At 73.0% G+C, this 56,093-nt stretch carries 54 protein-coding genes and 1 riboswitch (2 of these 55 cut by a window edge); of the genes, 24 read left to right on the top strand and 30 right to left on the bottom strand.

The genetic code is table 11. The features are described 5' to 3' along the window. A protein-coding gene (locus OO62_RS15610) for a sensor histidine kinase (protein WP_079271432.1) crosses the window boundary here: on the top strand, window positions 1-697 show its 3' portion. Its footprint begins 500 nt before the window's first position; the window shows 697 of its 1,197 coding nt (coding positions 501-1,197); its start codon lies off the left edge, out of view; its stop codon occupies window positions 695-697. A gap of 117 nt (window positions 698-814) precedes the next feature. Beyond that, a complete protein-coding gene (locus OO62_RS15605; protein WP_318533643.1) occupies window positions 815-1,531 on the top strand; it encodes a response regulator in 717 nt (238 codons plus the stop codon). Window positions 1,532-1,574: 43 nt separating this feature from the next. Here OO62_RS15605 and OO62_RS15600 read toward each other — a convergent pair whose 3' ends face one another. The 5 genes from OO62_RS15600 to fabF form a co-directional block, all read right to left on the bottom strand. Beyond that, window positions 1,575-3,419 carry an FAD/NAD(P)-binding protein gene (locus OO62_RS15600; RefSeq protein WP_033267995.1) on the bottom strand — a complete coding sequence of 615 codons (1,845 nt, stop codon included), beginning with the start codon at window positions 3,417-3,419 and terminating at the stop codon, window positions 1,575-1,577. A 558-nt stretch (window positions 3,420-3,977) separates the two neighbouring features. After that, window positions 3,978-4,055 carry a hypothetical protein gene (locus tag OO62_RS41725; RefSeq protein WP_236680023.1) on the bottom strand — a complete coding sequence of 26 codons (78 nt, stop codon included), beginning with the start codon at window positions 4,053-4,055 and terminating at the stop codon, window positions 3,978-3,980. Window positions 4,056-4,064: 9 nt separating this feature from the next. Further along, on the bottom strand, window positions 4,065-6,746 hold the full coding sequence (lanKC, locus tag OO62_RS15595; RefSeq protein WP_051733237.1) for a class III lanthionine synthetase LanKC: 2,682 nt from the start codon (window positions 6,744-6,746) through the stop codon (window positions 4,065-4,067). Further along, complete coding sequence (locus tag OO62_RS36980; protein ID WP_078617180.1) at window positions 6,743-7,480, bottom strand: GNAT family N-acetyltransferase; 738 nt, start codon at window positions 7,478-7,480, stop codon at window positions 6,743-6,745. The genes lanKC and OO62_RS36980 overlap by 4 nt, the downstream gene beginning before the upstream one ends. Window positions 7,481-7,511: 31 nt before the next feature. Further along, on the bottom strand, window positions 7,512-8,771 hold the full coding sequence (fabF, locus tag OO62_RS15585; protein WP_033267994.1) for a beta-ketoacyl-ACP synthase II: 1,260 nt from the start codon (window positions 8,769-8,771) through the stop codon (window positions 7,512-7,514). Window positions 8,772-9,202: 431 nt separating this feature from the next. On the opposite strand from fabF, the gene OO62_RS15580 reads away from it, so the two are divergent. Continuing rightward, window positions 9,203-9,382 carry a DUF5708 family protein gene (locus OO62_RS15580; protein WP_033267993.1) on the top strand — a complete coding sequence of 60 codons (180 nt, stop codon included), beginning with the start codon at window positions 9,203-9,205 and terminating at the stop codon, window positions 9,380-9,382. Window positions 9,383-9,440: 58 nt separating this feature from the next. Here the strand turns inward: OO62_RS15580 and OO62_RS15575 are convergent, their stop codons facing one another. Then, window positions 9,441-10,688, bottom strand: a complete 1,248-nt coding sequence (locus OO62_RS15575; RefSeq protein WP_078617179.1) for a helix-turn-helix domain-containing protein — start codon at window positions 10,686-10,688, stop codon at window positions 9,441-9,443. Between the two features lie 336 nt (window positions 10,689-11,024). Between OO62_RS15575 and OO62_RS15570 the strand changes: the two genes are divergently transcribed. Both OO62_RS15570 and OO62_RS15565 read left to right on the top strand, forming a co-directional pair. Next, window positions 11,025-11,681 carry a DUF1707 SHOCT-like domain-containing protein gene (locus OO62_RS15570; protein WP_078617195.1) on the top strand — a complete coding sequence of 219 codons (657 nt, stop codon included), beginning with the start codon at window positions 11,025-11,027 and terminating at the stop codon, window positions 11,679-11,681. Between the two features lie 74 nt (window positions 11,682-11,755). Beyond that, complete coding sequence (locus tag OO62_RS15565; RefSeq protein WP_051733268.1) at window positions 11,756-12,508, top strand: ABC transporter permease; 753 nt, start codon at window positions 11,756-11,758, stop codon at window positions 12,506-12,508. A gap of 431 nt (window positions 12,509-12,939) precedes the next feature. Here OO62_RS15565 and OO62_RS15560 read toward each other — a convergent pair whose 3' ends face one another. Continuing rightward, entirely contained in the window at window positions 12,940-14,649 is a 1,710-nt protein-coding gene (locus tag OO62_RS15560; RefSeq protein WP_033267992.1) for a thiamine pyrophosphate-binding protein, read from the bottom strand. Further along, on the bottom strand, window positions 14,646-15,887 hold the full coding sequence (locus tag OO62_RS15555) for an aldehyde dehydrogenase family protein (protein ID WP_051733230.1): 1,242 nt from the start codon (window positions 15,885-15,887) through the stop codon (window positions 14,646-14,648). Before OO62_RS15555 ends, OO62_RS15560 begins: the two co-directional genes overlap by 4 nt. 386 nt (window positions 15,888-16,273) lie before the next feature. Here OO62_RS15555 and OO62_RS15550 point away from each other — a divergent pair, with 386 nt between their 5' ends. Further along, window positions 16,274-17,548 carry a helix-turn-helix transcriptional regulator gene (locus OO62_RS15550; protein ID WP_248782292.1) on the top strand — a complete coding sequence of 425 codons (1,275 nt, stop codon included), beginning with the start codon at window positions 16,274-16,276 and terminating at the stop codon, window positions 17,546-17,548. A 34-nt stretch (window positions 17,549-17,582) separates the two neighbouring features. On the opposite strand, the gene OO62_RS15545 is transcribed toward OO62_RS15550, so the two are convergent. Continuing rightward, entirely contained in the window at window positions 17,583-18,116 is a 534-nt protein-coding gene (locus OO62_RS15545) for a 4'-phosphopantetheinyl transferase family protein (protein WP_033267990.1), read from the bottom strand. Between the two features lie 549 nt (window positions 18,117-18,665). Further along, entirely contained in the window at window positions 18,666-18,920 is a 255-nt protein-coding gene (locus OO62_RS15540) for an acyl carrier protein (protein ID WP_033268125.1), read from the bottom strand. Window positions 18,921-19,113: 193 nt separating this feature from the next. On the opposite strand from OO62_RS15540, the gene fabI reads away from it, so the two are divergent. Genes fabI through OO62_RS15525 form a run of 3 tightly spaced genes read left to right on the top strand, consistent with a single transcriptional unit; the run spans window position 19,114 to window position 21,901 of the window. Next, the gene (fabI, locus tag OO62_RS15535) at window positions 19,114-19,884 is read left to right on the top strand and encodes an enoyl-ACP reductase FabI (protein ID WP_033267989.1); all 771 of its coding nucleotides are present in this window, start codon (window positions 19,114-19,116) and stop codon (window positions 19,882-19,884) included. Between the two features lie 5 nt (window positions 19,885-19,889). Beyond that, entirely contained in the window at window positions 19,890-20,393 is a 504-nt protein-coding gene (locus tag OO62_RS15530) for a MaoC family dehydratase (protein ID WP_051733229.1), read from the top strand. After that, window positions 20,390-21,901 carry a class I adenylate-forming enzyme family protein gene (locus OO62_RS15525; RefSeq protein WP_051733227.1) on the top strand — a complete coding sequence of 504 codons (1,512 nt, stop codon included), beginning with the start codon at window positions 20,390-20,392 and terminating at the stop codon, window positions 21,899-21,901. The genes OO62_RS15530 and OO62_RS15525 overlap by 4 nt, the downstream gene beginning before the upstream one ends. Before the next feature lie 444 nt (window positions 21,902-22,345). Here OO62_RS15525 and OO62_RS15520 read toward each other — a convergent pair whose 3' ends face one another. The 4 genes from OO62_RS15520 to OO62_RS15505 form a co-directional block, all read right to left on the bottom strand. After that, a complete protein-coding gene (locus OO62_RS15520; RefSeq protein WP_033268122.1) occupies window positions 22,346-22,927 on the bottom strand; it encodes a DUF6344 domain-containing protein in 582 nt (193 codons plus the stop codon). Window positions 22,928-23,368: 441 nt separating this feature from the next. Beyond that, window positions 23,369-23,803, bottom strand: a complete 435-nt coding sequence (locus OO62_RS15515) for a DUF5994 family protein (protein ID WP_033267988.1) — start codon at window positions 23,801-23,803, stop codon at window positions 23,369-23,371. Then, window positions 23,800-24,786, bottom strand: a complete 987-nt coding sequence (locus OO62_RS15510; RefSeq protein WP_033267987.1) for an acyl-CoA desaturase — start codon at window positions 24,784-24,786, stop codon at window positions 23,800-23,802. Before OO62_RS15510 ends, OO62_RS15515 begins: the two co-directional genes overlap by 4 nt. Next, window positions 24,783-25,013, bottom strand: coding sequence for a hypothetical protein (locus OO62_RS15505; protein ID WP_051733266.1), 231 nt, complete (start codon window positions 25,011-25,013; stop codon window positions 24,783-24,785). The genes OO62_RS15510 and OO62_RS15505 overlap by 4 nt, the downstream gene beginning before the upstream one ends. A gap of 456 nt (window positions 25,014-25,469) precedes the next feature. Here OO62_RS15505 and OO62_RS15500 point away from each other — a divergent pair, with 456 nt between their 5' ends. The 4 genes from OO62_RS15500 (at window position 25,470) to OO62_RS15485 (ending at window position 29,056) form a co-directional block, all read left to right on the top strand. Beyond that, window positions 25,470-25,961 (top strand): BlaI/MecI/CopY family transcriptional regulator, encoded by a 492-nt coding sequence (locus OO62_RS15500; RefSeq protein ID WP_033267985.1) that lies wholly within the window; start codon window positions 25,470-25,472, stop codon window positions 25,959-25,961. Between the two features lie 3 nt (window positions 25,962-25,964). Then, window positions 25,965-26,930, top strand: a complete 966-nt coding sequence (locus tag OO62_RS15495; RefSeq protein WP_033267984.1) for a M56 family metallopeptidase — start codon at window positions 25,965-25,967, stop codon at window positions 26,928-26,930. A gap of 335 nt (window positions 26,931-27,265) precedes the next feature. Further along, complete coding sequence (locus OO62_RS15490) at window positions 27,266-27,439, top strand: hypothetical protein (RefSeq protein ID WP_228332484.1); 174 nt, start codon at window positions 27,266-27,268, stop codon at window positions 27,437-27,439. 285 nt (window positions 27,440-27,724) lie between these two features. Next, a complete protein-coding gene (locus OO62_RS15485) occupies window positions 27,725-29,056 on the top strand; it encodes an LCP family protein (protein ID WP_051733225.1) in 1,332 nt (443 codons plus the stop codon). A 151-nt stretch (window positions 29,057-29,207) separates the two neighbouring features. Here the strand turns inward: OO62_RS15485 and OO62_RS15480 are convergent, their stop codons facing one another. Beyond that, a complete protein-coding gene (locus tag OO62_RS15480; protein WP_033267983.1) occupies window positions 29,208-29,477 on the bottom strand; it encodes a DUF1876 domain-containing protein in 270 nt (89 codons plus the stop codon). A 216-nt stretch (window positions 29,478-29,693) separates the two neighbouring features. On the opposite strand from OO62_RS15480, the gene OO62_RS15475 reads away from it, so the two are divergent. Beyond that, window positions 29,694-30,446, top strand: coding sequence for a DUF4097 family beta strand repeat-containing protein (locus tag OO62_RS15475; protein ID WP_033267982.1), 753 nt, complete (start codon window positions 29,694-29,696; stop codon window positions 30,444-30,446). A gap of 29 nt (window positions 30,447-30,475) precedes the next feature. Here OO62_RS15475 and cobN read toward each other — a convergent pair whose 3' ends face one another. Beyond that, a complete protein-coding gene (cobN, locus tag OO62_RS15470; RefSeq protein WP_033267981.1) occupies window positions 30,476-34,090 on the bottom strand; it encodes a cobaltochelatase subunit CobN in 3,615 nt (1,204 codons plus the stop codon). 36 nt (window positions 34,091-34,126) lie between these two features. Then, window positions 34,127-34,255, bottom strand: a riboswitch (cobalamin riboswitch). Window positions 34,256-34,421: 166 nt separating this feature from the next. Here cobN and cobG point away from each other — a divergent pair. From cobG to OO62_RS15455, 3 genes are read left to right on the top strand one after another with little or no spacing between them, the layout of a single operon-like run. Then, complete coding sequence (gene cobG / locus OO62_RS15465) at window positions 34,422-35,900, top strand: precorrin-3B synthase (protein ID WP_228332485.1); 1,479 nt, start codon at window positions 34,422-34,424, stop codon at window positions 35,898-35,900. After that, a complete protein-coding gene (locus OO62_RS15460; protein WP_033267979.1) occupies window positions 35,897-36,529 on the top strand; it encodes a precorrin-8X methylmutase in 633 nt (210 codons plus the stop codon). Before cobG ends, OO62_RS15460 begins: the two co-directional genes overlap by 4 nt. A gap of 2 nt (window positions 36,530-36,531) precedes the next feature. Beyond that, window positions 36,532-38,097 carry a precorrin-2 C(20)-methyltransferase gene (locus tag OO62_RS15455; protein ID WP_033267978.1) on the top strand — a complete coding sequence of 522 codons (1,566 nt, stop codon included), beginning with the start codon at window positions 36,532-36,534 and terminating at the stop codon, window positions 38,095-38,097. Window positions 38,098-38,144: 47 nt separating this feature from the next. On the opposite strand, the gene OO62_RS39600 is transcribed toward OO62_RS15455, so the two are convergent. The 6 genes from OO62_RS39600 to OO62_RS15435 all read right to left on the bottom strand — a co-directional run bounded on the left by OO62_RS39600 (window position 38,145) and on the right by OO62_RS15435 (window position 42,612). Next, on the bottom strand, window positions 38,145-38,432 hold the full coding sequence (locus OO62_RS39600; protein WP_129322985.1) for a hypothetical protein: 288 nt from the start codon (window positions 38,430-38,432) through the stop codon (window positions 38,145-38,147). 305 nt (window positions 38,433-38,737) lie between these two features. Beyond that, window positions 38,738-40,417 (bottom strand): alpha/beta hydrolase, encoded by a 1,680-nt coding sequence (locus tag OO62_RS15450; protein ID WP_033267977.1) that lies wholly within the window; start codon window positions 40,415-40,417, stop codon window positions 38,738-38,740. Window positions 40,418-40,423: 6 nt separating this feature from the next. Then, entirely contained in the window at window positions 40,424-40,786 is a 363-nt protein-coding gene (locus OO62_RS41720; protein ID WP_398741496.1) for a type VII secretion target, read from the bottom strand. Between the two features lie 244 nt (window positions 40,787-41,030). Next, complete coding sequence (locus OO62_RS15440; protein ID WP_033267975.1) at window positions 41,031-41,591, bottom strand: hypothetical protein; 561 nt, start codon at window positions 41,589-41,591, stop codon at window positions 41,031-41,033. Then, a complete protein-coding gene (locus OO62_RS37915; RefSeq protein WP_077192882.1) occupies window positions 41,561-41,794 on the bottom strand; it encodes a DUF397 domain-containing protein in 234 nt (77 codons plus the stop codon). The genes OO62_RS15440 and OO62_RS37915 overlap by 31 nt, the downstream gene beginning before the upstream one ends. Beyond that, on the bottom strand, window positions 41,791-42,612 hold the full coding sequence (locus OO62_RS15435; RefSeq protein ID WP_033267974.1) for a helix-turn-helix domain-containing protein: 822 nt from the start codon (window positions 42,610-42,612) through the stop codon (window positions 41,791-41,793). The genes OO62_RS37915 and OO62_RS15435 overlap by 4 nt, the downstream gene beginning before the upstream one ends. A gap of 142 nt (window positions 42,613-42,754) precedes the next feature. Between OO62_RS15435 and OO62_RS15430 the strand changes: the two genes are divergently transcribed. Next, on the top strand, window positions 42,755-42,976 hold the full coding sequence (locus OO62_RS15430) for a hypothetical protein (RefSeq protein WP_106974859.1): 222 nt from the start codon (window positions 42,755-42,757) through the stop codon (window positions 42,974-42,976). Window positions 42,977-43,093: 117 nt separating this feature from the next. Here the strand turns inward: OO62_RS15430 and OO62_RS15425 are convergent, their stop codons facing one another. Further along, the gene (locus tag OO62_RS15425) at window positions 43,094-43,879 is read right to left on the bottom strand and encodes a cobalt-precorrin-6A reductase (protein ID WP_033267973.1); all 786 of its coding nucleotides are present in this window, start codon (window positions 43,877-43,879) and stop codon (window positions 43,094-43,096) included. Between the two features lie 17 nt (window positions 43,880-43,896). Here OO62_RS15425 and OO62_RS15420 point away from each other — a divergent pair, with 17 nt between their 5' ends. Continuing rightward, a complete protein-coding gene (locus OO62_RS15420) occupies window positions 43,897-45,108 on the top strand; it encodes a cobalt-precorrin-5B (C(1))-methyltransferase (protein ID WP_033267972.1) in 1,212 nt (403 codons plus the stop codon). Window positions 45,109-45,117: 9 nt separating this feature from the next. On the opposite strand, the gene OO62_RS15415 is transcribed toward OO62_RS15420, so the two are convergent. From OO62_RS15415 to OO62_RS15400, 4 genes are all read right to left on the bottom strand, one after another. Beyond that, window positions 45,118-45,498, bottom strand: coding sequence for a hypothetical protein (locus tag OO62_RS15415; protein WP_051733223.1), 381 nt, complete (start codon window positions 45,496-45,498; stop codon window positions 45,118-45,120). Window positions 45,499-45,683: 185 nt separating this feature from the next. Continuing rightward, a complete protein-coding gene (cobM, locus tag OO62_RS15410; protein ID WP_033267971.1) occupies window positions 45,684-46,463 on the bottom strand; it encodes a precorrin-4 C(11)-methyltransferase in 780 nt (259 codons plus the stop codon). Between the two features lie 97 nt (window positions 46,464-46,560). Beyond that, the gene (locus tag OO62_RS15405; RefSeq protein WP_033267970.1) at window positions 46,561-47,847 is read right to left on the bottom strand and encodes a bifunctional cobalt-precorrin-7 (C(5))-methyltransferase/cobalt-precorrin-6B (C(15))-methyltransferase; all 1,287 of its coding nucleotides are present in this window, start codon (window positions 47,845-47,847) and stop codon (window positions 46,561-46,563) included. Between the two features lie 148 nt (window positions 47,848-47,995). After that, window positions 47,996-48,256 carry a hypothetical protein gene (locus tag OO62_RS15400; RefSeq protein WP_228332486.1) on the bottom strand — a complete coding sequence of 87 codons (261 nt, stop codon included), beginning with the start codon at window positions 48,254-48,256 and terminating at the stop codon, window positions 47,996-47,998. Between the two features lie 239 nt (window positions 48,257-48,495). On the opposite strand from OO62_RS15400, the gene OO62_RS15395 reads away from it, so the two are divergent. The 3 genes from OO62_RS15395 to OO62_RS15385 all read left to right on the top strand — a co-directional run bounded on the left by OO62_RS15395 (window position 48,496) and on the right by OO62_RS15385 (window position 51,342). Then, window positions 48,496-49,524: a cation diffusion facilitator family transporter gene (locus OO62_RS15395; RefSeq protein WP_051733221.1), complete on the top strand. Its 1,029-nt coding sequence runs from the start codon at window positions 48,496-48,498 to the stop codon at window positions 49,522-49,524. A 112-nt stretch (window positions 49,525-49,636) separates the two neighbouring features. Then, a complete protein-coding gene (locus OO62_RS15390) occupies window positions 49,637-50,239 on the top strand; it encodes a hypothetical protein (RefSeq protein ID WP_033267968.1) in 603 nt (200 codons plus the stop codon). A gap of 110 nt (window positions 50,240-50,349) precedes the next feature. Then, a complete protein-coding gene (locus OO62_RS15385; protein WP_033267967.1) occupies window positions 50,350-51,342 on the top strand; it encodes a hypothetical protein in 993 nt (330 codons plus the stop codon). Window positions 51,343-51,407: 65 nt separating this feature from the next. Here OO62_RS15385 and OO62_RS15380 read toward each other — a convergent pair whose 3' ends face one another. Then, entirely contained in the window at window positions 51,408-52,304 is an 897-nt protein-coding gene (locus OO62_RS15380) for an NADP-dependent oxidoreductase (RefSeq protein WP_033267966.1), read from the bottom strand. A gap of 263 nt (window positions 52,305-52,567) precedes the next feature. Between OO62_RS15380 and OO62_RS15375 the strand changes: the two genes are divergently transcribed. Continuing rightward, on the top strand, window positions 52,568-53,269 hold the full coding sequence (locus tag OO62_RS15375; protein ID WP_033268116.1) for a response regulator transcription factor: 702 nt from the start codon (window positions 52,568-52,570) through the stop codon (window positions 53,267-53,269). A 73-nt stretch (window positions 53,270-53,342) separates the two neighbouring features. After that, a complete protein-coding gene (locus tag OO62_RS15370) occupies window positions 53,343-54,500 on the top strand; it encodes an ABC transporter ATP-binding protein (RefSeq protein ID WP_033267965.1) in 1,158 nt (385 codons plus the stop codon). A 169-nt stretch (window positions 54,501-54,669) separates the two neighbouring features. Here OO62_RS15370 and OO62_RS15365 read toward each other — a convergent pair whose 3' ends face one another. Both OO62_RS15365 and OO62_RS15360 read right to left on the bottom strand, forming a co-directional pair. Continuing rightward, window positions 54,670-55,629 carry an ABC transporter substrate-binding protein gene (locus OO62_RS15365; protein WP_033268115.1) on the bottom strand — a complete coding sequence of 320 codons (960 nt, stop codon included), beginning with the start codon at window positions 55,627-55,629 and terminating at the stop codon, window positions 54,670-54,672. Then, window positions 55,626-56,093 carry the 3' portion of an ABC transporter permease gene (locus OO62_RS15360; protein WP_033267964.1) on the bottom strand. 207 nt of this gene lie beyond the right edge of the window, so only the last 468 of its 675 coding nucleotides appear in the window; its start codon lies off the right edge, out of view — the gene reads right to left on this strand; its stop codon occupies window positions 55,626-55,628. The genes OO62_RS15365 and OO62_RS15360 overlap by 4 nt, the downstream gene beginning before the upstream one ends.

Here is a 56,093-nt window from a genome sequence, read left to right as displayed (position 1 = left end):
GACCGAACGCACCCGGATGGCACGGGAGTTGCACGACCTGGTGGCCAACCACCTCAGCGCCATCGCCATCCACTCCAGCGCCGTGCTGTCGCTGAGCGAGGCCAAGCGGGAGCAGGAGGGCGGCCGGGACGACGGCGGCGAGGAGGACCCGGTGCTGCGGGCGCTGGCGGTGATCCGCGAGAACAGCGTGCAGGGGCTGGCCGAAATGCGCCGGATGGTGGTGCTGCTGCGCTCCGACCGGGGGGTGGACGACGACTGGGACCGGCCGCAGCTCAACGCGCTGGGCGCGCTGGTCGAACAGGCCCGGCCGGCCGCCGACGCCGCCGCGCTGACCCTGCACACCGACTTCCCCGAGAGCTTCCCCGAGGTGTCGTCGGTGATCGAGGTGACCGCGTACCGCATCGTGCAGGAGGCGCTGACCAACGTCCTCAAGCACGCCTCCGCGGGCCGGGTGCGGATCCGCTGCGAGGCCGGCGCCGAGCAGCTGACCATCTCGGTCGACAGCCCGCTGGCCCGCCCCGACGGCCGGGCCCGGCAGCGGCCGGTGGCCCAGCTGACCACCGGTGCCGGCGCCGGACTCGCCGGGATGTCCGAGCGGGCCACGCTGGTCGGCGGCATCTTCGACGCGGGACCCGACCGCACCGCCCCCGGGCGCTGGCGGGTACGGGCGGTGCTCCCGCTGACCCAGAACGCATAGGGGGACGACTCCCGGGGCGACACGGCCCCGGGTCCGGGACGGGGGCGGTGAGAACGAGAGGTGGAACAGCCAGTGAGGCAGCCGGTGGAGGACAGCGTGCAGGACGCGACGGCGGACGTGCCGAGGGAGAGGACGGACCGGCGGCCGCCCGGCATACGGGTGCTGGTGGCCGACGACCAGGCCGCCGTGCGGTCCGGGCTGGTGCTGGTGCTGCAGACCGACCCGGGCATCACCGTCGTCGGCGAGGCCGGGGACGGGGAGGCGGCGGTGCGGATGGCTGCCGAGCTGCGGCCCGACGTGGTGCTGATGGACGTACAGATGCCGCTGCTCAACGGCGTCGCCGCCACCCGCAGGATCGTCGAGCGCGGACTCGCCGAGGTGCTGGTGCTGACCACCTTCGACCTGAACGAGTACATCTTCGGGGCGCTGCGGGCCGGGGCCGGCGGCTTCATCCTGAAGAACGCCGAGCCGGCGGTGCTGGTCAGCGCCGTACGGGAGGTGGCGCACGGCGACGGGTTCCTCACCCCGTCCATCGCCCGGCGGCTGATCACCGAGTTCAGCGGCCGCTTACCGGCGGCCGGACCCGCACTGCCGGCGGGGGCCGGGCTGCCGGACGACACCACGCAGGCCCTGGACTCCCTCACCAAGCGGGAGCTGGAGGTGCTCGCGTGCATCGCGCGCGGGCTGCCCAACAGCGCCATCGCAGAGACCCTCAGCCTCGCCGAGGGCACCGTGAAGACCCACATCAGCCGGATCCTGTCGAAGCTGCACCTGCGCAGCCGGGTGCAGGCGGCGATCCTGGCGCAGCAGTACGGGATCGCGCCGCGCGGGTGACCGGCCCGGCCCGGGGCGTGCGGCCCCGGCGCCGGGCGGGCGCTCAGTCGTCGCCGAGCAGGCGGCGGGCGATCGCGTCGTTCTGCCGGAAGTAGACGGCGTTGGTTCCCGGGCGGGGGAACTGGGCCGGCCCGGCGACGATCCGGTCGCGCTGCTCGGTGCCGTCCGCGCCGATCGGGTGCAGCCCCGCGCCGGACAGCCGCAGCATCCCGCTCGCGGCGCCGTCCGCGGTGCGCTCGACCGCCAGCTCGCCGCGGGTCAGCAGGGCGCGCAGCAGCGGATCGGCGGCCCGCTCGGGCGCGGGCGCCGCCAGCCGGGCGTCGAGCAGGACGGCCGCCTCGTGGGCGACGCCGGGCAGGGCCGGGCTGGTCGCCCGGTACACCGTGCGCCGGCCGGCCGTCGCGGTCTCCACCCGCATCCCGGGCCCCACGAACGTCACCACGCCCGCCTCGGCCAGCGCGAGCAGCTGCTCGGCGCGCAGCGGCGGCGGACCCGAGCTGAGGTGGGTGCCGATCGCGAAGAGGCCCAGCGCCTCACTGACCTGATCGGCCGCCAGGTCGCCGGCCCGCCACAGCTCCTCGATGACCGCGCCGGCCCGCTGCAGGCCGTCGACCAGGGCGGTCGCGACCCCGCGCGCGGGTCCGGTACGGCGGCGCAGGACCTCGGCGAGATGGCCGCGCACCTGCCGCTGGAGGTCGTCGGCCCGGTCGAACCGCAGCCCGGCGAGCGGGTCCGCCAGCCGGTCCAGGTCGAGACGGTCGGCGGGGTCGGGCACCGCCTCGCGGGCGAGCTTGGCCAGCCGCTCGGGGTCGGTGTGCAGCAGCGCGTACTGGTCCTCGAAGTCCTGCCGGCTCATCCGGGTACGGGCGGGCTGCTCGGCGAAGAGCGCGCGGTAGTGGCACCACCCCAGGTCGGCGAGCACCAGCGGCCAGACGTCGCGGCCGAAGGCGGCGGCGGGCCGGGCGAGCCGGGCACGGCAGGCGTCGAGGGTGGCGAAGCGCGGGGCGGCGGGGGGCGCGGCCGGGGCGTCCGGGGCGCCGCGCGCCGGTTTGGGCGGCAGCGGGACCCCGCGGCGGGAGCCCGCGTACAGCCGGGGCTCGCGCCCGGAGGGCAGGTAGCGCAGCGGCCCGCCGGGGGCGGTGCGGACGAAGCGGCCGCCGCGGCCCTCCGTGAGCAGCGCCAGGCAGTCGATGAAGACCAGCCCCAGTCCGCGGACCAGGACCGGCTCGCCGGGCGGCACGGCGGCCAGCGCGTCCGGGTCGGCGGGGCCCGGGCCGATCCGGGTCAGGCCGGGCGGCGCGGGGTCGGCGCGGGTCTCCGGGTGGCCCTGGGCGAGGACGACCCGGTCGGCCAGGAAGGGCGGCTCGCCGGAGTCGAGGACCACCTGCTGGCGGCCCGCCGGGGTGCCGCCGGGCTGTTCCCCCGGCGCGGGCGGCAGGCCGTCCGCGGTCACCCGGCGCAGGTCGACGGCGCGCGCCCGGTGGACGTACAGCCGGACCGTGGCGGGGCGTTCGCGGGTGACGGTGTCGAAGAAGTGGCGCAGATAGCGGCCCTGGTCGCGGCGGGCGGCGTAGGCCCCGTCGTGCAGCGGGGCGTCGAGCCAATCGGCGGTGGTGGGCCCGGGGCGCGGCGGCCCGGCGCAGTCCACGCTCTCGTCGGGGTAGAGGGTGACGTGCCCGGCGGCGGAGTTCATCCACAGCAGGCCGGGCTGGTCGGTGCGCCAGGTGCGGCCGGCGCCGGGCGGGTAGGGGTCGACGAGGTGCAGGTCCAGCGGCCGGTCGCCGTACAGGGCGGGGACGTTGGCGAGGATCCGCTCGACGATCGAGGTGCCGCGCGGGCCGCAGCCGATGACGCACAGGGAGCGGGCCGGGCCCACTTGCCGGTTCAACTGGCCTCCGTCCGTTGGCCGGTGGCCGTGCGAGAGTGCCCGACGGCCGGGGGACTGACGTCAGAAAACACAGGGGCCCGGTGGCCCGCACCGAAGTGCGGGACCACCGGGCGCCGTGTCAGCAACCGCCGCTGATCGTGGAGCCGAGCGCCTGGGCGTCACGCTCGCCCGGCACCTCCAGGCCCTGAAGGTCCATGATGGTCATCTGTCTACACCTCCTTCCGAGAATCGGTGAACGTGTGTACGGTGGTATGCACGGTGCGTGGTGGAGACCGAGCACCGTGTGATCAAGGTCGTGGTGAGCAAACCTCGTGTGATCAAGCACCGTGTGGACAAAGGGTCAGCTGGTTCAGCAGCCGCCGCTGATGGTCGAGCCGAGCGCCTGGGCGTCACGCTCGCCCGGCACCTCCAGGCCCTGAAGGTCCATGATGGTCATCTGTCTGCACCTCCTTCCGATGATGAGTCGCGGATGAACGGTGGTGACGTACCAGGTGCCGTTGCGGGACACCTGGAGCCGGCGGGCCGTGCATTCCGGTGCGCGGCCCGTCCGGCGTTGCGTCAGCAGCCGCCGGAGACGGTGGAGCCGAGAGCCTGGGCGTCACGCTCGCCCGGCACCTCCAGACCCTGAAGATCCATGATGGTCATTTACGACACCTCCCTTCCGTGGTGCGCAGTGCCCGCTGCCCCGGACGGGGCGGTGGGGGTGACGGCGCCGTGGGCGCCGCCTACGCGTCCCGGTGCGGCCGGATGAACGGCCGCCGCGGGGCGCGAGTCTGTGAGGAACGGCAGCAGCGGGGTGCCCCGTTCGGTGGTGGAGAGCGCCAGCAGGACTCCGGCGCCGCCGCCGGCCAGATCCATGGAGATCCGGGCGCGGCCGTCGCAGGGGAAGACCACCGCCCCGTTCCGCGTCATGGCGTGCTGGCCGAGGTTGGTCAGGTGCCGGCGCAGGTAGCGGTCGGTCCGTTCCGGTGGGAGCGCCGCCCGTTCGCGGAGGGCCGCCAGTGTGGCGAGCAGTCCCGCGCGGCCGCCCAGCAGGCCGGACTCGATGACGAAGTCGGCGGCGCAGGCGCGCAGCAGGGCGGGCAGGGCGCGCTGGATCCGGTCGTCGTCCCGGTGGTCCAGCAGCGCGGCGGCCACCAGGGCGATCCCGGCGCTGCCGTTGTCCAGGTAGGGCAGGAGCCGGAAGCCCTCGTCCACCTGAAGGGTGTCCTGCGGGCCGGGGGAACACCGGTCGAGGTCGCGGTGGACGGCGAGCACCGCCTGGTCCAGCAACCCGGGGTCGCCGGTGGCCTGGTGGGCGCGCAGCAGGAAGAGTGCGGCGCCCGACCAGCCGTACATCAGGCCGGCGGCGTCCTGCGCACCGCGTCGGCGTCTGCGCTCGACGGGTTCGGTGCGGGCCGCGGCCAGCCGGTCGGTGACCCGGCCGGCGAGGTCGAGGGCCTGCTGACGCAGGTCCGGGCGGTCCAGGACGTCGGCGAAGTGCAGCAGGTTCAGGCCGACGCCCGACAGGCCGCGGTAGAGGCTGGGGCAGTGGCGCACGGGGATCCGGTCCGCGGCGCGGTCGAGGGCCCGTTGGGCCGCCTCGTCGTCGCCGAGCTCCTGTAAGACGTAGGCCATGCCGTGCAGGCCGTCGTAGAAGCCGATCCGCTCGGCGGGGACCCGGTCGACGGCGGCGCGCAGCCAGGCCGCGCCCTCCTCGTCGCGCTCCCCGAGGACGGTGTGCCGGGCCCACAGGACACCGGCGGCGCCGTGTCCGAAGCCCGCGCCGCCCTCGACGAACTGCTCGAAGTCGCCGGGGAAGAGCCGGTCGGCACGGTGCGGGGTGGCGCTCTCGCGCAGCCCGCGGCCCAGGGAGGCCAGGACGTCGGTGGGTGGGAACGTCCCCGGCAAGGAGCGGAGTTCGGACGTGGTGTCGTCGTTGGGGGCCAGCTGCGGCGCCAGCCGCGCCACCAGTGCGTCCGGCAGGGCGTAGCGCTCGGCGGCGGTGGCCAGCAGGGCGGGGGCCTTGTCCGGGGCGAGCCCGCCGAGGGCGGCCAGCGGCAGGAAGAGCCACAGGCCGATCGCGGCGAGGGCGTAGTGGTCCCCGTCCGCGCCGGTCGCGTCGGCGCGGTGGAAGCCGGGGGCGCCCAGGCTGCTGGGAGTGGCCCGGTCGAGCTCGTCGGCCACCTCGAAGTCGAGGAGGACGGGTTCGTCACCCGGCCTGATGATGAGGTTGCCCGGGTGCAGGTCGCCGATCCGGACGCCGCGGCCGTGCACCGCGGCGACCAGCGCCTCGATGCGGCCGAACAGGGCGAGGGCGCGGTCCCTGTAGTGCGCGACGGCCTGCTCGTCGGGGTCGGGGACGGTCAGCGGGTGGTGGGCGGCGAGCCAGGTCTGGAAGTCCTGGCCGTCGATGTCCTCCAGGACCAGGAAGAGGTGGTCGCGTACCTGGAGGGTGCCGAAGGTGCGCGGGATCCCGGGGAGGCCGGCCAGCCGCTGGAGCATCCGGTGCTCGTGGGCGAGGCGGGTGACCGCGTCGCGGCCGACACCGTCCGTCCCGGACCAGGGCCGTCCCTCCTTGAGGACGACGCTGGTCTCGCCGGCGCCGAGGGCGTCCGGGCCGAGCGGCGCGGCGCGGTAGACGCCGCCGCCGTTGGAGAACTGCAGCGCCCCGGTGATCCGGTAGGGGAAGTCGTCCAGCGCCTGCCGGGCGGCCAGCGATTCCTTCAGGACGTCGGGGACCGTGACCCAGTCGGGCGTGTGGAAGACGGGGGTGCGGCGGTCCGGCTCCGGGGTGCCGTCGGGGCGGTGGAAGGCCGTGACCAGTTCGCCGTCGGCGTCTTCCGTGAAGTGGGTGCGGAAGCCGCCGTAGCGGACGTACAGCGGCCCCTCGCGGAAGCGCAGGTCGGTCAGGACGTACGGGCCGGGGCGGCCGCCGACCAGCGCGTCGAGCCCTTCGAGGGTGCGGGCCAGCTCGGCCTCGTCGACGGGGTAGACGGTCAGCAGCTTGCCGGCCGAGGAGCGCTGGGCGTACTTGCGGCTCAGGGCGCGCAGGACGTTGGCGCTCTTGAGGTACTTGAACGTCAGGCCGTGCCGGATGCAGTAGGCGGCGACGTCGGCGATGGTGCGGGGGGCGTCGTCGGGGGCCGCGCTGACGTGGATCTTCCAGCCCTGGTCGGGCAGGCGGTCCTCGGGCGGGCGGCAGAAGGCCCATGCCTCGTTCTCGTCGTGGGTCCAGCCGTCGGGGAGGGGCGGGGCGGGGAAGCGGGTGGCTTCCAGGTCCCAGTTGCCCGGCCAGTCGAAGAAGGTGCGGTCGGCCAGGGCGAAGCTCTCGGCGCCGTCTCTCATGCGGCACCTCGCGCGGGGGCGGGCGCGCCGTGGCCGGCGGCGTCGGACGGGTCCGCGGGCACCGCGGCCGGGCGGGGCGCCGCCACGTCGAGGTAGGGCGCGAGTGCGGTGCGCCCGGTGGCCGCCAGGTGCTCCGCGAGCACGGCGCGGGCCTGCGTCTTGTCGTCCTCGGGGACGAAGTCGGCGAGCCCGACGGCCAGTACGCGGTTGTCGTCGCTGGGCTTGAGCGAGGCGTAGTGCTCGTCGCGCAGCAGGCCCCACACGATCGCGTCGTGGTACTCGCCGTCGAGGTAGCAGTGGTCCCGCAGGATGCCCTCGACCACGAACTGGGTCTTGGTCATCAGCCGGATGATGCCCTTGTTGTAGCCGGCGGTGGTGACCTGCACCTTGTGGGCGTCGAGCTGGTGGAAGAGGTAGTCGACGAGCAGGACGACGGCCTCCGCGCCGTAGCCGCGGCGCCACAGCTCGGGCGAGCCGATCGCGCCGCCGACGGTGTAGCCGCCGATCCGGCCGGAGCGCTGGTAGCTCACGGTCCCGATGCGCTCGCCGTCCTTGGCGCGGATCACCAGGTTGTGCACCCGGCCCGAGCGGTTGGCCTGCTCGACCTCGGCGGCGCCCAGCAGTTCCCAGTCCCCGCTGAGTACGGCCGCCGGCGAGCCGGGCCGCAGCCAGGAGGCGATCGCGGCCCAGTCGTCGTCGCCGGGCCATTCCAAGGTCACCAGTCGTCCCTGCACGGTGCGTTTACCTCCTTCTCTGTGGGGTGGGTCAGCGGGTCCAGCGCTTCAGTACGAGGACGGCGTTGTGGCCGCCGAAGCCGAAGGAATTGCTCAGCACCACGTCGCCGTCCCACTCGCGGGCGCCCTTGACGACCAGGTCGAGGTCTTCTTCCTCGGGGTGGTCGCAGTTGCGGATCGGCGGGATCACGCGGTCCCGGAGGGAGAGCACCGCGGCGGCTGCCTCGGCGGCTCCGGAGGCACCGAGCATGTGCCCGGTCATGCTCTTGACGGCGGTGATCGGCGTCCGGCGCAGCTGGTCGGGGCCGAGCACCTCGCGCAGCGCCGCGGCCTCGATGCGGTCGTTGAGGACCGTGCCGGTGCCGTGCGCGCTGACCTGGCCGACGTCCTCCGGGGTGCATCCCGCGTCGGCGAGGGCGCCGCGCATCGCGCGGACGGCTCCGGCACCGGTCGGGTCGGGGGCGGTGGCGTGGTGGGCGTCGGTGGTGGCGGCGTAGCCGGCGACCTCGGCGAGGATCTCCGCGCCGCGCCGCTCGGCGTGACCGGCCTCCTCCAGCGTCAGGACGGTGGCCCCGACGGACATCACGAAGCCGTCGCGGTCCCGGTCGAAGGGCCGGCTGGCGCCTTCGGGGTCGTCGTTGCGGCGGGAGAGGGCCTGCGCGTTGGCGGTGCCGGCCAGGTCGACGGCGGTGAGGGAGTCGTCGGTGCCGCCGGCCAGCGCGAGGTCCGCGCGGCCGTGGCGGATCATCTCGACCGCCTCGCCGATGGCCACCGCGCCGGTGGCGCACGCCGCCGAGACCGCACAACTCGGGCCGCTGATCCCGTACTTGATGGACAGCAGGCCCGCCGGGTGGTCGATGGCGGTGAGCACCGAGTGGTACGGGGAGACCCGCCGCGGCCCGTGCTCCCGCAGCACGTCGTACTGCTGCTGGATGGCGATGGCGGCGCCGTAACCGGAGCCGATCACCAAGGCGAAGCGGTACGGGTCGATGCCGGCCGGCGTTTCGAGGCCGGCGGCCCGCATCGCCTGGACCGCGGCGACCACCGCATACTGCGTGAAGTTGTCGCTGCGCCGGGCCTCCTGCGGGGTGAGGCAGCCGGTGGTGTCGAATCCGGTGAGCTCCCCGCCGATACGGACCGGAAGCCCGGAGGCGTCGAAGCGGGTGACGGCGCGGATTCCGCTGCGGCCGTCGAGAAGGGCGTTCCAGAAGTCCTCGGTGGTGTTTCCCACGGGGGACACCACGCCGCAGCCGGTGACGACTACACGCCGCCGATCCGTGCGCAACTCCATGAAACCCACCTCCTGATTTCCGGCCCCGTTGTCACGCTCGGGGCGTCCTCATGACCAGAAAGATGACAGCTGAGTCATCTGCTTGTCAACAGTCGGTCGGAGAGTCAGCGCGCCCTCGGTGTGCGACTCCTGCCCCGACCAAGCCCCGTACCAGCGAAAACGCTCTCAGACACATGACTCGCACTGTCATGAAAATTGACTGTAGGGGCCAGGACGGCGATGCCGGAGGGGGGTTCGCAGCGGCCGGGCGGCGCCTCGGCGGGGCCCGGCGGCCCCCAGGTAGGGGCCGGAGTACATAGAAAGTGACAGACGCCGGGTCGGAAAGTGCCTACCTGCGGATGATCCGAATGGCCCGGTCTGACGGGACGCTGGTCCGTACAACTGGCCCCGCGGCATCGTGCGGGGCACCGTCACTAGGGACGAGGGAACCGATGAAGGGTATTGCGGTAGGTATTGTTCTGGCGATCGTCGGGCTGATCCTGTGGCTGACCACAAAGGAAGTGGAGACTCCGGTGGTCTCGCTCCACAAGGCCGGTCTGGTGCTCGCGATCGTCGGCGGCGCGGAGGCGCTGTTCGCACTCCTGGGCCTTGGAAAGAAGGCTAATAAATAAGCGCGCATTGGGCGCAATAACGGCATTTGCGGCGCCGCGGCGCTTTCTCCCGCCGGCGTCAGCCGCGCTTTTCGAGGAGGTCCGCCAGCCGTTCCCGGGCCCGCTCGGCGTGCCGGTACGCCTGGGCCCGCCGGAACAGCTCCGCGGAATACCGGAAGTGTCCGGCCGCCCTTTCCCGGTCCCCCGTCCGCTCACACGCCGCCGCGATCTCACCGAGCGCGGCGGCTTTCTCGTGGCTGCGGCCGGTGTCGGGCAGCGCGGCGACCTCCTCGCCCAGCGCGAAGAGCCGGTCCGGGTCGCCGGCCGCCTGGGCACACACCGCCTCCGCGGTGCTCAGCCACAGCGGGAAGTCCGGCTCCTGCGCCACCGAGGCGACGACGAGGCCGCGCTCGACGATGCTGCGGGCCGCCGCCGTCTCGCCGCGCTCCAGGAGCAGCAGGGCGTAGTGGCCGCTGATCTTCTCCCAGAGCGGGAAGCCGGCGGCCGGGGTGACCCGGCGCGCGCACTCGCCCAGCAGCTCGGCGGCGCGCGCCACCTCGCCCCGGTCGCGCAGATCGAGCGCCCGGTGCAGATCGATGGTGGCCCGCGGCCCGGGGAGCACACCGTCCGCGGACGGCCGGCCGTGGTCAGTACCGGGCGCCCAGTCGGGGCAGCCGCTCCAGTACGCGCAGCGGGTCAGCACCTCCAGCACGAGCAGGGCGTGGAAGCCGCTGCCCGGGCTCCGGTCGGCGCATTCGAGGAAGCCGGTGAGCGCGTAACGCAGCCCGTCCTGGACCCGGCCGGCCGACTCCAGCAGGTCGGCGAGCGCGATCAGGGCGCGCAGCCTGGCCTCGGCGTACGGGGCGGGGGCCAGCGCGTCCAGCATGCGCAGCAGGACGTCGGCGCCCTCGTCGGCGCGGCCCAGCGTGCCCAGTATTTCGGCAATGGCGAGCTGGGCCTCGGTAAATACGTCGTCCTGCCGCCCGGCGGGGTCAATCTCGGCCAGTGCGCGGAATTCTGACAGCGCACCCTCGGCGTCGCCGCCCTCCCATTGCCGGCGGGCCGCCACCAATCGTCCGACCAGGTCCAGCCGGCGGACCCGGCTGGTGGTTTCGACCGGCTCGGCGCCTCTGGATATTTCGTCCACGCCGACCCCGAGGCGTTCCGCCAGGATCCGCAGCGCCCGGCCGCTGGGAATGCGCTTCCCGCGTTCGACGAGCGAGATGTAGCTGGACGACATCTCGGCCCCGGCAAGGTCGTGCTGTGTCATTCCCGCGCTGACCCGAAGCTCTTTGATACGCCGCCCGGTGTCCGCCAGCTCAGGCATTCGACAAGCCCTCCGGATTTCGAACGTTGGATGACTCCGGCCGGCTGTATCAAATCGGCGAGTCACAATGAGTGCTGCGCACTTTACCAACTAGTCAAGAAGAAGTCGACCGATATTCGGATTCCTTCACCGTTCTTCACCGGCCCTCCGAGATCATTTCGCCGGAGGCCCTGGGCGCCGTAAAAACCGGCTGCCGAGTACACCGAACTGTGTGCCCCGCCGCCACGGGTCAACCTTTCGATGTACTACCCCACGCCGATGTCCGCGCCCGGTGTGACGTGGTCCGATGAGGCGACCGACGTCCCACCCCTGCCGGACCCCGCGGAGGCACTCTCCATGACGCAGCCCCAACGCCCCGATCTGCACAAGGATCTGGCGCCCCCGTCCGCCTCGTCGCGCTCGGTGCTGGCGTCGGACGCCGAACGCGAGGACATGGTCGAGCGGCTCCGGGAGGCCACCGCCGAGGGCCGGCTGACCCTGGAGGAACTGGCGGAGCGTTCCGAGGCCGCGTATCTCGCCCGCACCCGCGAGGAGTTGAGCTCGGTCGGCGAGGACCTGCCGCACGTCACCGCCCCCGAATCCGCCCGAACCGCCACCGGCCAGCGCAGCTTCCGCGCCGCCTTCGGCGACGTCACCCATCACAGCCCCTCCCTGGAACACGGCATCGAGGCCACCGCGGTCTTCGGAGACCTCACCCTCGACTTGTGCGCCTCCCCCGCCCCGTCGACCGGCGAGCTGACCATCCAGGCCCGCGCGATCGTCGGCGACGTCCACCTGCTGCTCCCGGAAGGCGTCCGGGTGGAGATGAACTGCAGCACCGTCCTCGGCGACGTACGCAACCTGATCCGGGAGCACTCCGGCCCGGAAGCGATCACCCCGCGCGTGCGCATCACCGGCTCCGCCGTCTTCGGCGACATCATCGTCGCCCACCCGAGCAGCGACCGCCGCACGTACTGGCAGAGGTGGCTCGACGAACGCCGCGGCCGGGCGTGACGGCGTATCAGGCGGCGCCCCGCCCCGGGACCGACGCCCCGCTCGCCGACGAGGGACGGATACGCCCGCGGGCCATGGTCCGGCACACCGGGGCCCTGGTCCGGCGCAACCTCCTGCAGATCCGGCAGAACCCCGAGTCGATGACCGACGCGCTCCTCATGCCGATCGTGCTGACGGTGCTCTTCGTCTTCGTCTTCGGCGGCGCGGTCGGCGGCTCCCGCGCCCGGTACACCGCCTTTCTCGTACCGGGCCTGATGGTGATCCTCGGCATGACCATCGCCATGGCCGTGGGCACCGGCGTCAACGACGACTTCCGTACGGGCGTGATGGACCGGTTCCGTACGATGCCCATCGCCCGCTCCTCGGTGCTGCTGGCCAAGATCGTGGTGGAGACCGGCCGGATGCTGGTCGCCCTCGCGGTCCTGCTGCTCGTCGCGGCCGTGCTCGGCTTCGACTTCACCGGGCGCTGGCCGGGCATCGCCGCGGCCGTCGGACTCACCGCCGTCTTCGGCACCTCGCTCATCTGGATCTTCATGCTGCTGGGCCTGACCCTGCGCTCCGCCCAGGCGATCCAGGGGCTCTCGGTCCTGGTGCTGACCCCGCTGCAGTTCGGCTCCTCGATCTTCGTGTCCCCCACGACCATGCCGGACTGGCTCCAGACCTTCACCCGCATCAACCCCCTGACCCACATGGCCGACGCGGCCCGCGGCCTCACCCTGGGCACCGGCCCGGTGGCCGGCCCGGTCCTCTGGACCCTTGCCTGGTCCCTGACCCTCACCGCGGTCACAGCACCTTTGGCTATCGCCAAGTTCCGCTCCAAGACGTAGGCGCGCCGCTTGGGGGCTTCCCACGTTGTTGTCCGTCCCGCCGTGGTGGTTGCTCGCCGTTGCGCCTGCGGCGGGCCGGGTTGTTGTGGGTGCGGTGACGGACCTCCGGGGCCTGTTCTGTGGACTGCTTCGCTTTACGTCCACAGAACAGGCCCCTCCGGCCCGTCCCCTCCCGTGGGAGAGAAAGTTGAAGGCCGGTGGGGGCGGACGTCGTTACTGACGCCCGCCCCCACCGGCCTTTGTCTATCCACTCACGGGAGGGGCTGGACCGAAGGACGAAGTCTGGAGGGCCGGCACCGCACCCGACCACCCACGCCCGCCGCAGGCGCAACGGCGAGACGACACACGGCGGGAAAGCCGACAACGTGCGGCGGCGCCGCAAAGCGCAACGGCGAGCAACACCCACGGCGGGACAGACAACAACGTGGGAATTACTCCCGCAAGGGAAAGTCGCCGGATGCGGCTGTCATTCCGGGCGGCGTGTCCGGGAGGGCGACGGCTATTTCGACGATCGAGGTGGTGCCGGCGGCGACCCGTTGCCAGGCGGTGGACAGCGCGGCGGGGAGGTCGTCGGGGTGCGTGACCCGGGCGTAGCCCAGGCCGTGGGCGAGGGCTACGCCCTCGGTGCCGGTGGGGCGCGGGGTGGTGAAGGAGAAGCGGGAGGCGGGGCCGCTGACCCGGTCGAGGTTGGACTGGAGCCAGCCGTAACCGCCGTTGTCCAGCACGAGATAGAGCACCGAGGCGCCGGCGTCCGCGACGGTGGGGAGCTCGCAGCGGAAGAGGTTGAAGGCGCCGTCACCCACCACCGCGACCACCGGCCGGCCGGCCGGCTCGGCCAGTCGTACGCCGACCGCGGCCGCCGCGCCGAAGCCCAGCGGGGTCTGCTCGCTGGGCACGACGGACCCGCCGCCGGTGCCCAGCACGTAGTGCGGGAAGAAGTACGACCACATGTCCTGAAGGCCGTTCTCCTGGACCAGGACCCGGTCGGCGGGGACGGCGCGGTCGAGGGCGGTCAGCACCTGCGAGACCGGGACGGCCCCCTCGGGCACCCGCTTGACGGCCTCCTCGGCACGGTCCGCGGCGCGCTGCGCCAGCGCGGTCCGTGCGGTGCGGATCCGCTCGGGCCAGTCACCGGTTGCCCGGTGCCCGCCCAGCAGCGCCGCCCAGCCGTCCACGATCCGCCCGGCGTCACCGAGGACGTGTGCCCCGGGCCGCTCCATGACCAGGCTCTCCTCGCTCACCACGGCCTGGATGACGGGGAGTTGCGCGGCGTCCTCGGGCCAGCCGAAGGTGGCGGTCTCCTCCAGGCGGCTGCCCAGGGCGATGACGAGGTCGGCCTCGCGCCACAGCGCGTCCATCGGCGCGACGGTGTAGAGGCCGCTGACGCCGCAGTACAGGGGGTGGTCCTCGGCGACCGCGCCGCGGCCGGAGGCGGTGGTGAACACGCCGGCGCCGAGACGCTCGGCGAGCCGCTCGATGCGCCGGCCGGTGTTGCGGTGCCGGGCCCCGCCGCCGACCAGCAGCAACGGCCGCTCGGCGGCGGCGATGCGCTCCGCGGTGGCGGCGAGCGCGTCCTGGTCGGGGGACGGCCGCTGGGGCGCAACCGGGCGCCAGGGGCCGTTGCGGGTGACCTGCTGGTCCGCGAGCTGTTCCGCGAGCTCCAGGTAGACGGGGCCGGGGGTGCCGTTGACGGCGAGCGCGGCGGCCTTCTCCAGGGCGCCGGGCAGCCGGTCGGCGTGGTCGATGCGGGCCGCCCACTTCACGTACGGGCGGACCGCGGTCAGCTGGTCCAGCTCCTGGAAGGCGCCGGTGCCCAGCCGGTCGAGCCGGGTGCCGTCGGCGATCAGGATCAGCGGGGCGGCGGCCGACCGTGCCTCCAGGACGCCGGTGAGCGCGTTGGTCAGCGCCGGGCCCTTGCCGATCACGCAGACGCCGGGGCGGCCGGCGGCGAGCGCGTAACCGGTCGCCATGAACAGGGCGTTGCGCTGGTCGCGGCAGAGCACGACCGGGGTGTCGGCGCGCTCCAGCTCGCCGAGCAGCGCCATGTCGTCGCCGGGCAGCCCGAAGACCGGCCCGCTGCCGAGGTGGCGCAGATAGTCGGCGAGCGCGGCCCAGGCGGTGGGGTGGGTCGTCGCGGTCATCGGGCGGCTCCCGGGCGGTGGGCGGCGACGGCCTTGGAGATCAGGACGGGCTCGGCGCGCACCTCGTGCCCGTCGGAGATGTAGTTGGCCATCCGGCCGTAGCCGCCGAACGGGGCGTTGCCGTCGTCGATGGACAGCAGGGTGGTGTCGAGGGTGACGGTGGTTCGCCGGCGCAACGCCTCGACCAGGCGCGGGGCGTGGCCGTAGACGCTGGAGCCCAGGGCGCGTTCGGTGAACATGCCGGTGGTGAGCGTGGTGGCGAGGGCGTCCTCGTCGCGGTAGGAGGCGACGTTGAAGATCGGCGCGAAGAACTCCGGGACGTGGGTGCGCGGGGTGACCTCCTCGCCGACGACGACAGTGGGGTCGAGCCGGCGGCCGCGGAAGTCGACGTGTCCGCCGTGCACGATGTCGCCGCGGTGGCGGGCGAGGAACTGCGCGCCGTCCTCCAGCGCACTGTCGTAGAAGATCGGCCCGAAGTCGGCGTCCGGGTCGGTGTAGGGGCCGTAGCGCAGCCCCTTCAGCTCGCTGACCAGCGCGTCGACGAACGGTTCGAGCAGCGGCTCGTGGACGCTGAAGAGGTCGGGACCCAGGCAGTCCTGGCCGGTGTTGAGGACCCGGATGGCGATGGCGTCGCGGGCCGCCCGCTCGACGTCGGCTCCGGGCGCGACGACGAACGGGTTGACGCCGGAGCCGAGGAAGAGGAACAGCTGACCGGGGGAGAGCCGGGCACGGATCTGCTCGGCGTTGGCGTAGGCGCCGGTGAAGACCACCACGTCGGCGGGGAGCACGTGGTCGTGCAGGAAGTCCCGCTGGCTGGCGGTGGTGAGCTCGATGGGCAGGCCGTGCTGTTCGGCGAGCAGGGTGTGCAGCCGGCGCATCTGGTCCTTGACCCGGCTGGAGGGGCGGAAGACCAGGCGGTCGGTGTAGAGGGCGGGCACCAGGAGGTAGAGGGCGTAGGAGTAGAGGATGACGTTCGACGGCATGAAGGCGGCCAGGCGGGGGACCCGGCCGGGCCGGTGGGCGGCCACCTCGTCCAGGGCCCCGTCGAGGGTGGCGACGGTCGACTCGATCTCGTAGCGCGCGGCGCGGTGGGTGGAGATCTCGCACAGCAGCTCGTGCACGGTACCGGCGTCGTTCACCAGGAAGTCCCGGACCCGGTGCACGGCCGCCGCACGGTGGCGCGCGAGGCTGCCCTCCGGCTCGGCGGCCACGGTCGGCCATGCGGGAGCGGAGCTCATATGTCCCTCCTGGGGGCGTAGTCCATGGAGGGTCAGCGTCAGCCAATTGTCATTTATTGTCAAGTAAAGTCATTGCACTCGACTGGCCGATGTGACAAGCGACTCCGCCCTCGACGGCTCCCGGTCGCCCGGCCGCGCCCCGCCCCCTCGTGCGCCGTACGGCCCGGCGCGCCTCTCAGCTGTCGTAACGCCCACCCGACGGCAAGGGGAATCCCGGCGTCCATAAGTGACAAAAAATGACTCCCCGGGCGAGGGAACGTTGTCCACAGGCATCCCCGAGCGGACGACCGGTGAGTAGACTCCCCGTCATCACACGGCCTCCGTCCGGAGCCGTCCGTACATCGTCACCGTCCGTCCACCCCTCTCAACTGCGAGCGATTTTCTTGGTGATTGAGCAGCCTGCTTTCGGGAAGCGCGTGCGGGAGACCCGGCGCGCTCAGGGTCTGTCGCAAGGGGACCTCGCCGGCGACGACCTCTCCCCCAGCTATGTCTCGCTGGTGGAGAACGGCCGCAGAATTCCGGGCGCGAAGATCGCCCGGTCGCTCGCCGAGCGGCTCGGCACGACAGTCGAGGCGCTCAGCGCCGCCGAGGAGCCGGGCGACCGGCTGACCCACCGGCTGGGCCTGGTCGGCCAGTTGGTGGCGGCCCGCGCCAGTGCGCTGGCCGGCGACTGGCCCGCGGCGCGCCGGCAGCTGGAGTCCCTGGTGGAGCAGACCGGCGGCGCCGACCAGGACGAGGTGCGCTGGGAGGCCCGCTGGGAGCTGGCCACCGTCCTCGGCCGGCTCGACGAACCGGACCGCCACGAAGCGGCGCTGCGCCACCTCCTCGACGACCCGCTCACCCGCTCCGCGCCCGTGCTGCACGCCCGGGTCGCCGTCGAGCTGGCCCAGCTGCTGCGCGCCGCGGGACGGCTCTCGGAGGGGGTGCGCTTCGCCGAGGAGGCGGTACGGGTCACCGGCGAGCTGGAGCCCGGGCGTCCGGAGCGGGCCCAGGCGCGGGTGGCGCTGTTGTCCGCGTCCGTCGACAGCGGCGAGTGGAGCCGCGCCGAGCAGCTCGGGACGGAGCTGAGCGCACAGGTCGAGCCGCTGCCGGCCGGTGAGCTGCGGGCCGGCGCGCTGTGGGCGGTGGCCGGCGCTCGCTATCTGGGCGGGCATCCGGAGCAGGCGATGGAGCTGATGGCCGAGGCGGAGCAGCAGCTCGCCTCGACGGACGGGGTGCGGCTCCGGCTGCGGCTGGCGCGGGCCCGTACGCTGCTGGCGCTCGCCGCGGGCACGCCGGCGCAGGCGGACGCGCTGCTCACCCGCGCCCGGCAGGCGGCGGCGCTGGTGGACACGCCGTCCTCGGCGACCTGGCTGGCCGTGCTGGAGACGGCCGCGGCGCTGCGCGCGGGCCGGCCCGGGGCGGCCGCCGAGCACGCCGCGGCGATCGATCCCGCCTCCGGTGACCTCTCGCCGCTCGACCGCGCCCGGTGCCTGCTGCACACCGCCCGCGCGCACCGTGCGAGCGGCTCCGAGGACGCCGCCGAGGCCGCCTTCAAGCAGGCCGCGGAGGGGTACGAGCAGGCCGGCGCGTTCCGGCTGGCGCTGGAGAGCTGGCGTGAGCTGAGCGCCGGCGGCCGGCAGGGCGACGGGCCGGATCCGCATGCGGTACTGATGCCGTAGCGGAGCCGGCGCGCCCGGTGGCGGGGCGTACGGCTCAGCCGGCGGGCGCCGTGCCGGCCGGCGCGTCGAGGCAGTCCGGCCGCCAGATGCGGACCTCCGGCGCCGGGGCGGCGGTGGCCGCGCAGGCCACGGTCTGCGGGCCGGCGGGCAGGTCGCGGACGTAGGCGATGCCGCCCGGGTGGGCGAGGGACGCGGGGATCACGACCTTGCCGTCCCGCGCCTCGCTCAGCGCGTCGATCTCGTCGGCGATGGCCAGCCCGCCCGGTCCGGTCAGGCGCAGCGACGCCTCCTTGCGGGTCCACAGCTGGGCCAGCCGGCGGGCCCGGTGGCCGACCGGGGCGTCCTGGACGTGGCGGCGCTCCAACTCGGTGAAGGGGAGCAGCAGTTGGCCGACCGGGCCGTGCGGAACGGTGTGCACGGACAGGGCGACGGGGAGGTCCCGGGTCACGGCGAGGAGCTGGCGGGCGGGGTCCGCGGCGATGCCGAGACAGAGCCGGGCGCCGGGCGGCCAGCCGATGCCGGGGGGCGGCTCGGCGAACACCGGCCGGCCGAAGCCGTCAGGGACCACCGGAATATCGCTCGGAGAACAATGGAGTAAACGAGCGAGAAATGCCGTCAAACAACTGACTTCGCGAATGTCGCCGACCGTGGGCGAGAAAATGTGCAAACTGCCGTCGGCTAATTCGGAGGAGTGGGGAGGCCCCCAACTCCCGCTGCTTACAGGCTCCTTGGGCGTACGCTCCGGTCCGTGCCGGCTGCCGTCATGGTTGAGCGTATGCGCGCCACAGAAAGGCTCGTCCCCCCGCATAGATCCCCTCGCACCATGGTCTCCTTTCTACGGATCGTCACATCCGAGAAAGCAGTGCACTGAGTCGATTTGATTTACCCTCCGGAGATCTTCAAGGTAACCCTGGTCTATGCCTGCGTCAACAAGCGACGACTGAAAATCAACTTTGGTTTACCGCCTGGGATTACCAGTTTTCGCCGATCTGAACGACTGTCAACCGACGAATCCGGGGGCGGGCAGGAGTGATGCGGGTGCGCCCCTGCCGGGTGGTGCGGGCCGGCGGGAGCGCACCGGCCGACGGGCCGCTCCGGTGCGCGGCACGTGGGCGCCTCAGGACGCCAGCTGCTTCTCCACGCGGAGCACTATGTCCAAAACTGTACGCATGTCCTTCATCTCCTCTTCGGGCAGAGCGATCCCGAAGCGTTCCTCGGCTACGACGATGACTTCCGCCATCGCCAGCGAGTCCACGTCCAACTCCTCGACCAGGGACTTCTCCTCGGTCACGTCGGCCGGCAGCACGCCGGCCACCTCGTGCAGGATCTCGGCGAGCTGAGCGACGATCTCTTCGCGGGTGGGGACGGTCATGACGGTCACCTCTCTGCGGAAGGGCGCACCCTCCGTGACATCAGAGTCATTCTTTTGACTATGCTTGACTGTTCTAGTCAACTGGAGGTCCGATAGGTTGTCAACGACGACCTTTCAAGACCATGCCAGGACAATGCTTCTGAGTTATGTTCAGTGACTCTGGAGTCGAGAACGAGTCAGACGGAGGAACCGCATGAGCGGTCTGCTCGACGGAAAGCGCCTGGTTGTCACGGGTGTGATCACCGAAAGCTCCATCGCCTACGCGGTGGCCCGGCTCGCCCAGGAAGAGGGCGCCAAGATCGTCCTCACCGCGTACGGACGGCCGAGTCTGGTGGCCCGGCTCGCCCGCCGGCTGCCGGAGGAGCCCCCCGTCGTGGAGCTGGACGTCACGGACGAGACGCAGCTCAGCACCCTTGCCGACCGGGTCGGCGCCCACCTCGACGGGATCGACGGGGTGCTGCACTCGGTCGCCAATGCCCCGGCCACCTGCCTGGACGGCGGCTTCCTGACCGCGCCGTGGCGCGATGTGGCCGCCGCGCTGCACACCTCGACCTACTCCCTGGTGGCGCTGACCATGGCCTGCCGTCCGCTGCTGCGCCCCGGCGCGTCGGTCGTCGGCGTGGACTTCGACGCGTCCCGCGCCTGGCCGGGCTACGACTGGATGGGCGTCGCGAAGGCGGGACTCGAAGCCTGCTCGCGCTATCTGGCGCGGGATCTCGGCGACCAGGGCATCCGGGCCAACCTCGTCGCGGCCGGCCCGCTGCGCACCCTGGCCGCGCGGGGCATCGGCGGCGACGGCCCGTCCTTCGAGAAGAGCTGGTCGAGCCGTGCCCCGCTGGGCTGGGACCCGCAGAACGCCGAGCCGGTGGCCCGTACCTGTGTGGCCCTGCTGTCGGACTGGCTGCCCGCCACCACCGGCGAGATCGTGCACGCGGACGGCGGCCACCACATGATCGGCGACTGACCGTCATGACGGAAAGACCGGCGCCGCCTCCCCCGGCCGCGCCGCCCACCGTCCTCCGGTGCGGCCCGTACGCACTCGACCGGGAGCGGATCGCGGCGTTCGCGGCCGCGCTCGGTGACCCCCACCCCGCGTACACCGACCCGGCCGCCGCCCGGGCCCTCGGCCACCCGGACACCCTCGCGCCGCCCACCTACCTGGCCACCCTCGCCGCACACGCCGAGGACCAACTCCTGGGCGGCTGGGACGACTTCACCACCGACGGGGCGGTGCACCGCTCCCAGTCGCTGCGCCACGCCCGCCCCGCACACGCCGGCGACACCCTCCACGCGACCGTCCGCCTCGCCGGCACCACCACCCTCGCGGACCGCCGGCTGCTCACCGTCGAGTGCGCGTTCCACGACGCGGACGGACTGTGGGTGGCCACCACCACCTCCTCACTGCTGTGCCCGGCCACCGCCCCGCGGCCCGGGCGGCGCCCCCTCGACCCCACGGGATCGGAGCACCCATGACCGACACCATCGCCCCTCCGGTCGCCGCCGCCCGGCTCGTCGACGGCACCGCGGCCCCGCTCGGCGGCGGCCACCTCGACGGCCCGGCGCTCGACCGCCGGGTCGGCAGCACCGCGGGCGCCCTGCGCGGACTCGGCCTCCGCGCCGGCGACCGGGTCCTGGTCCAGGGCGACAACAGCGTCGACTACGTCGTGACGCTGCTGGCCCTGATGCACCTGGACGTCTCACTCGTCCCGCTCGACCACCGGCTGCCCGCCGCCGACGCCGCCGCGGCCGCCCGGCAGGCCCGGGCCCGCTGGCTGGTCACCGCCGCCGACCGCCCGGCCGGCTTCCCCGGCATCCCCGACGAGCGCGTCATCCACTATCCGCGGCTGTCCGCCGACGCCCCGCCGCCCCCGCCCGCCGGGGTCGACCTGGACCGCTGGTTCCACCGCCCCGACGCGCTCGTCCTGTGGTCCTCGGGCACCACCGGGCGGCCCAAGGGCATCGTCAAGCCGGGCCGTGCGGTGCTCGACAACTCGCTGCGCACCATCGAAGCCATGGGCTACCGCGCGGACGACGTGTTCGCGCCGCTGCTGCCCTTCTCCCACCAGTACGGGCTCTCCGTCATCCTGCTGTGGTGGCTGGCCCGTTGCACGCTGCTGGTCACCCCCTACCAGCGGCTCGACGCGGCCGTCACCCAGGCCGCCGCGCACGGCGCCACCGCCGTGGACGCCGCCCCGTCCACGTACCACTCGCTGCTGGGCGTGGTGCGCCGCCGCCCCGAGGTACGCGCCGGACTCGCGGGCGTACGCGTCTGGGGCGTGGGCGGCGCACCGCTGCCCACACCGCTGGCCGAGTCCTTCCGCACGACGATGGGCCGCCCGTTGCTGGACGGCTACGGCCTGACGGAACTCGGCAATGTCGCACTGGCCACCCCGGAAACGCCGCACGGCTGCGGGCGTCCGCTGCCCGGCGTACGGCTACGCGTGAGACGGCCCGACGGCAGCGCTGCCGGCCCCGGCGAGCTCGGCGGCATCGAGGTGCGCTCCCCCGGGCTGATGGCCGGCTACCTCCAGGAGGACGGCTCGCTCACACCCGTCGACCCGGACGCCTGGTACCCGACGGCGGACCTGGGCAGCGTCGACGCCGACGGCACCGTGCGGGTGGTGGGCCGCAATCAGGCCGTCCACCGGCTGGGCTTCACGCTCTATCCCGAGAGCCTGGAGCGCCGCGCCGAGAGCTGCGGGCGACCGGTCAAGGTGCTGGCGGTCGAGGACCAACGCCGCGGCAGTGCCCTGCACTTCGTCGTCGCGGACCCCGCGGGCGAGGCCCCGCTCGTCTGGCGCCGGCGGCTGGCCGAGCACCTCGCGGAGTACGAACAGCCCAACGCGGTCCATGTCGTCGACCACTTCCCGCTCACCGCCAACGGAAAGCCGGACACGCGCGCGTTGCGTGCACAGCTGGGGCTGGAGCTGGAGCCGGGAGAAGGTCCGGGACCGGTACCCCGACCCGGGGCCGGGCGCTAGAACTCCTGTCGTGCGAGGGGCGATTGCCCCTGCGGGCGTTGTCCTACGGGTGGCAGTCCTGGCAGTCCTGCGGCTGACAGTCCTACGGGTGGTTCACGTCTGGGGGACTTCTCGTTCTGTCCTAGGTCTACTGTCTTCTGCCCTCTGGCGTCTGGCGTCTGTCTTCCGCTCCGACGTCTCGGCCTTCCTCGCGGTCTCCTCCGCCGGCCGATGTTTCACGTGGAACATCCACACGCTCTCATCACCTCGGCGTCGTCCGCGCGTTCAGCGTCCTCGTCGCTTCGCCCTCGTCTACGTCTACGTCTGCGTCTGTTCCTGTGCCTGCATCGTCCTCGTCACCGTCGCCTCGTGTGCGTCCGGTCTGCTCGGCGCGGAGCTGTCACGCGCCGCGTCCCGTCCCTGTCCGGCCGACGGGCCTGGCCATGGGACATGTCGCTGCCCGGCTCAGACGGTACGGGCGGCGTCCACCCGCCGGCGCGCGGCCGGGATGGCCGCGGGACGGGCGTCCGCGTCGGTGGCGTGCTGCGGAGCGGCGTACTCCTGCGCGCCGTCCCGCGGCGCGGGGGTGTGCGGCGCGGCGTCGTGCGGCACGGGGGCGCCCATCAGCGGCTCCAGGCCGCGGGTGACGCGGCTGCGCAGACCCGGCGAGGAGCCGTGGGCCTCGGCCCGGATGCGCTGCTTGATGGTCGGCGGCAGCTCGGGCCGGGCGACCGTCCGGCGGGTCGGCCAGGCGTGGTTCACCTGCGGCACGGCACGCGGGGCGGGCACACGGGGCACGGCACGTGCCGTGGGCACCGTAGGGGATCCCGCGTCCGGATCACGGTGCGGTTCGGCGCTGGACACCCCCTTTGGCACCTCGGCGCCCGGCGCGTCGGTACCCGCGCCCCCGTTGCCCAGGGTGCGCTCGTACAGTGCGGCCTCGCGGCGCGCGGCCGAGGCCGGCGCGGAGACACCCAGCGATGCCAGCAGCTTGCCGAGCACGGCAAGGCACACCGCCCAGAACTTCATGACCTTGGTGGCAGCCATGGTCATTCCCTCTCTTTCGGTCAGGATCTCCCCGAGAGATCCGGTGCTTCGTGGTCTGGTCCTGCTGTCGTGCGAGTACGTCCGTTGCATCGCAGCAGTTGCGGCACTTCGCTCGCATCGCTTACGTTGCGTCGCTTCTGTTGCGTTTTCTTATGATGAGTACGCAATGGGAGGATTCACGGACCGACGCCCCCGGATCGGCGTTCTTCCGATGAACACCACCCGTACGCAGTAGCCACGGACCGGGAGCAGCAGGTCGGCGGCGGTCGCAGGGCCCGGTCAACCGCTCGGCTGAGGCCGGTTCGACCGCGACGGCCGAGGTGCCGGAGGATGCGCGCGGCGGGTTCTCGGGTTATGGCCGGTTCCGACGCTTCCACGGGCGCGGGCAGCACGACGCCCGTCGGTGGTGCCGACGGGCTGCCGGGGGCGGATCCTCGCCGTTCAGGCGGGTGTGGGTGCTCCCGTGCGGGCCATCTCGGCCATGATGCGGACGGCCTCGGGCTCCGGGGTCTCGGGCCGGATGATCAGCAGGTCCCAGCGGCCGTGGCCGGGGGAGACCAGGCAGACGGTGTCCGGGCCGGGGCGGCCGACGGTCCGGCGGAGGCGGACGACATGGCCGTAGACCAGGGTGTGTGTGGGCAGGGCCGGCCAGCCCGCGCCGTTGACCGTGGCGTGGGTGATCCGCGGCCAGTCGAAGGGCAACGCGGTCAGCAGCTCGGGGAGTTCGGCGAGCAGGTCCGCCGTGTGCGGCCACCAGGCGCCGTCGATCCGCCGCACCGTGTCGGTGTGCGGGGCGATGGCAAGGCGGGCGACCGGCGGCGGGCTGTGGTGCCGGTGCGGCGCCGGACGGGCGCGGTCCCCTGAGTCGATGGTCATGCGGTGCTCCCGATGCGACGGGCCGCCAGACGGTCGGGGTCGGGCCAGCGGACGTTCCAGACCCAGCCGAGGCGTTCGAAGAGCCGGATGACCGCGGCGGACACGTCGACCTGACCGCGGTCGACGCCGTGCCGCGCGCAGGTCGGGTCGGCGTGGTGCATGTTGTGCCAGCTCTCGCCGAAGGAGAGCAGGGCCAGCGGCCACAGGTTGGTCGCCCGGTCGTGGCGCCGGGTGCGGAACGGCCGCTCACCGATGACGTGGCAGAGCGAATTGACGCTCCAGGTGACGTGGTGCAGCAGCGCGATCCGGATGAACCCCGCCCACAGCAGCGCGGTCAGCGCCGTGACCCACGTGCCGCCGAGCACCCAGCCCAGCGCGCACGGCAGACCGAGGGTGACCAGGCACAGCGCGGGGAAGGCCCGGTCCACGGCGCGGATTCCGCGGTCGGCCAGCAGATCGGGGGCGTAGTGCCGGTGCGAGGTGGGGTCGTCGCCGAAGAGCCAGCCGATGTGGGAGTGGACCATTCCGCGCAGCTGGCCGTGCAGGCTGGTGCCGTAGCGGTACGGGGAGTGCGGATCGCCGGGCCGGTCGGTGAAGGCGTGGTGCCGGCGGTGGGTGGCGACCCAGTCGATGACGGCGCCCTGGAAGCTGAGCGAGCCGGCGACGGCGAGCGCGATCCGCAGCGCGGGGGTGGCGGTGTAGCTGCCGTGGGTGAGGCCGCGGTGGAAGCCGATGGTGACGCCGAGGCCGGAGACGACGTAGAAGACGGCCAGGAGGACGAGGTCGGTGAGGTGGACGACGCTGCCCCACAGGAGGGGGATGGCGACGGCCAGGCCGACGAACGGGGCGACGACGATGATGCCGGTGATCGTGACGTACAGCCGCCGGCCGCCGCTCGGCGGACGGGGGGCGCCGCTCTCCGGGAACGGCGAGGTCCCGTCGTAGTCCTGTGCAGACGGGGTGGGGCGGTCGGTCGAGGTCACAGCTCGTTCTCCGGCTTGCCGGAGGGCGGGGGCGAGGAGGCCACCTGCGGTCCGGGAGGGGCGTCACCGCGTGGTCGCCGATGCCTGCGCTGCCGGATCGACTCCCGCCAGTCCGCATAGCGATGGCTGGCCATCCGTCCCGCCTGCTGGGAATTGAGCCGGGCGATGAACAACGCCCCCAGGCCGACCAGCGCCAGCAGCACGACCACGGTCAAGAGAGTCTGCATGGAGCTCACCTCACCGAACCCTCGGCATCTCCGGGCATCCTCGGTGTTCCGGTGCTTCCACGGTACCCCGGCACACCCGTGCAAATCCCCTTGTAACGGGCGATATTCCACCTCTGGCCAACGGGTGGCGCGCCCGCGCTCCCGCGGGGTCACGGCACGTATCCGACGGGGTCACGGCACGTCTTCGGCAGCCGCACCCGCACGCCTGTGGCGGGTCCCGGCGCGCTGGACGCGAGGGCCACGGCCCGGCAACTTCTACAAGGATGTAGATTTTACTTCCGCATGGCCATTGCTTCACACCGAGCAGGCGCTGCCCCGAGAGGGGTCGAGGGCGAGGCCCGCGGCCCGGGCGGCCGGTCCGCTCGACCGCCGGGATCCGGCCACCCGGCATGCGGGCGGTAAGTAAGATGCCCGACGTCCCGGCCGGCGGGACACCGCGCGACGGGAGGCCACGACATGGGCGGCACGCCCTTCGGGAAGTCGCTGGGCGACCTCGGCGGGTCCGGCCGCGAGCGCGCCCGCCGACGCGGGCAGGGGCAGCTGGAGGCCCAGGTGCTGGCCGCGCTGCACCACTCCTCCGGCCCGGCCACCGCCGCCTGGGTGCAGCAACGGCTCGGCGGCGACCTCGCGTACACGACCGTGATGACGATCCTGTCCCGGCTGCACGCCAAGCAGGCCGTCACCCGCGAGCGGTCCGGCCGCGCCTACGTGTGGACCCCGGCCGCCGACGAGGCCGGGCTCGCCGCACTGCGGATGCGCCGCGTCCTGGACGGCGAACCGGACCGGGACGCCGTGCTGGCCAGCTTCGTCTCGGCGCTCTCGGCGCACGACGAGCAACTGCTGCGCACCCTCCTCGACCGCGCCGCCGACGACGGGCCGGCCCCCGGCGCGGCGGCCCCGGACGGCCCCGGCCACCGCGACCCCTCGGACCACACACCCGGAGGCTGACCGGTGGGCGTCTTCGTGTTCCTGCCGCTCGTCCTGCCGGTCACCGCACTGCCGATCGCCCGGCTCGCGGAGCAGCACCTCCACCCGCGCGTCAGCACCCGTCTGCTGACCCTGCTCGCGGCCGTCCTCGGCCTGTGCAGCACGCTCTGCCTGGGCCTGCTGATGGTCGTCGGCACCGCGCAGCTGCCCGGCAATCCGCTGCCCGACGGCTGGTCGGACCCGGAGGTGCGGGCCGCGGTGCCGTACGCCGAGATCGCCGGCGCCGCCGCGATCCCGCTGCTGGCCGCGGCGCTCACGGCGTGCGGCGCGACGCTGCGCCGGCACCGCCGCATCCGGGCCCGCGCCCACCGCGCGCTGGACGTCCTGCCGGCCGGCGCCGACCCGGCCGTGCTCCCCGACGACGAGCCGTACGCCTACGCCGTGCCCGGGACCCCCGCCCGCCCCGGCCGGCCCGCCCGCCCGGGCCGGATCGCGGTCTCCCGCGGCATGCTGCACAGCCTGGACGAGGACGAGCGGCGCGCCCTCCTCGCCCACGAACGCGCGCATCTGCGCTGCCGCCACCACCGCTATCTGCTCGCCGTGCGCCTGGCCGGCTGCGTCAATCCGCTGCTGCTGCCGCTGCGTTCCGCGGTCGCCTTCGCCACCGAGCGCTGGGCGGACGAGGAGGCGGCGCGGACGGTCGGCGACCGGCGGCTGACCGCCCGCGCGGTGGGCCGGGCGGCCCTGATCGCACGGCCCGGGGCCGCCCCGGAACTGGCGCACTTCGCGGCGCCCGAACCGGGGCCCGTACCGCGCCGGGTGGCGGCACTGCTCGGTCCGGTGCCGCCGGCCCGGCACTGGCCGCCGGCGCTGACCCCGGCGGGCCTGGCGGCCCTGGTCGCCGCGGCGGGTACGGCCGCCTCCGCGCTCTCCGCCCTCAACGCGGCGGTGGCGCTGTTCCTCGTCCTCAAGGCGGCGACCCCGCTCTGATTCGCCGGGTTTCGCCCCGGATCACCGAGCTGCGCCGGTTTTCCCTGATTTCCCGTGGCTCCCGAGACTCCCCCTGCGCCCGGTTTGACGTTCTCGGGGCACCACGTCCGCTCTACGTGCACACTGATCCCTGACTCTCCCGGGGGCGTGCCCCGCGGAACGCGGTGAGCGGGCGCATGACCGGCGACTTCTACAACCTTGTAGAACTTCCCGGTACAGTTGCGCGCACACATGCGCAACGGGCGCGGCCGGAGGGGGAGATGGCGACGAGGTGCGGACTCCTGAGCTGGGACTGCCCGCCTCCAGAGGCGGAGGTGCGATGGGTCTATCAGCCCGTGGAGGTCCAATACCCGGACGGCACGTGGAGGTTGGGCCGGATCAACGCCTGGTGGACGGACGACGCGGGCGAGTTGTGGTGCCGGCTGCGTACCCTGCCCGGCGGCGACGGCCCGCGCTGGCACTGCTACGACCCCGAGTCCATCCGGCTCCTGCCCAGCACCGGCATCTGACCCGTCACCTCCGCCCGGCGCCGCTGCCGTCGGCCTCGCGGGCCGTTTCACGTGAAACCGCCCCTTTCCCCGCACCATCTCACTCTCATCACCCGCATCAACGGGAACAGAAGGACCAGAAGGGCCATCGGCGTGCATGACAGGCAGACGCACCAGCAGACGGCCCGACGGGGCGGCGCACCCGACACGTCCCGTACGGACGGCGACACCTCTGGTCGCAGGTCCGGCGGTTCCGCACGCCGCGCCGGCGGCTCCCGCCGAGCGGGCAAATCCGGTGGTGTGCGGGTGACCCGGCGCGGTCGCATCGTCGCCTGGACCGGCGGTGTGCTCGGTGTCCTGCTGCTCGCCACGGCCGGTGTCGGGGCCTGGATCTACCAGCACCTGGACGGCAACATCCACGGCGTGGACATCGGTGTCGACGGCAAGCGGCCGGTCAACCTCAGCCCCGGGTCCAAGAACATCCTGGTCGTCGGGTCCGACAGCCGTGCCGGGGCCAACGCCAAGTACGGCAAGGGCCTGACCACCATGCAGTCGGACACCCTGATGGTGCTGCACATCGCGGCCAACCATAAGTGGGCCACCGCGGTGTCCTTCCCGCGCGACTCCTGGGTGAAGATCCCCGCCTGCAGCCGGGGCAACGGCTCGAAGTCGTCCCCGCACCACTTCAAGATCAACGAGGCGTTCTCGATCGGCGGCGACTCAGGCGACATCCGCAAGGCCGCGGCCTGCACCATCAAGACCGTCGAGCAGAACACCGGGCTGCGCATCGACCACTTCACCTCGGTCGACTTCCAGGGCTTCAAGGGCATGGTCAACGCGCTGGGCGGCATCGAGGTCTGCCCCAAGCACGCCATCCACGACAAGAAGGCCCACCTCGACATGGAGGCGGGGTGCCAGAACGTCCAGGACGAGAAGGCGCTGGGCTACGTCCGTACCCGCTACAGCGTCGGTGACGGCTCCGACCTCGGCCGGATCGGCCGCCAGCAGGAGTTCATGAAGGCGCTCGGCGCCAAGGCGCAGGAGAAGCTGACCAGCCCCGGCGAGCTCTACGACTTCCTGGACTCGGCGACCAAGTCGATCACCACCGACAACGACCTGGCCGGACTGACGCAGCTCTACGACCTGGCGTCGACGGTCAAGGACATCCCCTCCGACCGGCTGACCTTCCTGACCGTCCCGAACTACTACCGCCAGGCCGACGTCCCCACCGACAAGGCCAATGTGGTCTGGCAATACCCGCAGGCCACCGAGCTGTTCAGCGATCTGGCCCACGACCGCGAGATCGGCGCCGCCGGCAAGAAGAAGTTCGCCGAGGCCGCCAAGAGTCCCATCACTGCGCACGCCGTCCAGGTACGCGTCCTCAACGGCACCGGGACCCCGGGCCAGGCCGCCGCCGCGGCCGAGCAGCTGCGCAAGATGGGCTTCACCGTGATCGCCACCGGGAACGCCCCGGCGACGGACAAGACCACCGTCACCTACCCCGCCGCGCTCAAGACCCAGAGCGAGGTGCTCGCCGGGCACCTGCGCGGCATCAAGGCGACGGAGTCGGCCGCGGCGGCACCGGGCGCGGTGACGCTGACGATCGGGCCGGACTTCTCCGCGGAATCGACCGGCTAGGGCGGACACGCCCTAGGCCCGGAGCACGGGGGTGCGGCGCGGAACGGGGCCACCGGCACACCTCGGCTCGCGCCCCGGCCCGCGTGGCACACCGTGCCGTACGGGCCCCGGCACCGCTGCCGCGTTCGCCGGGGTGCGGCCCCGGCGGCCCTCATGCCTGGAGTCGCTCCACCGGCCGGGCCGTGTGCACCTCGATGTCGTGCGCGGCCCGCTGGAGCAGCTGGTGGCTGAGGTCCGACATCGCGCGGGCCACGGCCAACTCGTCCCCGATGGCGGGGACGTTCTCATCGGCGGGGTTGCAGCGGGCCGACCCCTGGCCGACCATCTGCCCGCCCTCCTTGCCTCGGAGCCTGGCCTCGGCTCTGACCTCGCTGTCGGTCTCGGTGATGGTGATCTCGGCGTTCCATGTCTTCGTGGTCACCGGAAGCCTCCTCTACGTCCCCTGCGCAGCACAGGACCTGCCCCCACGAAAATCGTCGCACCGCCGCCCGCGCCACGCACCTGGGGCTCACCGCACCGCGACCGTGGGGTTTTCCCCATGGCAGGGGCCACGGCCGCGGCCCTAGCGTGAGGCATCCGGCCGGCGGCGGGGGATGACCGGCCACCTCAGCAACCACCGAGCCCACCGGGGGACTTCATGCACCTGCGCGTCCGCACCATCGGGGCCGCCACGCTCGTCTGCGCCGGGACCCTGGGCATCGGCGCCTGCGGCCTGCTGCCGGGCAAGACGTTCCGGGACGACGCCGTGGTGCCGAAGAAGATCACGGCGGTGCGGGTGGACAGCGCCGCGGGCGACGTCACGCTCCGCGGCGGCACCGCACCGGACGGCCGGAGCAGCGGCACGGTAGGGGTCCACCGCTCGGTCACCTACCACGGCCACCGTCCGGCACGGCCGACCCACCGCGTCGAGGACGGGGTGCTGGTGCTCGGCGGCTGCGGCGACGGCTGCTCGGTGGACTACACCGTCGCGCTGCCCGCGGGCCTCCCGGTGAGCGGGCAGACCTCGAACGGTGAGCTGGACCTGAGCAGGGTCGGGGCGGTGGACGTGCGCACCGGCTCGGGGGCCGTCGAGCTGGACGCGGTGACCGGCCCGGTCGACGTACGGACCTCCAACGGCCGGATCACCGGCCGCGCCCTGTCCGGGTCGCACATCGACGCCGAGACCACCAACGGGGAGATCGACCTGACCCCGGCCACCCCGCAGAGCGTCCGGGCGAAGACCTCCAACGGCTCCGTCACGGTACGGGTGCCCGAGGCCCGCTACCGCGTCTCCGCCCGGACCAGCAGCGGCGACAAGGACATCAGCGTGCCCGACGACCCGTCGGGCACGCTGCGGCTGGACCTGACGACCGACAACGGCGACATCACGGCCGGCACCACCGCCTCCTGACGCCCCGCGCCCGGCGGCGGTGCGGCCCGTCAGCCGTCCTCGCCCTCCAGCTCCCCCTCGGTCTCCAGGAACGCCTCGCGCAGGGCGGCCAGCGTCTCCGCGTCCGGCTTCTCCCACATGCCGCGGGACTCGGCCTCCAGGAGGCGTTCGGCGATGCCGTGCAGGGCCCAGGGGTTGGCCTCCTGGAGGAAGGCACGGTTCTCCGGGTCCAGGACGTAGGTCTGGGCGAGCTTGTCGTACATCCAGTCGGCGACCACGCCCGTGGTGGCGTCGTAGCCGAACAAGTAGTCCACGGTCGCGGCGAGTTCGAAGGCACCCTTGTAGCCGTGGCGGCGCATCGCCTCGATCCAGCGGGGGTTGACGACCCGGGCCCGGAAGACCCGGGAGGTCTCCTCCACCAGCGTCCGGGTACGGACCGTCTCGGGGCGGGTGGAGTCGCCGATGTAGGCGGCGGGCGCCTTGCCCTTGAGCGCCTTGACGGTGGCGACCATGCCGCCGTGGTACTGGAAGTAGTCGTCGGAGTCCGCGATGTCGTGCTCGCGGGTGTCGGTGTTCTTGGCCGCGACCGCGATCCGCTTGTAGGCGGTCTCCATCTCGGCGCGCGCCGGACGGCCCTCCAGGCCGCGGCCGTAGGCGTAACCGCCCCAGACGGTGTAGACCTCGGCGAGGTCGGCGTCGGTGCGCCAGTCGCGGGAGTCGATCAGCTGGAGCAGGCCCGCGCCGTACGTACCGGGGCGGGAGCCGAAGATCCGGGTGGTGGCGCGGCGCTCGTCGCCGTGTGCCGCCAGGTCCGCCTGGGCGTGGGCCCGTACGTAGTTCTCGTCGGCGGGCTCGTCCAGGGCGGCGGCCATCCGCACGGCGTCGTCCAGCAGGCCGATGACGTGCGGGAACGCGTCCCGGAAGAAGCCGGAGATGCGCAGGGTGACGTCGATGCGGGGGCGGCCCAGCTCGGCGGGGGCGATCGGCTCCAGGCCGGTGACGCGGCGGGAGGCGTCGTCCCACACGGGCCGGACGCCCAGCAGGGCCAGCGCCTCGGCCACGTCGTCGCCGCTGGTGCGCATCGCGCTGGTGCCCCACAGGGACAGGCCGACCGACTGCGGCCACTCGCCGTTGTCGGTGCGGTAGCGCTCCAGCAGCGAGTCCGCCAGGGCCTGGCCGGTCTCCCAGGCCAGACGGGAGGGGACGGCCTTGGGGTCGACGGAGTAGAAGTTGCGGCCCGTCGGGAGGACGTTGACCAGGCCGCGGAGCGGGGAGCCGGACGGGCCGGCCGGCACGAACCCGCCGTTCAGCGCGTGCACGGCGTGGTCGATCTCGTCGGTGGTCGCGGCCAGCCGCGGGACGACCTCGCGGGCGGCGAAGTCGAGGATGTCGGCGACCGCGGCCGGGTGGCCCTCGGCGACGCGGGCCACCGCCGCCGGGTCCCAGCCGGCGTCCTCCATCGCCTGGACAAGGGCCCGGGCCTTCTCCTCGGCGTCGTCGGCGGTCGTACGGGTCGCCGCGGACTCGTCCAGGCCGAGCGCCTCGCGCAGCCCGGGCAGGGCCGAGGTGCCGCCCCAGATCTGCCGGGCGCGGAGGATGGCGAGGACGAGATTGACCCGGGCCTCGCCGGTCGGCGCGCCGCCGAGGACGTGCAGACCGTCGCGGATCTGGGCGTCCTTGACCTCGCACAGCCAGCCGTCGACGTGCAGCAGGAAGTCGTCGAAGCCGTCGTCGTCGGGCCGCTCGTCCATGCCCAGGTCGTGGTCGAGCTTGGCGGCCTGGATCAGCGTCCAGATCTGGGCGCGGATCGCCGGCAGCTTGGCCGGGTCCATGGCGGAGATCGCCGCGTACTCGTCGAGCAGCTGCTCCAGGCGCGCGATGTCGCCGTAGGACTCGGCGCGGGCCATCGGCGGGACGAGGTGGTCGACGAGGGTGGCGTGCACCCGGCGCTTGGCCTGGGTGCCCTCGCCCGGGTCGTTGACCAGGAAGGGGTAGACGAGGGGCAGGTCGCCGAGGGCGGCGTCCGGCCCGCAGGCGGCGGACAGCCCGGCGTTCTTGCCCGGGAGCCACTCCAGGTTGCCGTGCTTGCCCAGGTGGACCATGGCGTCCGCACCGAAACCGCCGTCGTCGGCGGAAGCCGCGATCCAGCGGTAGGCCGCCAAGTAGTGGTGCGAGGGCGGCAGATCGGGGTCGTGGTAGATCGCGATGGGGTTCTCACCGAAGCCGCGCGGCGGCTGGATGAGGATCAGCAGATTGCCGCGGCGCAGCGCGGCCAGCACGATGTCGCCGTCGGGGTTGCGGCTGCGGTCGACGAACATCTCGCCGGGCGGCGGCCCCCAGTGCTGCTCGACGGAGTCGCGGAGTTCCTGCGGGAGCGTGGCGTACCAGCGCTTGTAGTCGGCGGCCGGGATGCGGACCGGGTTGCGGGCCAGCTGCTCCTCGGTCAGCCACTCCTGGTCGTGGCCGCCGGCCTCGATGAGGGCGTAGATCAGCTCGTCGCCGTCGCCGGATTCCAGGCCCGGGACCGGCTCGTTGCTCTCGTCACCGAAGTCGTAGCCCTCGGCCCGCAGGCGGCGCAGCAGTGCCACCGCGCTCGCGGGGGTGTCCAGACCGACCGCGTTGCCGATCCGGGAGTGCTTGGTCGGGTACGCGGACAGCACCAGCGCGAGGCGCTTGTCCGCGGCCGGGATGTGGCGCAGCCGGGCGTGGCGCACGGCGATGCCGGCGACCCGGGCGGCCCGCTCGGGGTCGGCGACGTAGACCGGCAGACCGTCCTCGTCGACCTCCTTGAAGGAGAACGGCACGGTGATCAGCCGCCCGTCGAACTCCGGGACCGCGATCTGGCTGGCCGCGTCCAGCGGGGACAGCCCCTCGTCGTTCTCCTCCCAGGCGCTGCGCGACCCGGTCAGGCACAGCGCCTGGAGGATCGGCACGTCGAGCGCGGCCAGCGCGCCGGCGTCCCAGGACTCGTCGTCGCCGCCGGCCGAGGCCCCGGCGGGCTTGGTGCCGCCCGCCGCGAGCACGGTGGTGACCAGCGCGTCCGCGGTCCGCAGCGCGTCGAGCAGCTCCGGTTCGGGCGCGCGGAGCGAGGCGACGAACAGCGGGCGGGCCCGGCCGCCGGCGGCCTCGATCTGCTCGCACAGGGTCCGTACGAAGGCCGTGTTGCCGCTCATGTGGTGGGCGCGGTAGTAGAGCACCGCGATGGCCGGGCCGGTCGCGTTGCGGGACTCCCACTCCAGGGGCCCCCAGGTGGGGGCGGCGGCCGGCGGCTCGAAGCCGTGGCCGGTCAGCAGGACGGTGTCGGAGAGGAAGCGGGCGAGCTGGTCGAGGTTGGCGGGGCCGCCGTGCGCGAGATAGGCGTGCGCCTCGGCCGCGATGCCGACCGGCACGGTGGACTGCTCCATGAGCTGGGCGTCGGGGGCCTGTTCACCGGTGAGCACGACGACCGGGCGGTGCTGGTCCTCGGCGAGCAGGACGTCGAGCCCCTCCTGCCAGGCGCGGATGCCGCCGAGGAGGCGGACCACGACGAGGTCGGTGCCTTCCAGCAGGGCGGGCAGCTCGGCCACGTCGAGGCGGGCGGGGTTGGCGAGCCGGTACGGCACGGGACCCGTGGCCGCGCGGGCGCTGAGCAGGTCGGTGTCGGAGGTCGACAGCAGGAGAAGCATGCGGGCGCAGCCCTTCCTCGGGGTGTCCGCGCCCCGGGTGGTCGTAAGGACGGCGGGAGTTCCTGACTCACCCGGACCGGCCGGGTTCACAGTGGCGGGACCGCGCCGGATTCTCACCGGGCTTCCTCCCTCGGGCCGCAGGGCCCGGCGCCGTCGCTGGCGTCCGGCGGGTCAGCCGACCCACCGACCTGCATAGTAAGGGCTGTGGGCCGGGGAGGTAAGCGGGCCCGGGGAGCTGCGGTCGCGCGGGGCTCCCCCGCCCGGCCGCGGCCGGTCCGTGGCCGGATCCGCCCCGGATCCACCGCCCGCCGTCGTGGGTATGCTCGCCGCCATGCCGCCCTCCCCCTCGATCCGGCCCCTTGGGTCCGCACCGCCCCTACGGGACCGCGGTGACGCCTGCCCGGGGGCGCTGCGGCTGCATGCTGCCGCCGACGGACTGCTCGCCCGAGTGCGCGTCCCGGCCGGAGATTTGACGGTACGTCAGGCCGCCGCGCTGGCCGACGCCGCGGAGCAGCTGGGGGACGGTTTCCTGTCCCTCACCTCCCGGGGGAACGTGGAACTCCGTGGCCTGCCCGACGGCTGCGACGGCCGGCTCGCCGGCCTGCTGGGCGACGCCGGGCTGCTGCCCTCCGCCCGCCATGAGCGCATCCGCAACATCCTCGCCTCCCCCCTGGCCGGACTGGACCGGCACACCCCCGCTGACGTGCGGTGGTGGGCCCGGCGCCTGGACGCCCTGCTGTGCGCAAGCGAGTCCGCGACCGCGCTGTCCGGCCGTTTCCTGTTCGTCCTGGACGACGGGCGGGGCGATGTGGCGGCGCTCGGCGGCGATGTGAGCTTGGTCGCAGAACGGGACGGGGCGGGCGAGCGCACGGACGGCGACGGGGGCACCGCGCTGCTGCGGGTCGGTGACGACCCGGCAGCGCTGCGGATCGCCGGCCCGGACGCCCCGCGCGCCGCACTCGCCGCCGCCGAGGCGTTCCTGACCGCCGCGGAGGCGAGCGGCACCGGCGCCTGGCGGGTCCGCGAACTGCCGGAAGAGCACGCGCTGACGGCCCGGGACGTGGCCGGGGCGCTGCGGGCGGCGGGCATCGCCGCGACGCATGTCCCGGACGGGGCACGGCCCTTCACCGCGACGACCGGGCCCACGACGACGCACCCGAACCCGGACCCCGCGGCCGGACCCACGACGACGGACCCGAACCCGGGCCCCGCGACCGGACCCACGGCGACGTACCCGAACCCGAACGCGGCCCCCGCGGCCGGGCCCGCCCCGGCCGCGGCGGACTCCTCCGCCCCGGGTGTCGTCGAGGGCGCCGACGGCCACCACGCGCTCGCTGTCCTGGCTCCGCTGGGCCGGCTGAGCGCCGCCCAGTGGCGCCTGCTCACCGCCACCGCCGCGCAGCACGGCTCCGGTGAACTGCGCCTGACGCCCTGGCGCGGCGTCGTCCTGCCCGGCCTGCCGGCCGCCGCGGCCGCCGACCGGCTGGCCGCGCTGTCCGCCGCCGGCCTGATCACCGACCCGTCCTCGCCCTGGCACCGGCTCGGCGCCTGCACCGGCCGCCCCGGCTGCGCCAAGTCCCGCACCGACGTCCGCGCCGACCTGGCGCACGCGGTCGCCGCGGGCGCGCCGGTGCCCGGCGGCTCCCCGGCCCCCGCGCCCGGGGCGCCCGTCTACTGGTCCGGCTGCGAACGCCGCTGCGGCCACCCCCACGGCACCTGGGTCGACGTCCTGGCAACGGCGGACGGCTACCAGGTCTCGGTCGTACGGCCGGACGCATCACCAGCAACACAGGAAACGAGGCCACAGTGACCGCGTTCGAATACGAGAAGGACGGTGCGGCGATCTACCGCCAGTCCTTCGCCACCATCCGCGCCGAGGCCGACCTCGCCGGGCTGCCCGCCGACGTCAGCCAGGTCGCGGTCCGGATGATCCACGCCTGCGGCATGGTCGACCTCGTACGCGATCTGGCCTTCACCCCCGAGGTGGTGGCGAGCGCCCGCAAGGCGCTGCGCGACGGCGCGCCGATCCTGTGCGACGCCAACATGGTCGCCAGCGGCGTCACCCGCAAGCGGCTCCCGGCCGGCAACGAGGTGCTGTGCACCCTCGCCGACCCGTCCGTCCCGGAGCTGGCCGCCCGGATGGGCACCACCCGCAGCGCCGCGGCGCTGGAGCTGTGGCGGGACCGGATGGACGGCGCCGTGGTGGCGGTCGGCAACGCGCCCACCGCGCTCTTCCGCCTGCTCGAAATGATCGAGGAGGGCGCGCCCCGCCCCGCCGCCGTCCTCGGCATACCCGTCGGCTTCATCGGCGCCGCCGAATCCAAGGAAGCGCTGATCGCGCACCCGTCGAAGCTGGACCACATCGTGGTGCGCGGCCGCCGGGGCGGCAGCGCCATGGCCGCGGCCGCGATCAACGCCATTGCAAGCGAGGAAGAGTAAGCGTGAGCGAGCAGCAGGCACCCGGCCCCGGTACGCAGACGACCGGCCGCCTCTACGGAGTGGGCCTCGGCCCCGGTGACCCGTCCCTGATGACCGTGAAGGCCGTACAGGTCATCGCCGGCGCCGACGTCATCGCGTACCACAGCGCCCGGCACGGACGTTCCATCGCGCGTTCCATAGCTGCCGAGCACCTGCGCGCCGACCACATCGAGGAGGCCCTGGTCTACCCGGTCACCACCGAGTCGACCGATCACCCCGGCGGCTACCGCGGCGCGCTGGACGACTTCTACGAGGCCGCCGCGGCCCGCCTCGCCGCGCACCTCGACGCCGGGCGCACGGTCGCCGTCATCTCCGAGGGCGACCCGCTCTTCTACGGCTCCTACCAGCACATGCACAAGCGGCTGGCGCACCGCTACCCGACCGAGGTGATCCCCGGCGTCACCTCGATCAGCGCCGCCGCGGCCCGCCTGGGCAAGCCCCTCGCCGAGGCCGACGAGGTCCTGACGATCCTCCCGGGCACGCTCCCCGAGGAGGAACTGACCGCCCGTCTCGCCGCCACCGACACGGCCGTCGTCATGAAGCTCGGCCGCACCTTCCCCACCGTCCGCCGCGCCATGGAACGCTCCGGCCGCCTCCCGGAGGCCCACTACGTCGAGCGCGCCACCATGGCCGGCGAACGCACCGACGCCCTCGCCGCCATCGACCCCGAGACCGACACGGTCCCCTATTTCTCCGTCACGGTCGTCCCCAGCCGCGTCGCCGAGCAGTCCTACCGCGCGCCCGGATCGGAGGCCGACGAGGCCACCGCCCCGTCCGGCCCCGGCGAGGTCGTGGTCGTCGGCACCGGCCCGGCCGGCCCCCTCTGGCTCACCCCCGAGTCGCGCGGCGCCCTGGCCGCCGCCGAGGACCTCGTCGGTTACACCACCTACCTGGACCGCGTCCCGGTACGCCCCGGGCAGCAGCGGCACGCCTCCGACAACAAGGTCGAGTCCGAACGCGCCGAGCTGGCCCTCGACCTGGCCCGGCGCGGCCGGAAGGTGGCCGTGGTCTCCGGCGGCGACCCCGGCGTCTTCGCCATGGCCACCGCCGTCGTGGAGGTCGCCTCCCAGGACCCGTACCGCTCCGTCCCGGTACGCGTCCTGCCCGGCGTCACCGCCGCCAACGCCGCCGCCGCCCGCGCCGGCGCCCCGCTCGGCCACGACTACGCGGTCATCTCCCTCTCCGACCGCCTCAAGCCCTGGGAAGTCATCGCCGAACGCCTCCACGCGGCGGCCTCCGCCGACCTGGCCCTCGCCCTCTACAACCCCGGCTCCCGCAGCCGTACGTGGCAGGTCGGCAAGGCCCGCGAACTCCTCCTGGAACACCGCGCCCCGGACACCCCGGTCATCCTCGCCCGCGACATCGGCGGCCCCGAGGAATCCGTCCGCACCGTCCGCCTCACCGACCTCGACCCCACCCAGGTCGACATGCGCACCCTCCTGATCGTGGGCTCGTCCCAGACCCAGGCGGTACGGCGAGACGACGGCACGGAGGTGGTCTGGACGCCGCGGAGGTATCCGGAGAAGTAGGGCGGCCGGAACTGACGGATGGCCCCTGGATCCCAGGGGCCATGCCGCTACTTGGACCAGTAGGGATCCTGCACGTCTGGGGTGTAGTCGGGGCCGCCGTTGGGCGCCTTCGGAAATGTGTCGCCTTCCTCTCCCTCAACGTGAAACCCGTGTCCGGGAGATATGGCACCGACACCGGCATCGAAACGAACCTGCCCGAAGCCGCCTACCGAGAACTTAACAATGCAGCCGTCTGGCGCCGCACCGGAAAGCGAGGGCAATTTGGGACGCACCTGCACGATCTTGAACCCCGCAGCTCTCCAAGTCCTGTCGACCGCACTAAGCAGCTTGGTCATCTTCCCCTTCGACACCTTGGTGCGCACATACCGAGTCCTACCAATAGTCAATTCACCATTTGCGGTATTGGTGAACGAATTCCTGCGTTCCGACGTTCTTACTGGGCCATCGCGCCACTTGAGTCCGGGGCGTACCGCTTTGAAAGTATCGTCCAGAACCGAGTCGACCCGCTTGACAGCCTGATGCGTGTTCAGGGTCGGCTCAGGGTCGTCATCCCCACGCAGGACCGAACAGCCGCCAAGGCATCCCGAGACAAGCGTCATGCTGGCGGCTGCCAGGGAGAATTTCCGCCAACCCATCACCCTTACCGCCTTCCCTGGAATGTAACTTTTTCTGGGTGGCCAGCCACAATCGCACCCATATTAGCTAGCGAGTCGCCACCCTTATCCCCGTCAAAGTAATCGGAGTGAGAGGCCGGAGAATCGCCGTCCGCGACGCCGAACCGCCGCCCGCCGAACTCCTCGCTGGCCGGGTCCTGACCGAAGTGCAATTCGTGCGGATCGATCAAATGTGCTATCGCGCCGCCGGGGAGGGTTTCAAAGTCAGATGGGGCATGCGTGACCAGATCACTCTCCGCTGCACCTGCCCACACGTGGTCCGCTCCCACCCCAAGCTGCTCGGCCCTCTGGGCTCCGGTTCCGGGACTTCCCACCAGAATGATGTCGTCGGCAGGAATCCCGCCCTCGCGCTGGGCAGCCTGCCCCACGGTGAATGACCCATAACTGTGCCCAATGGCCGTCACATGGGGACGTTCACCTTGATGCGTCGCCTGGACGCCATCGAGAAACTGCCCAAAGGCCGCACCGCCCTTCTGGCCCCGCTCCCGGTCAGCGACCGAAAGGTCACTATCGGAGAGCCTGTCCGTGTCTGCCTGTGGAGCGTCGTACCCCAACCAGACGATCGAAGCCGTTGTCTTACGTCCGTCGCTGGCATCCTGAGCCGAATCCCAGACATGCAAAGCACGGTCGCCGTCTTCAGCCCCCACATCCCTGAGCTGGGTGTTGAGCCCGGGCACATAGGCAGCGACATTGTCCGCCGTGTCGGGATCTCCGTACGACAGGATGGCCCGTCCCTGACCTTCTGGGCCGATGCCGAGCAGAAGCGGTTCCGGTTCCTTCCCCGAGTCCCCCTCCAAGCGATTCTTGATTGCCTCGAAGCCCTCACGCTGCCGCGCCACGGTGGGTGACACCGGCGTGCCCGGCGGATACATGGCGATCAGCCGGTCAAGGTTGACGCGATTCGCCTTGTCACGCGTCTTTGCCGGAATGCCGTCGAGGTTGCCGATGAGGCTCGGGTTGAGCGCCAGTTGCTCCTCTTGCTCCTCCTTGCTCAGGCCCTTCCACCAGTCCCGGACCTTCTTCGGGTCCGTGCCCTTCGCGGGAGCCGAGTCGAGCCCGACGGCCACGCCCGCGATCTTGGAGATGGCTGCCGCATCCCTGCCCGATTCCAGACCGTTCACGGACAGCCCACGGCCGACCCGCAGTTGCGCCAGCGCGAGGCGGTAGCGCGCGTCGATCTCTTCCGCGCCGCGCAAGGCGTCGAATATGTCGTTCTCCAGACCGAGCCGCTCCTGCTCCTTCGCCGGCACTCCCGCGTCAGGATCTCCGGTGGGTATGTCCCCCTCGTCGGCGTACATCACCTCCCCCGTCGGAGCCACCCGGTAGCCCTTGCTGGTCGCATCGTCCAGCACCTGGTGCAGGAGCTTCTGCTGCGCCCGGAGCTCGGTGATGGCTCCGTCCAGGGTCGTCTCCACCAAGGCGCATTCCTGGCTGCTGAACTGGAAGTTGTCGCTCAGGCGGGTCATGCGCTTCTGCGCCTTGTCGGCCGCTTCTCCGGACCAGTCATGGCTCAACGGCCGGAGCATGTGAGCGTCCACCCGGTCGCAATAACCCCCGAGGCGCCGGGCGATCTGCGCCCATTCATCCTTAGCGCCTTCCAGCGCGGAAAAGCGGAGGTTTTGGAGGTCTCGCACGGTCAGAGTCATCGGGCGTCATCCAAAGGGGCTGTCGTAGCGAGCAGCACTCTGCATCGCCGGGCGGACGGAAACAGAGGTACCGGCAGCCGGCCGGAAGGCATTGGCCGTCTGCTCGTCGTTCTGCTCGTAGTTGTCCGCGGTCCCCCTGAGCGAGTGGGCGACCTCGCCGCACTCCTTCTTGACGTCACCGAGCCGGTCATGCCAACTCTGCAGCGTCCTTATGAGCTCGCCGGAGAATTCGAATCCCCCAGTCTCCCCGGGTACGCCCTGATGCTGAGCACTCAGATTTCCGACGGCAGCTCCGACCCCGGATTGCATCTCTTCGCCATGCCCGGCAGCTGATCTGAGCGTCTTTGGATTTACTTTGACACCCGACACGATTCCCCCGATCCCCGTTTCTTCTGTTGCGGCAGCGTCAGCCTGCCGCGGTCCTCAAGCGCACCGGTTTTTACAGCTCAACCGGCATTTGACAGCCTGTCACCCTACGTGGTGTCGGCTGTTCAAGCCTCAGCAAGCTGCGATCTGGCCAGTTTTCAACCAGAATCCATCTGCCGGAATGCGCCCCTACGTGAGCAACTCAGGCGCCTCTGTAGAGCCCCGGTGGGCTAATGGAGGCCCTCGCTCACGCCTCGGCGACCAAAGCTTCGTCCCGCCCGGCCCGGCACACCGCGCACCGGTCCCTGCCGTCCCACGCCTCCCAGCCGAAGGCCGTGGGGGAGAAGGAGCCGTCTTCCAGTTCCTGGCGTACGGCCACGCGATAGGCCCAGACGGCGTCCAGGTAGGGGTGGTAGACGTCGTGGAAGGCGGGTGACGTATGCCGGGCGCCGGCTGCGACGACCCGCTGGAGGGCGCGGAGTTGCTCGAACATCGCCTGTCCGGCGCCCGCGATCTCGGTCGTCGCGTCGATGTACAGGCGCTCGCGTACCTCGTGGATCCCGGCGTCGGTAAGCGCCAGCCGGGCGGCGGCTTCACAGTCCGCCTCGGCGTCCGGGTCCTGCGCGATCTGCCGCAGCCGCGCGTGGCAGACGCCGGCCGCCGTGATGAACTCGACGTACACCGCGCGCCGTCGCGTCTCGCTGCTGCGGTCGTTTTCGTGACGGCGCCGCAGCTTCTCGGCGAGCACCGTGCCGGAAATGGCGATCACCCCACCACTCACCGTCGCGACGAGCGTCCCCCAGTCCACAGGTCCCCCTTCACCGTGGCTATGAACGACGACCAGGCTACGGCCGGAAAGCACAGCACCGGGCCGTGCGGGTCCTTGCTGTCCCGGACGGGGACAACGGCAGCCGGAATGACGTCGGCGACCTCGACGCAGTTGGCGTCCCCGCCATTGCTGTAGGTGCTCTTACGCCAGGCGCGGCAAGCTCGGCCGGGGTTCGTGTTCACGGTCTGCTGTCCTCCAGTAGCTGCTCGACGAATGAAGCAGAGTCCTGCGGCGAGAGCGCCATGTCCCGCACGCGATCGTAGGACAAGCGGTACTGGGCGACTTCTGACGGATCGTCGATCAAGTCCCCCGATTTGTTGCCTTCGAGATAGGCAACGGCAGTTCCGTCCGCCATCCACAGCAGCGACAACGATCCTCCTACGAGGTCATGCGGCCCCGCGGCGAACCGAAGGACCTGCAGTGTGATGCCGGGCCGCCTGGATGCCTCCACGAGGTGGACCAGTTGGTCCCTCCAGATCTGTGCATCACGAGGGGGTCGCATGAAGGCGGCCTCGTCCAGAATCACCCGCACACAGGGGGGAGGTGAAGCCCGCAGCAGTTCTTGTCTGCCCATGCGTGCGGCGACAAGTTCATCGAGCTCATCGGGGTCGACCGGCATGGGAGCCGAAGCGAAGACTGAACGGGCGTAGCCCTCCGTCTGCAGCAGCCCCGGGATCCCCAGCATGTACTTGTGCATGATCGTCGAGTTGGCTTCGTGCTGCATGAACAGCTTGTAGCGGTCCATGAAGGCGTCTTGCCGCGCCAACCGCCACAACCGCACCAACAACTCCCCCGTCCCGTAGACCGCGTCCAGGGCCTCCATGACCGGGAGCTTCGAGAGGCGTTCGCCGGTTTCCAGGCGGTGCAGGTACGTGCGGTCGTAGTTGGTCTCCTCGGCCAGCTGGGCCAGGGATCTTCCGGATGCCTCGCGTAACCGGCGGAGTTCGCAGGCGAGGACCCAGCGGGCGGAATCCTCGTTCTCGGAATTCTTTTCGACCATCCCCACTCTCCCCTTGTTGCCTTTCCACCCGGCAACGCCGGCTTCGTTTCGCCAGCGGCGTCGGGTCCATAACTCTAGTGAGCAGCAACGGAGTTGGCATCACTCGCCAGGATCCGAATCGAGCGAGAGGGAAGAAAGAGAAATGGTGGAACGCAGCCGGGCGGCCCGGACGGTCAAGGACGCGGAGGACGCGCGGGACGAGCTGCGGGCGGCTCTGAAAGGGGCGGGCGTGACCCTGCCCTCGCTGGCGCTGGACGGGGTGTCGCTGGTGGGGGACTTTCCCCGGCCGCTCGTCGACCTGGGGCGGTGCACGCCGCAGACCGCGCGTCGGCTGGCCGGGGCGTTGCGCGGGGACGTTCGGTGAACGGTTCGGCGGGCGGCGAAGAGAAAGAGCCGGAGGCGGCACGCAGGGCGCGGAACGCGGAAGCCGCGAGTCGGCGGATAGCGGAATTGGTGCGGCGGGTGCGGGAAGCCAATCGGTTCAGTGTGAATCGGCCCCGCTGAAGCGGAAAAGGTGCCGGAGCCATTCCGCTGCCTCGGCCGGGTCGGCTGCCTCCGGAATTCCTTCCGGTGTGGGAGGGCGGCGTACGACCACCACCGGGATTCCCGCCTCGCGGGCCGCCGCCAATTTCGGGGCGGTGGCCGCCGCGCCGCTGTCCTTGGTCACGAGGACGTCGATGCGGTGGGTGGCCAGCAGGGCGCGTTCGCCGTCCGGGGTGAAGGGGCCGCGGTCGAGCAGCACCTCCATCCGGGGCGGGTGCGGGGGCTCGGGGGCGTCCACGGAGCGGACCAGGAACCAGAGGTCCGTGAGGTGGGCGAAGTGGGCCAGGCCCATCCGGCCCGTCGTGAGGAAGACGCGGCTGCCGAGGGCGGGGAGGGCGGCGGCGGCTTCGTCCAGGGAGGTGACCTGGTGCCAGGTGTCGCCGGGTCCCGGCACCCAGCCGGGGCGGCGGAGGGCCAGCAGGGGAACATGGGCGGTGGCGGCCGCCCGGGCCGCGTGGAAACTGATCGTGCCGGCGAAAGGATGGGTGGCGTCGATGAGCGCGTCCACCGCGTGCTCGCGCAGCCAGCGGGCGAGGCCGTCGGGGCCGCCGAATCCTCCGATGCGGACCTCCCCGGCGGGCAGCCGCGGGGCGGCGACCCGGCCGGCGAGCGACGACGTCACGCGCAGCTCCGGTTCCGCCGCCAGGGTCGCGGCCAGGCGGCGGGCCTCGGTCGTACCGCCGAGGATCAGTACGTGGCGTGGCGGGCGTGCTGCGTCGGACATGGGATGTGGGTTCCTCCGTGGGTGAAGCGCAACCGCAGGGTACGGGGCCGGGCACCGGGCAGGCCGCGGGAGGGCGTGGTGCGCAGCTCGCGCACACCGGGCTGCGGCACGGCTGGACGACCGGTGCGTGTGCGACGGCGGCGAGCACGGCCGCGTACACCGCGCTGCTGAGCGGCGAGTTCCCGGACCCGGTGACGATCACCCTGCCGAAGGGGCAGACGCCGTCCTTCGCGCTGGCGGTGGAGGAGCTGGACGCCGGGTCCGGCAGCGCCATGGCCGGGGTGGTCAAGGACGCGGGCGACGACCCGGACGTCACGCACGGCGCGTTGATCCGCGCGCGGGTGCGGGTGCTGCCGCCCGGGTCCGGCGTGGTGTTCAAGGCCGGGCCGGGGGTCGGGACGGTGACCCGGCCGGGGCTCCCGCTGGACGTCGGGGAGCCGGCGGTCAACCCCGTACCGCGGCAGATGATGCGGGAGCACCTGACCGAGGTGGCCCGCCGCTGCGGCGGCGCCGCGGCACCCGGCGCGGAGCCGGACGTCGAGGTGGAGATCTCGGTCGATCACGGGGAGGAGATCGCGCGCAGCACCTGGAACCCGCGGCTCGGCATTCTGGGTGGGCTGTCGATCCTCGGCACCACCGGGATCGTCGTTCCGTACTCCTGCTCGGCGTGGATCGACTCCATCCGGCGCGGGGTGGATGTGGCACGTGCGGCGGGACGTACGCATGTGGCCGGATGTACGGGGTCCACGTCCGAGAAGACCGTGGTCGCGCTGCACCGCCTGCCCGAGGACGCGCTGCTGGACATGGGGGACTTCGCGGGGGCGGTGCTGAAGTACCTCCGGCGGCACCCCGTGGACCGGCTCACCATCTGCGGCGGATTCGCCAAGCTGTCCAAACTGGCGGCGGGCCACCTCGATCTGCACTCGGCGCGGTCGCAGGTGGACAAGGGCTTCCTCGCGGAACTGGCCCGGCGCGGCGGGGCGGACGAGGCGCTGGCGGGCGCGGTCGCGGAGGCCAACACCGGGCTGGCCGCCCTCCAGTTGTGCGCGGCGGCCGGGGTCCCGCTGGGGGACCTGGTGGCGGCGACGGCACGGGACGAGGCGCTGGCCGTGCTGCGGGGTGCGCCCGTCGCGGTCGACGTCATCTGCATCGACCGGGCGGGGCTGGTGGTGGGGCGGGCGGAGCCGCGGGGGCCCGGCGACGCGCGCCGGAACACCCCGTCCCGCTAGGCGTCCGCGCTACTTGCGCCCTCTCTGGGCGGCCCGGACGTGGATGCCCATCCGGTCTCCCACGCAGTCCCGGCCGTTGCCGGTCAGCGCGGTCAGCGCCGTCCCGAGGGCGCAGGTGGTCAGCCGCAGCGGGTTCTCCCGCATCCAGTCCGGGCGCTCCTGGCGGTCGTTGGTCCGGGCCGTGGACTCGCGGGTCCGGCCGGCGTAGTCGGTGGCGGGGGTGCGGCCGGCGTAGTCGTCGTGCATCCAGCGCGAGTGGTCGGTCGTCGGCGCGGGGTCGGTGGTGGTCCGCGGGGTGGTGGGCGCGTTGTCGGCGAGGGCGGCGCTGCTGCCGAAGAGGGTCAGCAGGGCTGCGGCGGCGACCGATCCGGCGGCCAGTCTGGTGCGCATCGTGGCGTGCTCCTTCGTTTCGGTTGATCCGCTCGTGCTCCGTTGATGCGGTCTCCCTTGGGTGTTGCACGTTGCTTACCGGCCCCCGCGGGCCGGATAACGGACATTCACCCCGATGCGGTCATATAATCAGTCAGATGTCCCAGCTGACCCCATTGCTGACGGTGTCACGGACTGATCGAGCGTCAGCTCCGGTCGTACGGACCGGCGTTGCACGGCCCGTGCGGGCGCTCCCGGTCCGCCGAGTACAGATGGCTGTCGCGGAACTGCTCGGCGCCCAGCGTGCGCCCGACGATGATCACCGCCGTACGGACCACGCCCGCGGCCTTCACCTGGCCCGCGATGTCGGCGAGGGTGCCGCGCAGGACCAGTTCGTCGGGGCGGGAGGCCATGGCGACGACGGCGGCCGGGCAGTCGGCGCCGTAGTGCGGCAGGAGTTCGTCGACGACCCGGTCGACGTACATCGCGGCCAGGTGCAGGACCAGCAGCGCGCCGCTGCGGCCGAGCGTGGCGAGGTCCTCGCCCTCGGGCATCGGCGTGGCGCGCTGGGCGACGCGGGTGAGGATGACGGTCTGGCCGACGGTGGGCACGGTCAGCTCGCGCTTGAGGGCCGCGGCCGCCGCGGCGAAGGCGGGGACGCCCGGCACCACGTCGTACGGCACCCCGGCCGCGTCCAGCCGGCGCATCTGCTCGGCGACCGCGCTGAAGACCGACGGGTCGCCGGAGTGCAGCCGGGCGACCTCGTGCCCCTCCTCGTGGGCGCGGATCATCTCGGCGGTGATGGTGTCGAGGTCCAGCTGCGCGGTGTCGATCAGGCGCGCGTCGGGCGGGCACTCGGCGAGCAGCTCACGCGGCACCAGGCTGCCGGCGTACAGGCACACTCCGCAGGCGGCGAGCGTCCGGGCGCCGCGCACGGTGATCAGGTCGGCGGCGCCGGGTCCCGCGCCGATGAAGTGGACGGTCATGGCTGTTCGGTCTCCTGGGGGACGGGGACGGGAGGGGGGACGGGCGGGTGCCCCTCGCGGCGGGTGGCGGCCCCACCGCGGGCGCGGTGACGGGTGGCTACCCCGCCGGGGGCTTGACCGCCGACCACTGGGTGACCGGCATCGCCTGCCGCCATCCCGTGAAGCCGCCCACCGGTACCGCGTGGGAGACGGCGAGGCGGACCAGTTCGCCGCCGTGCCGCCGGTAGCGGTCGGCGAGCAGCGCCTCGGACTCCAGCGTCACGGTGTTCGCGACGAGGCGGCCGCCCGGGGGCAGCGCCTCCCAGCAGGCGTCCAGCAGGCCGGGGGCGGTCAGCCCGCCACCGATGAACACCGCGTCCGGCGTGGGCAGGCCGGCCAGCGCGGCGGGCGCCGGACCGTGCACGACGCGCAGCGCCGGCACCCCGAGCGAGCGCGCGTTGCGGCCGATCCGCTCGGCCCGTACGGCGTCCCGCTCGACGCTGACGGCGCGGCAGCCGCGGTGGGCACGCAGCCATTCGACGGCGATGGAGCCGGAGCCGCCGCCGATGTCCCAGAGGAGTTCGCCGGGGGCCGGTGCCAGCGCGGCGAGCGTCGCGGCGCGGACATGACGCTTGGTCAGCTGGCCGTCGTGCTCGTAGGCGGTGTCGGGGAGGCCGGGGACGGTGGAGAGCGGCGGGGTGCCGGGGGCCCGGGCGAGGTCGAGGGCGAGGACGTTGAGCGGGTCGGCGGGCGGTGCGTCCCAGTCGGCGGCCAGGCCCTCGGTCAACCGCTCGCGTTCACCGCCGAGTTGTTCCAGTACGCGCATCCGGGTCGGGCCGAAGCCGTGCGCCCGCAGCAGGGCCGCGACCTCGGCGGGGGTGCCGGCCCCGGCGGACAGCACGAGCAGCCGGTGGCCGTCGTACAGCGCGCGGAGGAGGTTCTCGGCGGGCCGTCCGACGAGCGTGACGACCTCGGTGTCCTCGACCGGCCAGCCGAGGCGGGCGCAGGCGTAGGACACGGAGGAGGGGTGCGGCAGGACGCGGAGGCCGGGGTGCCGGGCGCCCGCGGACCCGGCGGACTCCGCGGCGGATTCCGCCAGCACCTCGGTCAGGGTCCGCCCGATGCCGTAGAACATCGGATCGCCGCTGGCCAGCACGCACACCCTGCGCCCGGCATACGTGGCGAGCAGTCCGGCGACGGCGGGGCGCAGCGGGGACGGCCACGGGACGCGCTCGCCCGTGCACCGGTCGGGCAGCAGCGCGAGCTGCCGGGCGCCGCCGATGAGGACCTCGGCGTCGCACAGTGCCTGCCGGGAGGCGGCGGGCAGCCCGGCCCAGCCGTCGGCTCCGATGCCGACGACGGTCAGGCGGTCGGGATCCGCCGGGGCGGGTGGTGCGGGGCTCACTGCCGGATACCTCGAAATCGGAGACTGGCTCGGTGACGGAGCCGAACTCTACTGACCGGTCGGTGCGCCTCCGCGACCGGGACGGTGCGCGCAGCGGCCGGCCGGGCACCGTGAGCAGGACCGCTGCGGTCCCGGACCGCCCCCGCCCTCAGCTCAGCAGGGCGATCAGGAACTGGCCGGCGAAGAGGAACGACGTGCAGAAGCCCACCACCGCCAGCAGCCACTGCCAGCCGCCGCGGGGCGCGTCGAAGCAGACCAGACAGCCGAGCACGGCGGCCACGCCCAGCAGGGAGCCCAGCCAGAAGGGGAGGCCCTCGTGGTGGGTGGCCAGCACCGCGACGGCGGCCACCAGGCCGAGCGTCGCCAGGAGCTGGCCCCGGCCCGGTGCGGACCGCCGGTTCTCCGCCATGTCGTTCCCCCCGTAGCGGTCGTGTCGCCGGATGCTATCGGCTGCCGCCCGGCGCCGGCCGGAGCCCGCCCGCCCTCGGGACCGTCCGTTTCCCGGATTCCGCGCGCGCCCGTCCGCACCGCTCTGACCAGGCACGATCGGCCGTTCGACGGGAATGACAACGGTCACCGATGCAGCCTTTGGATCTTTTGCCGAAGTGCGGTTTGCTTCGCAACGAGCCCTCGGGAAGGAGCGCCGACATGACCGAGCACGCGCACAGCCACGGGCACGGCCACTCGCACGGGGTGTCACCGGACGCCGACCGGCGCTGGCTGCGGGCAGCGCTCCTGCTGCTCACCGCGTACATGGCGGTCGAGGTCGTCATCGGCGTGCTGGCGCAGTCGCTGGCGCTGATCTCGGACGCCGCGCACATGCTCACCGACGCCGTCTCGATCGTGCTGGCGCTGATCGCGATGCGGCTGGCCGCCCGGCCGGCGCGCGGCGGCTACACGTACGGGCTCAAGCGCGCCGAGATCCTCTCCGCGCAGGCCAACGGCATCACCTTGCTGCTGCTGTCGGTGTGGCTGGCGTACGAGGCGGTGCAGCGGCTGATCTCGCCGCCCGCGGTGACCGGCGGGCTGGTGCTGATCACCGCGCTGTCCGGGATCGTGGTGAACCTGATCTGCACCTGGCTGCTGTCCAGGGCCAACCGCTCCAGCCTGAACGTCGAGGGCGCCTACCAGCACATCCTCACCGACCTGTTCGGCTTCGTCGCCACCGCGATCTCCGGTCTGATCGTGCTCACCACGGGCTTCACGCGGGCCGACGCCATCGCCTCGCTGGTGGTCGTGGCGCTGATGCTGCGGGCCGGTACGGGGCTGGTGCGCGAGTCCGGGCGGATCTTCATGGAGGCCGCACCGGCCGGCCTGGACCCGGACGCGCTGGGCGAGCAGCTGGTCTCCCGGGACGAGGTCGTCGAGGTGCACGATCTGCACATCTGGCAGATCACCTCCGGGCAGCCGGCGCTGTCCGCGCACATCCTGGTGGCGCCCGGCGGCGACTGCCACAAGGTCCGCCGGAACCTCCAGAGCCTGCTGAGCGGGGAGTACGGCATCACGCACGCCACCCTCCAGGTCGACCACCTCGGCGAACAGGGTTCCGCGGACGACGTGCTGACGCTGGGCCCGGGGCCCGGCCCCGCGCCCGCCGACGGGTCGGAGCGGCCCGGCGGCGAGCACTGCGAGGACACGCACGGGCCGGTGCACCGCCAGGGGCCGCGCCGCCCCTGAGCCCCGGGCCCGTTCCCGTCCCCGGCCCGGCCCGCCCCTCACTCGGGTGAACCCGGGCCGCGCGCGGGCCGCCTGCCGCCGGTGGCGGGGGCCGCGGTGCTCGGATGACGGCATGAGAACCGCCGTTGTCTGCGCACTGCTGTGCGCCGCCACGCTCCCCGGCCCGTTCGCCGCCGCCTCCGCCCCGCAGGCACCCCCTTCCGTCTCCGTGACGGTGGAGGTGACCGACGGCACCGACGACGCCGAGTCGGGCCGCCGGCTGGACTACCGCGTCACCGTGCACAACCTCGGCGCCGACGCGGTCCAGGGCGCCCGCATCGAGCAGCGGATGCCGGCCACCACCACCTCCGCCACCGCGCCCGGCGGGCTCGTCCGGGGCCACGGCATGGGGCAGCAGCAGGTCACCTGGCACGCCGATCTGCCGGCCCACGACGTCCAGGTGTTCACCGCCAGCGCGATCCTCGGCGACCGCCCCGGCCCGGCCACGTCCGCCGCTCCCGGCACCCTGCGCGCCGCCGCCACCGCCTGTGTCTACGTGAACGAGTCCTACGCCCCCGCGGCCTGCTCGGGCGATGTCGACGACCTCCCGGAGTCGCGCCCGGCGAGCGCGGGCGACAACTGGGCGGGGTGGGCGGTGGGCGCCGCGGCGGCGGCGCTGCTGGGGCCCGGCGTGGTGCGGGCGGTCCGCCGGTCCCGGGCAGCACGCGCGGGCTGACTGCCGGGCCGCGCGGGGGTCACCCGTTGGCACCGGCCCCGGTCGCGTGCGGCGGGCGCCGGTACTTGCCTGGAAGGTGGCCGCAGTCCACCGCCAGGAAGGACGACGCGATGTCAGCGAGCGCACCCGTACGCCCCGGCGGGCGGGTGACGGCGGGGGAGCGGCCGCCGCGGGGGCGGGGGCTCGGCCGGGCCGTGGCCGGCGGGGTGCTGCTCGTGGTGGGGGCGCTGCTGCTGCCGCTCGGCCTGGCGGCCACCCGCGCCCGGGCCGAACTGACCGAGACCGACAGCTATGTGGCGGCGGTGGCGCCGCTGGCCGGGAACGACGCCGTACAGAAGGCCGTCGTCGACGACGTGACCGACGGGGTGATGGCGCACGTCCGGCTCGACGGGCTGCTCAGGGCCGTCGCGCCCGCCGAACGCCCGGCCGTACGGACCCGTTTCACCCGCGGCATCCGCGACTTCGTGGCCAAGCAGGTCCGCCAGGTCGTCACCGGCCGCGGCTTTCCCGCCCTGTGGAACGGGGTGCACCGGACCGCCCACCGGACCCTCGACGGCACCCTGGCCGCCTCCGGCCGCTCCCCGGTCACCCTCGATCTGACCCCGGTGCTGGAGCGGGTCAGGCACCAGCTGTCGCAGGGCGGCACGGGGCTGGACCTCGTCCGCCGGGTGCCGCGGTCCGGGGTGGAGATCGTGCTGCTCCGGGCCCCGGACGTGCCGCGGATCCGGGCGGTCTACGACGCGGTGCGGGACGGGGCGCTGCTGCTGCCGCCGGCCGCCACGCTGTCGCTGTGCGGTGGCCTGCTGCTGGCGCGGCGCCGGCGGCGGGCACTGATCTGGGCGGGGGCGGGCTGCGCGGCGGCCGCCGCCCTGCTGACCGCGGCGCTCGCGCTGGCGCGCGGCCGGGCCCTGGACGCGCTGCCCCCGATGGTCTCCCGGCCCGCGGCGGACGCCTACGCCGACGCCCTGACCGGCCCGCTGCGCACCGGCGTCTGGCTGGTGTTCGCCGCGGGCACGCTCACCGCGGCGCTGGCCGCGGCGGGGCCGCCGGCCCTGCGGGCGTGGCGGGCGTGGCGAACGGGGACGGCCGGCCGCCACCCGTGACGGCGGCCCGGACGGCCTGGACGTCCCAGGGCGTCCAGGCCGGTTCAGGTGTCCGGGACGGCGGTTCAGATGTCGAGGACGGTCTTCCCCTGCGCCCGTCCGGTGCGGCTGGCCTCCAGCGCTTCCGGCGCCTCCTCCAGGGCGACCTCGCGGCCGACGAGGACGGTGAGCCGGCCCGCGTCGACATGGCCGGCGAGGATCTCCAGGAGCTGCGGCGAGGGGCGGTTGACGAAGTTGAAGCCGCGCAGGTTGCTCTCGGTCAGCTCGTCCGCGTCGGCCGAGCCGATGAGCGAGACGGCCGTGCCGCCGTCGCGTACGGTCCGGGTCAGCTCGGCGAACTCCCCGGGTCCGCCGGCCATGTCGATCAGCACGTCCACGCCGTCCGGATGGGCCGCGAGGACCTGGTCGGCGACCGGCCCCGCGGTGTGGTCGACGGTCTCCGCGGCGCCCAGATTCCGCATGAGCTCCGCCATGCCCGGGCGGGAGGTGGCGATCACCTCGGCGCCGCGGCCGGCCGCGAGCTGGGTGGCGAAGGTGCCGACGCCGCCGGTCGCGCCGACGATCAGCACCCGCTTGCCCTCGCTGATCCGGGTCTCCTCGACCAGGTTGTACGCGGTCATGCCGGCGGTCGGCAGCGCGGCGGAGGTCGCGTAGGTGACGCTGCGCGCGGCGTGCGCGATGCGGTCCTCGTCGGCGAGGGCGAGTTCGCAGTACGAGCCGCCGCCGTGCTGCGGGCGCTGGAACTGGCCGAACACCGCGTCGCCGACGGTGAACCGCCGTACGCCGGGGCCGATCGCGAGCACCTCGCCCGCCCCGTCCGACCCCAGCACGAGGGGGAAGGACGCCGGGACGGCGTCACCGAACATGCCGTCGGCGAGCTTCCAGTCGATGGGGTTGAGTCCGGCTGCGGACAGCCGCACCAGAACCTCCCCGGGCCCTGGTTCGGGCTGTGGCAGTTCCATGAGCTGCGGCCGTTCACCGAATGCGCTGACTGCTACGGCTCTCATCGTGGCGTTCCCTTCCACCCGTCCGACCGGTGGCCGAAGTGGATCGTAAGCACGCCGGTGCGGCCGGACGCGGCAGGAGGAGAGGCGGTGCGGCGGAAGCAACTCGTACGGCCCCGCCGGGCGGACCCGGCCGGACCCGCCGGGGCCCGGCCGGCGACGGCGGTTCGGCCCGGGCGCCTCCCTCGAAGAAAGGTGCTCCTCGGGTACATATGGACCCCATGCGCGTTCTGGTGGTGAAGGACGAGGAGTCCCTCGCGGAGGCGATCGGCGCGGGGCTGCGCCGCGACGCGGTCACGGCGGAGACCGCCCGTGACGGCCGTGAGGCGCTGGCGAAACTACGGCTCGGCGGGTACGACGTGCTCGTCCTGGACCGCGATCTGCCCGGCCTGCACGGCGACGAGGTCTGCCGGCAGGTGATCGGCCAGCGGCTGCTGACCCGGGTACTGATGCTGACCTCCCCCGGCACGGTCCACCAACGGCCCGACGCCCCGGGGCTGGGACTGGGGCTGGGTGCCGATGACTACCTCACCAAGCCTTTCACGCACGAGGAGTTGCTCGCCCGGGTCCTGGCGCTGGGCCGGCGGCCCCGGCCCGTCCCGGCCCCGGTCATCGCGCACGCCGGCGTCACCGTCGACACCGCCCGCGGGCTGGCGGCCCGCGACGGCCGGCCGCTGGCCCTGTCGCACACGGAGTTGGGCGTGCTGGAGGTACTGCTGCGCGCGCGGGGCGCGGTGGTCAGCGGGGACGACCTGATCGAGGAGGTGTGGGAGGAGCACACCAGCTACCGCACCAATGCCGTCCGCGTCACGCTCGGCACGCTGCGCGCCAAGCTCGGCGACCCGCCGCTGATCGAGACCGTGCCGGGCGCCGGATACCGGATGACCGGCGGGCCGGACGGCGGGGACGGCGCGGACGTCTGACGGCCCGTGGCCGCGCCCCACCCGATTGCCCGCATGACGGGACCGCCCCGGGGCAGCGGGATTCAATGGCGCAATGATCCGGTTCGCGTCCGTCACCAAGCGCTACCCCGACGGCACCACCGCCGTCGACGACCTCTCCTTCGAGGTCGAGGAGGGGGAGCTGGTGACGCTCGTCGGGCCGTCAGGGTGCGGCAAGACCACGACGATGATGATGGTGAACCGGCTCATCGACCCCACGGACGGGAAGATCTACGTCGACGGCGCGGACGTCGCCGGCGTCGACCCGGTCCAGCTGCGCCGCCGGATCGGCTACGTCATCCAGCAGACCGGGCTCTTCCCGCACCGCACCGTCCTCGACAACACCGCCACGGTGCCCTTCCTGACCGGCTGGAAGAAGGCCAAGGCACGCGAGCGGGCCGCCGAACTCCTCGAACTGGTCGGCCTCGATCCGGCCGTCCACGGCTCGCGCTATCCCGAACAGCTCTCCGGCGGTCAGCGCCAGCGGGTCGGGGTGGCCAGGGCGCTGGCCGCCGATCCGCCCGTCCTGCTGATGGACGAGCCGTTCGGCGCGGTCGACCCGGTCGTCCGTGAACGGCTCCAGAAGGAGTTCCTGCGTCTCCAGGCCACCATGCACAAGACGGTGCTGCTGGTCACCCATGACATCGAGGAGGCCATCCGGCTCGGCGACCGGATCGCGGTCTACGGCGAGGGCCGGATCGAGCAGTACGACACCCCGGCGAGCGTCCTGGGTGCCCCGGCCACCCCCTACGTTGCCGAATTCGTCGGCAGCGACCGGGCGTTGAAACAGCTGTCGGTCACCGGCATCGACCGTGGGGACCTGGAACGCCCACCGTTCGCCCGTCTCGGGGAGCCGGCCGCCGGGGCGGCCCGGCGCCTGCGGGCCGAGGGCGCCCGCTGGGCGGTGGTGCTCGACGAGAACGGCGCCCTGCACGGCTGGGTGGGCACCGAGGAACTGGCCGGCAGGGACGGCACGGTCGCGGACCACGCCCGCCGTATGGAGGCGTGGGTACCGGTCACCGGCACCCTCAAGGCCGCCTTCAGCGAAATGCTGAAGCACGACGCCGGCTGGATCGCGGTCCTGGACAGCCGGCGCTTCCTGGGGGTGCTCACCCCGACCACGCTCCATGAGGCGCTGCGCCGCACGATCGACTCGGACGAGCGGGGGGTGCCGCGGGAGCGGGCCGAGGTGGATTCGGTGCCCACCGAGTGAGCACGCCTCAGGGGTGGGCGGGGCCGGTTTCACGTGAAACAGCAGCGGGGCCGGCTTGGCGCCGCTTCCCCTGACACGCCGGCCCTGACTGCCTCGGTGGCGTTTCACGTGAAACACCTGCCCGGCGGCCCTGCTGGACGGTCTCCCGGAGGCACCACCGGCCGCCCGCTCAGCTCTTCGGCAACAGCCCCTTCGCTTCGAGGTAGTGGCGCGCCACATCCGCCGGAAGCCGCCGCCAGCTGTCCACCTGCTCGTTGAGCCGCGCCAGATCGGCGGTGGTCAAAACCTTGTTGAGGCGGTTGAGCGCGGCGGCCGGTCGGGGACCGCCCGCGCGGGCGCGGTTGACGACGGGGAGGACGTAATCGGCGTTCTGGAGCTTCTTGTCGTCGGTGAGCAGCACCAGCCCGAACTGGTCGAGGGTGGCATCGGTGCTGGTGGTCAGCACCAGCTGGTCCTGCCCGTTCTGCACGGCCTGCTTCGCGGGCGTGGTGCCGACGCCCTTCGGGTCGATGGCGGTGATGTTGATCCCGTACTTCTTCTTCAGCCCCGGGGCGCAGAACGGCCGCTGGACGCACTCGTCACCCGCCGCGAGGCGCACCGGCAGCTTGGCGCGGCCCAGGTCGCTGAGGGTCTTGAGGTGGTGCTCGCGGGCGTAGGCGGCGCTCACCGCGAAGGCGTTCTGATCGACGGCCCGGCCGGCCGGGAGGGCGGTCAGACCGCGGGGTGCGGTGAGCCCGCGCAGCGCGGCCATTGTGGCGTTCAGGTCGGGCGAGGCGACCGGGGGCGCCTTGGAGCCCCTGTTCTTGGCGTGGAGCCAGTCGGCGAAGGTGGCGGCGTACTCGGGGACGACATCGATCTGGCCGGCCTCCAGCGCGGGTTCGTACAGCTCACGGTTGCCGACGGTGACGATATGGGTCCGGTAGCCGGCGTGGTCGAGCAGCGCCGCATACATGTGGGCGAGCAACTCGCTCTCGGTGAAGCCGGCCGAACCGATCGCCAGATCGCGGCTGTCCCCCGGCGCGGCGGTGATCGCGGAGCGGGTCTCCAGGGAAGGACCGGTCGCACAGCCGGTGAGGCCCACGACCGCGAGGACGGTGGCTGCCGCGAGGGCGGTGCGCCCGGCCCTCACCGGGCCCGCCCCCGTACCCACCCCGGCGCCCGCCGCTCGACGAGCTCGAAGGCGGCCTCCATCAGCAGCGCGAACACCGCCACCAGCACCGCACCGGCCACCACCTGCGGGGTGCTGGCGAGGTTGAAGCCCGCGGTGATGATCCGGCCCAGCCCGCCGCCGCCCACCAGCGCGGCGAGTGTGGCGGTGGCCACGAGCTGGACCGCGGCGATCCGGATGCCGGTCAGCACCAGGGGAAAGGCGAGCGGCATCTCGACCCGCCACACCAGTTGTGTCCCGGTCATTCCCATCCCTCGCGCGGCCCGTACGACGTCCTGGTCCACCTCGCGCATACCCACGTACGCGTTGGTCAGCAACGGCGGAATGGCGAACAGCACCAGCGCGATGATCGTCGGCCACTGCCCGTGCCGCCCGAGGGGGGTGAGCAGCAGCAGGACGAGGACGGCGAAGGTGGGCACCGCGCG

Origin of the sequence: Streptomyces lydicus (assembly GCF_000717345.1) — a bacterium.
In the GTDB taxonomy this organism is placed as follows: Bacteria; Actinomycetota; Actinomycetes; order Streptomycetales; family Streptomycetaceae; genus Streptomyces; species Streptomyces lydicus.
This window is presented reverse-complemented; position numbering and strand designations above follow the sequence as displayed.

Coding starts and splice junctions, on each gene's coding strand:
- OO62_RS41725 (WP_236680023.1), bottom strand. CDS start 4,055: ATGGATCTTCAGGGTCTGGAGGTGCCGGGCGAGCGTGACGCCCAGGCT.
- OO62_RS15430 (WP_106974859.1), top strand. CDS start 42,755: ATGGTGGAACGCAGCCGGGCGGCCCGGACGGTCAAGGACGCGGAGGAC.
- OO62_RS15575 (WP_078617179.1), bottom strand. CDS start 10,688: ATGCCTGAGCTGGCGGACACCGGGCGGCGTATCAAAGAGCTTCGGGTC.
- OO62_RS15450 (WP_033267977.1), bottom strand. CDS start 40,417: ATGACTCTGACCGTGCGAGACCTCCAAAACCTCCGCTTTTCCGCGCTG.
- OO62_RS15395 (WP_051733221.1), top strand. CDS start 48,496: ATGACCGAGCACGCGCACAGCCACGGGCACGGCCACTCGCACGGGGTG.
- OO62_RS15580 (WP_033267993.1), top strand. CDS start 9,203: ATGAAGGGTATTGCGGTAGGTATTGTTCTGGCGATCGTCGGGCTGATC.
- OO62_RS15540 (WP_033268125.1), bottom strand. CDS start 18,920: ATGACCGTCCCCACCCGCGAAGAGATCGTCGCTCAGCTCGCCGAGATC.
- OO62_RS15500 (WP_033267985.1), top strand. CDS start 25,470: ATGGGCGGCACGCCCTTCGGGAAGTCGCTGGGCGACCTCGGCGGGTCC.
- OO62_RS15555 (WP_051733230.1), bottom strand. CDS start 15,887: ATGAGCTCCGCTCCCGCATGGCCGACCGTGGCCGCCGAGCCGGAGGGC.
- cobG (WP_228332485.1), top strand. CDS start 34,422: ATGCCGCCCTCCCCCTCGATCCGGCCCCTTGGGTCCGCACCGCCCCTA.
- OO62_RS15390 (WP_033267968.1), top strand. CDS start 49,637: ATGAGAACCGCCGTTGTCTGCGCACTGCTGTGCGCCGCCACGCTCCCC.
- OO62_RS15380 (WP_033267966.1), bottom strand. CDS start 52,304: ATGGAACTGCCACAGCCCGAACCAGGGCCCGGGGAGGTTCTGGTGCGG.
- OO62_RS15570 (WP_078617195.1), top strand. CDS start 11,025: ATGACGCAGCCCCAACGCCCCGATCTGCACAAGGATCTGGCGCCCCCG.
- OO62_RS39600 (WP_129322985.1), bottom strand. CDS start 38,432: ATGACCAAGCTGCTTAGTGCGGTCGACAGGACTTGGAGAGCTGCGGGG.
- OO62_RS15400 (WP_228332486.1), bottom strand. CDS start 48,256: ATGGCGGAGAACCGGCGGTCCGCACCGGGCCGGGGCCAGCTCCTGGCG.
- OO62_RS15475 (WP_033267982.1), top strand. CDS start 29,694: ATGCACCTGCGCGTCCGCACCATCGGGGCCGCCACGCTCGTCTGCGCC.
- OO62_RS15525 (WP_051733227.1), top strand. CDS start 20,390: ATGACCGACACCATCGCCCCTCCGGTCGCCGCCGCCCGGCTCGTCGAC.
- OO62_RS15520 (WP_033268122.1), bottom strand. CDS start 22,927: ATGGCTGCCACCAAGGTCATGAAGTTCTGGGCGGTGTGCCTTGCCGTG.
- OO62_RS15505 (WP_051733266.1), bottom strand. CDS start 25,013: ATGCAGACTCTCTTGACCGTGGTCGTGCTGCTGGCGCTGGTCGGCCTG.
- cobN (WP_033267981.1), bottom strand. CDS start 34,090: ATGCTTCTCCTGCTGTCGACCTCCGACACCGACCTGCTCAGCGCCCGC.
- OO62_RS15560 (WP_033267992.1), bottom strand. CDS start 14,649: ATGACCGCGACGACCCACCCCACCGCCTGGGCCGCGCTCGCCGACTAT.
- OO62_RS15515 (WP_033267988.1), bottom strand. CDS start 23,803: ATGACCATCGACTCAGGGGACCGCGCCCGTCCGGCGCCGCACCGGCAC.
- OO62_RS15370 (WP_033267965.1), top strand. CDS start 53,343: ATGATCCGGTTCGCGTCCGTCACCAAGCGCTACCCCGACGGCACCACC.
- OO62_RS15415 (WP_051733223.1), bottom strand. CDS start 45,498: ATGCGCACCAGACTGGCCGCCGGATCGGTCGCCGCCGCAGCCCTGCTG.
- OO62_RS15425 (WP_033267973.1), bottom strand. CDS start 43,879: ATGTCCGACGCAGCACGCCCGCCACGCCACGTACTGATCCTCGGCGGT.
- fabF (WP_033267994.1), bottom strand. CDS start 8,771: ATGGAGTTGCGCACGGATCGGCGGCGTGTAGTCGTCACCGGCTGCGGC.
- OO62_RS15565 (WP_051733268.1), top strand. CDS start 11,756: ATGGTCCGGCACACCGGGGCCCTGGTCCGGCGCAACCTCCTGCAGATC.
- cobM (WP_033267971.1), bottom strand. CDS start 46,463: ATGACCGTCCACTTCATCGGCGCGGGACCCGGCGCCGCCGACCTGATC.
- fabI (WP_033267989.1), top strand. CDS start 19,114: ATGAGCGGTCTGCTCGACGGAAAGCGCCTGGTTGTCACGGGTGTGATC.
- OO62_RS15530 (WP_051733229.1), top strand. CDS start 19,890: ATGACGGAAAGACCGGCGCCGCCTCCCCCGGCCGCGCCGCCCACCGTC.
- OO62_RS15435 (WP_033267974.1), bottom strand. CDS start 42,612: ATGGTCGAAAAGAATTCCGAGAACGAGGATTCCGCCCGCTGGGTCCTC.
- OO62_RS15375 (WP_033268116.1), top strand. CDS start 52,568: ATGCGCGTTCTGGTGGTGAAGGACGAGGAGTCCCTCGCGGAGGCGATC.
- lanKC (WP_051733237.1), bottom strand. CDS start 6,746: ATGAGAGACGGCGCCGAGAGCTTCGCCCTGGCCGACCGCACCTTCTTC.
- OO62_RS15385 (WP_033267967.1), top strand. CDS start 50,350: ATGTCAGCGAGCGCACCCGTACGCCCCGGCGGGCGGGTGACGGCGGGG.